Annotated in this window: 50 protein-coding genes and 1 riboswitch; of the genes, 48 read left to right on the top strand and 2 right to left on the bottom strand. The window is 33.5% G+C overall.

The genetic code is table 11. The features are described 5' to 3' along the window. Nucleotides 1–36: 36 nt before the first annotated feature. Nucleotides 37–288 (bottom strand): 30S ribosomal protein S20, encoded by a 252-nt coding sequence (gene rpsT, locus HMPREF3270_RS03255; protein WP_002481081.1) that lies wholly within the window; start codon nt 286–288, stop codon nt 37–39. Nucleotides 289–553: 265 nt separating this feature from the next. Here rpsT and lepA point away from each other — a divergent pair, with 265 nt between their 5' ends. The 19 genes from lepA (at nt 554) to recO (ending at nt 18,464) form a co-directional block, all read left to right on the top strand. Beyond that, nucleotides 554–2,377 (top strand): translation elongation factor 4, encoded by a 1,824-nt coding sequence (gene lepA / locus HMPREF3270_RS03250; protein WP_002481079.1) that lies wholly within the window; start codon nt 554–556, stop codon nt 2,375–2,377. A 68-nt stretch (nt 2,378–2,445) separates the two neighbouring features. Then, nucleotides 2,446–3,567: a radical SAM family heme chaperone HemW gene (hemW, locus tag HMPREF3270_RS03245; RefSeq protein WP_070848379.1), complete on the top strand. Its 1,122-nt coding sequence runs from the start codon at nt 2,446–2,448 to the stop codon at nt 3,565–3,567. Nucleotides 3,568–3,663: 96 nt separating this feature from the next. After that, complete coding sequence (hrcA, locus tag HMPREF3270_RS03240) at nt 3,664–4,623, top strand: heat-inducible transcriptional repressor HrcA (RefSeq protein WP_070848380.1); 960 nt, start codon at nt 3,664–3,666, stop codon at nt 4,621–4,623. A gap of 26 nt (nt 4,624–4,649) precedes the next feature. After that, a complete protein-coding gene (grpE, locus tag HMPREF3270_RS03235) occupies nt 4,650–5,240 on the top strand; it encodes a nucleotide exchange factor GrpE (protein ID WP_070848381.1) in 591 nt (196 codons plus the stop codon). Nucleotides 5,241–5,290: 50 nt separating this feature from the next. Next, nucleotides 5,291–7,126, top strand: a complete 1,836-nt coding sequence (gene dnaK / locus HMPREF3270_RS03230; protein ID WP_002481075.1) for a molecular chaperone DnaK — start codon at nt 5,291–5,293, stop codon at nt 7,124–7,126. Between the two features lie 170 nt (nt 7,127–7,296). Next, nucleotides 7,297–8,430 (top strand): molecular chaperone DnaJ, encoded by a 1,134-nt coding sequence (gene dnaJ / locus HMPREF3270_RS03225; RefSeq protein ID WP_070848382.1) that lies wholly within the window; start codon nt 7,297–7,299, stop codon nt 8,428–8,430. Nucleotides 8,431–8,435: 5 nt separating this feature from the next. Next, a complete protein-coding gene (prmA, locus tag HMPREF3270_RS03220; protein WP_070848383.1) occupies nt 8,436–9,374 on the top strand; it encodes a 50S ribosomal protein L11 methyltransferase in 939 nt (312 codons plus the stop codon). A 1-nt stretch (nt 9,375) separates the two neighbouring features. Beyond that, nucleotides 9,376–10,128, top strand: coding sequence for a 16S rRNA (uracil(1498)-N(3))-methyltransferase (locus tag HMPREF3270_RS03215; RefSeq protein ID WP_023015134.1), 753 nt, complete (start codon nt 9,376–9,378; stop codon nt 10,126–10,128). Nucleotides 10,129–10,133: 5 nt separating this feature from the next. After that, nucleotides 10,134–11,480 carry a tRNA (N(6)-L-threonylcarbamoyladenosine(37)-C(2))-methylthiotransferase MtaB gene (mtaB, locus tag HMPREF3270_RS03210; protein WP_002481071.1) on the top strand — a complete coding sequence of 449 codons (1,347 nt, stop codon included), beginning with the start codon at nt 10,134–10,136 and terminating at the stop codon, nt 11,478–11,480. 130 nt (nt 11,481–11,610) lie between these two features. Then, nucleotides 11,611–11,787 (top strand): 30S ribosomal protein S21, encoded by a 177-nt coding sequence (gene rpsU / locus HMPREF3270_RS03205; protein ID WP_000048060.1) that lies wholly within the window; start codon nt 11,611–11,613, stop codon nt 11,785–11,787. 213 nt (nt 11,788–12,000) lie between these two features. Beyond that, nucleotides 12,001–12,717, top strand: coding sequence for an NfeD family protein (locus tag HMPREF3270_RS03200; RefSeq protein WP_002481069.1), 717 nt, complete (start codon nt 12,001–12,003; stop codon nt 12,715–12,717). An 18-nt stretch (nt 12,718–12,735) separates the two neighbouring features. After that, nucleotides 12,736–13,722, top strand: coding sequence for a flotillin-like protein FloA (gene floA, locus HMPREF3270_RS03195; protein WP_070867165.1), 987 nt, complete (start codon nt 12,736–12,738; stop codon nt 13,720–13,722). 13 nt (nt 13,723–13,735) lie between these two features. Next, nucleotides 13,736–14,371, top strand: coding sequence for a superantigen-like protein SSL4 (locus HMPREF3270_RS03190; protein ID WP_070848385.1), 636 nt, complete (start codon nt 13,736–13,738; stop codon nt 14,369–14,371). Nucleotides 14,372–14,590: 219 nt separating this feature from the next. After that, nucleotides 14,591–15,538 carry a PhoH family protein gene (locus HMPREF3270_RS03185; protein ID WP_023015136.1) on the top strand — a complete coding sequence of 316 codons (948 nt, stop codon included), beginning with the start codon at nt 14,591–14,593 and terminating at the stop codon, nt 15,536–15,538. 5 nt (nt 15,539–15,543) lie between these two features. Beyond that, nucleotides 15,544–16,005: an rRNA maturation RNase YbeY gene (gene ybeY / locus HMPREF3270_RS03180; RefSeq protein WP_070848386.1), complete on the top strand. Its 462-nt coding sequence runs from the start codon at nt 15,544–15,546 to the stop codon at nt 16,003–16,005. 3 nt (nt 16,006–16,008) lie between these two features. Continuing rightward, nucleotides 16,009–16,353: a diacylglycerol kinase family protein gene (locus HMPREF3270_RS03175; protein WP_057510461.1), complete on the top strand. Its 345-nt coding sequence runs from the start codon at nt 16,009–16,011 to the stop codon at nt 16,351–16,353. Nucleotides 16,354–16,368: 15 nt separating this feature from the next. After that, nucleotides 16,369–16,776 (top strand): cytidine deaminase, encoded by a 408-nt coding sequence (cdd, locus tag HMPREF3270_RS03170; RefSeq protein ID WP_002481063.1) that lies wholly within the window; start codon nt 16,369–16,371, stop codon nt 16,774–16,776. After that, entirely contained in the window at nt 16,773–17,672 is a 900-nt protein-coding gene (era, locus tag HMPREF3270_RS03165; RefSeq protein WP_023015138.1) for a GTPase Era, read from the top strand. The genes cdd and era overlap by 4 nt, the downstream gene beginning before the upstream one ends. Nucleotides 17,673–17,696: 24 nt before the next feature. Then, nucleotides 17,697–18,464 carry a DNA repair protein RecO gene (recO, locus tag HMPREF3270_RS03160; protein WP_070848387.1) on the top strand — a complete coding sequence of 256 codons (768 nt, stop codon included), beginning with the start codon at nt 17,697–17,699 and terminating at the stop codon, nt 18,462–18,464. 53 nt (nt 18,465–18,517) lie between these two features. Here the strand turns inward: recO and HMPREF3270_RS03155 are convergent, their stop codons facing one another. Then, on the bottom strand, nt 18,518–19,909 hold the full coding sequence (locus HMPREF3270_RS03155) for a glycine--tRNA ligase (RefSeq protein ID WP_002481060.1): 1,392 nt from the start codon (nt 19,907–19,909) through the stop codon (nt 18,518–18,520). A gap of 313 nt (nt 19,910–20,222) precedes the next feature. Here HMPREF3270_RS03155 and HMPREF3270_RS03150 point away from each other — a divergent pair, with 313 nt between their 5' ends. From HMPREF3270_RS03150 to gcvPB, 29 genes are all read left to right on the top strand, one after another. Continuing rightward, nucleotides 20,223–20,846, top strand: coding sequence for a transcriptional regulator CcpN (locus HMPREF3270_RS03150; RefSeq protein WP_083326810.1), 624 nt, complete (start codon nt 20,223–20,225; stop codon nt 20,844–20,846). Nucleotides 20,847–20,858: 12 nt separating this feature from the next. Then, the gene (locus HMPREF3270_RS03145) at nt 20,859–21,683 is read left to right on the top strand and encodes a pyruvate, water dikinase regulatory protein (protein WP_057510463.1); all 825 of its coding nucleotides are present in this window, start codon (nt 20,859–20,861) and stop codon (nt 21,681–21,683) included. A 114-nt stretch (nt 21,684–21,797) separates the two neighbouring features. Continuing rightward, on the top strand, nt 21,798–23,570 hold the full coding sequence (gene dnaG / locus HMPREF3270_RS03140) for a DNA primase (protein WP_070848389.1): 1,773 nt from the start codon (nt 21,798–21,800) through the stop codon (nt 23,568–23,570). Between the two features lie 76 nt (nt 23,571–23,646). Further along, a complete protein-coding gene (gene rpoD, locus HMPREF3270_RS03135) occupies nt 23,647–24,756 on the top strand; it encodes an RNA polymerase sigma factor RpoD (RefSeq protein ID WP_002481056.1) in 1,110 nt (369 codons plus the stop codon). Between the two features lie 125 nt (nt 24,757–24,881). Then, the gene (locus tag HMPREF3270_RS03130) at nt 24,882–25,556 is read left to right on the top strand and encodes a tRNA (adenine(22)-N(1))-methyltransferase (RefSeq protein WP_070848391.1); all 675 of its coding nucleotides are present in this window, start codon (nt 24,882–24,884) and stop codon (nt 25,554–25,556) included. Further along, nucleotides 25,553–26,647 (top strand): Nif3-like dinuclear metal center hexameric protein, encoded by a 1,095-nt coding sequence (locus HMPREF3270_RS03125; RefSeq protein WP_070848392.1) that lies wholly within the window; start codon nt 25,553–25,555, stop codon nt 26,645–26,647. Before HMPREF3270_RS03130 ends, HMPREF3270_RS03125 begins: the two co-directional genes overlap by 4 nt. Before the next feature lie 23 nt (nt 26,648–26,670). Then, nucleotides 26,671–28,011: a DEAD/DEAH box helicase gene (locus HMPREF3270_RS03120; RefSeq protein WP_057510466.1), complete on the top strand. Its 1,341-nt coding sequence runs from the start codon at nt 26,671–26,673 to the stop codon at nt 28,009–28,011. 16 nt (nt 28,012–28,027) lie between these two features. Then, nucleotides 28,028–28,918, top strand: a complete 891-nt coding sequence (locus tag HMPREF3270_RS03115) for a deoxyribonuclease IV (RefSeq protein ID WP_070848393.1) — start codon at nt 28,028–28,030, stop codon at nt 28,916–28,918. A gap of 127 nt (nt 28,919–29,045) precedes the next feature. Continuing rightward, nucleotides 29,046–29,816, top strand: a complete 771-nt coding sequence (locus tag HMPREF3270_RS03110) for a metal ABC transporter ATP-binding protein (RefSeq protein WP_070867164.1) — start codon at nt 29,046–29,048, stop codon at nt 29,814–29,816. Next, the gene (locus HMPREF3270_RS03105) at nt 29,816–30,664 is read left to right on the top strand and encodes a metal ABC transporter permease (protein ID WP_002481050.1); all 849 of its coding nucleotides are present in this window, start codon (nt 29,816–29,818) and stop codon (nt 30,662–30,664) included. The genes HMPREF3270_RS03110 and HMPREF3270_RS03105 overlap by 1 nt, the downstream gene beginning before the upstream one ends. Beyond that, a complete protein-coding gene (locus tag HMPREF3270_RS03100) occupies nt 30,665–31,072 on the top strand; it encodes a Fur family transcriptional regulator (RefSeq protein WP_023015147.1) in 408 nt (135 codons plus the stop codon). 179 nt (nt 31,073–31,251) lie between these two features. Next, complete coding sequence (locus HMPREF3270_RS03095) at nt 31,252–31,857, top strand: superoxide dismutase (RefSeq protein WP_002481048.1); 606 nt, start codon at nt 31,252–31,254, stop codon at nt 31,855–31,857. 202 nt (nt 31,858–32,059) lie between these two features. Next, on the top strand, nt 32,060–34,120 hold the full coding sequence (locus HMPREF3270_RS03090) for a peptidoglycan D,D-transpeptidase FtsI family protein (protein ID WP_070848395.1): 2,061 nt from the start codon (nt 32,060–32,062) through the stop codon (nt 34,118–34,120). 138 nt (nt 34,121–34,258) lie between these two features. Beyond that, nucleotides 34,259–34,801, top strand: coding sequence for a 5-formyltetrahydrofolate cyclo-ligase (locus HMPREF3270_RS03085; RefSeq protein WP_002481046.1), 543 nt, complete (start codon nt 34,259–34,261; stop codon nt 34,799–34,801). A 12-nt stretch (nt 34,802–34,813) separates the two neighbouring features. Beyond that, on the top strand, nt 34,814–36,271 hold the full coding sequence (locus tag HMPREF3270_RS03080) for a rhomboid family protein (protein ID WP_070867163.1): 1,458 nt from the start codon (nt 34,814–34,816) through the stop codon (nt 36,269–36,271). Next, nucleotides 36,255–36,455 (top strand): YqgQ family protein, encoded by a 201-nt coding sequence (locus tag HMPREF3270_RS03075; RefSeq protein ID WP_002481044.1) that lies wholly within the window; start codon nt 36,255–36,257, stop codon nt 36,453–36,455. Before HMPREF3270_RS03080 ends, HMPREF3270_RS03075 begins: the two co-directional genes overlap by 17 nt. After that, entirely contained in the window at nt 36,455–37,441 is a 987-nt protein-coding gene (locus tag HMPREF3270_RS03070; RefSeq protein ID WP_002481043.1) for an ROK family glucokinase, read from the top strand. Before HMPREF3270_RS03075 ends, HMPREF3270_RS03070 begins: the two co-directional genes overlap by 1 nt. Continuing rightward, nucleotides 37,441–37,770: an MTH1187 family thiamine-binding protein gene (locus HMPREF3270_RS03065; protein ID WP_002481042.1), complete on the top strand. Its 330-nt coding sequence runs from the start codon at nt 37,441–37,443 to the stop codon at nt 37,768–37,770. The genes HMPREF3270_RS03070 and HMPREF3270_RS03065 overlap by 1 nt, the downstream gene beginning before the upstream one ends. Beyond that, a complete protein-coding gene (locus HMPREF3270_RS03060; RefSeq protein WP_057510470.1) occupies nt 37,770–38,393 on the top strand; it encodes an MBL fold metallo-hydrolase in 624 nt (207 codons plus the stop codon). The genes HMPREF3270_RS03065 and HMPREF3270_RS03060 overlap by 1 nt, the downstream gene beginning before the upstream one ends. A 56-nt stretch (nt 38,394–38,449) precedes the next feature. Next, complete coding sequence (gene comGA, locus HMPREF3270_RS03055) at nt 38,450–39,424, top strand: competence type IV pilus ATPase ComGA (protein ID WP_002481040.1); 975 nt, start codon at nt 38,450–38,452, stop codon at nt 39,422–39,424. Beyond that, nucleotides 39,396–40,469 carry a competence type IV pilus assembly protein ComGB gene (comGB, locus tag HMPREF3270_RS03050; RefSeq protein WP_023015153.1) on the top strand — a complete coding sequence of 358 codons (1,074 nt, stop codon included), beginning with the start codon at nt 39,396–39,398 and terminating at the stop codon, nt 40,467–40,469. The genes comGA and comGB overlap by 29 nt, the downstream gene beginning before the upstream one ends. 17 nt (nt 40,470–40,486) lie before the next feature. After that, on the top strand, nt 40,487–40,816 hold the full coding sequence (gene comGC, locus HMPREF3270_RS03045) for a competence type IV pilus major pilin ComGC (RefSeq protein ID WP_002481038.1): 330 nt from the start codon (nt 40,487–40,489) through the stop codon (nt 40,814–40,816). Nucleotides 40,817–40,818: 2 nt separating this feature from the next. Next, nucleotides 40,819–41,244, top strand: a complete 426-nt coding sequence (gene comGD, locus HMPREF3270_RS03040) for a competence type IV pilus minor pilin ComGD (protein WP_002481037.1) — start codon at nt 40,819–40,821, stop codon at nt 41,242–41,244. Further along, nucleotides 41,228–41,548 (top strand): hypothetical protein, encoded by a 321-nt coding sequence (locus HMPREF3270_RS13905; RefSeq protein WP_103364375.1) that lies wholly within the window; start codon nt 41,228–41,230, stop codon nt 41,546–41,548. Before comGD ends, HMPREF3270_RS13905 begins: the two co-directional genes overlap by 17 nt. Then, a complete protein-coding gene (gene comGF, locus HMPREF3270_RS13900) occupies nt 41,499–41,957 on the top strand; it encodes a competence type IV pilus minor pilin ComGF (RefSeq protein WP_207021184.1) in 459 nt (152 codons plus the stop codon). The genes HMPREF3270_RS13905 and comGF overlap by 50 nt, the downstream gene beginning before the upstream one ends. 164 nt (nt 41,958–42,121) lie before the next feature. Further along, nucleotides 42,122–42,661 (top strand): shikimate kinase, encoded by a 540-nt coding sequence (locus HMPREF3270_RS03025; RefSeq protein ID WP_002481034.1) that lies wholly within the window; start codon nt 42,122–42,124, stop codon nt 42,659–42,661. After that, a riboswitch (glycine riboswitch) is annotated at nt 42,639–42,758 on the top strand. (Overlaps the previous gene by 23 nt.) An 81-nt stretch (nt 42,759–42,839) precedes the next feature. Further along, nucleotides 42,840–43,934, top strand: a complete 1,095-nt coding sequence (gene gcvT, locus HMPREF3270_RS03020; RefSeq protein ID WP_023015155.1) for a glycine cleavage system aminomethyltransferase GcvT — start codon at nt 42,840–42,842, stop codon at nt 43,932–43,934. 21 nt (nt 43,935–43,955) lie between these two features. Then, nucleotides 43,956–45,305 carry an aminomethyl-transferring glycine dehydrogenase subunit GcvPA gene (gene gcvPA, locus HMPREF3270_RS03015; RefSeq protein ID WP_057510473.1) on the top strand — a complete coding sequence of 450 codons (1,350 nt, stop codon included), beginning with the start codon at nt 43,956–43,958 and terminating at the stop codon, nt 45,303–45,305. Beyond that, nucleotides 45,295–46,770: an aminomethyl-transferring glycine dehydrogenase subunit GcvPB gene (gene gcvPB, locus HMPREF3270_RS03010; RefSeq protein WP_002481031.1), complete on the top strand. Its 1,476-nt coding sequence runs from the start codon at nt 45,295–45,297 to the stop codon at nt 46,768–46,770. Before gcvPA ends, gcvPB begins: the two co-directional genes overlap by 11 nt. Nucleotides 46,771–46,818 lie beyond the last annotated feature (48 nt).

Here is a 46,818-nt window from a genome sequence, read left to right as displayed (position 1 = left end):
TAGAAGTCAGAACATTTATGTCCCGACCCCTTTTCATTATTTAGCTGCAACCATTAATTTTGATTTAATGCGGTCAGCTTTATTTGAGTGAATTAAGTTAGCTTGAGAAGCTTTGTCGACTTTTTTCACAGCGATACGTACTAATTCATTTTTGTTTTCAGCGTTTTCAGCGATAGCTGTTTTCGCACGTTTAACTGCAGTACGCATAGCATTTTTTTGAGAAATGTTTTGTGCTTCAGCTTTGTTAGTTGTTTTAACACGTTTAATAGCAGATTTAATATTTGGCATTGAATGTCACCTCCTAAAAGTGATCTATGATCATCAAATAAATATTTGATTACAACAAGAAACATTTTATCAAATGTACTATTAAACTGCAATCATTTATTTTCAATGAGGCTTTTAACAAGCGATGATTTACAGTAAAATAGAGTCTGTCAGTAAAATGTACATGAAATTGCCATTAGTTGCAATTATGGGGCAAACACGTTATTATATCAAAGAATATCATACATAATGCTCTATTTGAATATTATGAAAGTGAGTAGATAGAATGAATAATGAAGAACGGTTAAACCGACAAGAAAATATTAGAAACTTTTCTATCATTGCCCATATTGACCATGGAAAGTCAACGTTGGCTGATAGAATTTTAGAAAACACTAAAAGTGTTGAAACACGAGAAATGCAGTCACAATTATTAGATTCAATGGATTTAGAAAGAGAACGCGGTATCACTATTAAGTTGAATGCGGTTAGATTAAAATACGAAGCTAAAGATGGTAAGAATTATATTTTCCACTTAATTGATACACCAGGGCATGTCGATTTTACTTATGAAGTTTCTCGTTCTTTAGCAGCATGTGAAGGGGCTATTTTAGTTGTAGATGCTGCACAAGGTATCGAAGCACAAACCCTGGCAAACGTATACCTTGCACTTGATAATGACTTAGAATTACTTCCTGTAGTGAATAAGATTGATTTACCAGCTGCAGATCCTGAACGTGTTAAACAAGAAATTGAAGATGTTATTGGTTTAGATCAAGATGATGTTGTTTTAGCAAGTGCTAAATCTAATATTGGTATTGAAGAAATATTAGAAAAAATCGTTGAAGTCGTACCACCACCAGAAGGGGATCCTTCTGAACCATTAAAAGCATTAATTTTCGACTCTGAATATGATGCTTATAGAGGTGTTATTTCTTCAATTCGAATTATGGATGGCGTAGTTAAAGCAGGGGACAAAATCAAAATGATGGCGACTGGTAAAGAATTCGAGGTAACCGAAGTTGGTATTAACACACCTAAACAACTTCCAGTCGAAGAACTAACTGTTGGAGATGTTGGCTACATCATCGCAAGCATCAAAAATGTGGATGATTCACGTGTAGGGGATACTATCACGCATGCAGAACGCCCAGCAGCACAACCATTAAAAGGTTATAAAAAAATGAATCCAATGGTGTTCTGTGGTTTATTCCCAATTGATAATAAAAAATATAATGATTTAAGAGAAGCCTTAGAAAAATTACAGCTGAATGATTCATCACTAGAATTCGAACCTGAGACTTCTCAAGCTTTAGGCTTTGGTTTCCGTACAGGATTCTTAGGCATGCTGCATATGGAAATTATTCAGGAACGTATCGAACGAGAATTTGGAATCGAATTAATAGCGACAGCTCCATCTGTAATTTATGAATGTATTCTAAAAAATGGTGAGAAAAAAATCGTTGATAATCCAGCACAAATGCCTGAGAGAGATCAAATTGATGAAATTTACGAGCCTTACGTTAGAGCAACAATGATGGTACCGAATGATTATGTAGGTGCTGTTATGGAATTATGCCAACGTAAGCGTGGACAATTTATCAATATGGACTATTTAGATGATATTCGTGTCAATATTATTTATGAAATTCCACTTTCAGAAGTAGTATTTGATTTCTTCGACCAACTTAAATCAAATACAAAAGGCTATGCTTCATTTGATTATGAACTTATCGGCTATAAAGAAAGTGATTTAGTTAAAATGGATATCTTATTAAACGGCGAAAAAGTAGATGCTTTAAGTTTTATTGTTCATAAAGAATTTGCATATGAACGCGGTAAAGCGCTTGTTGAAAGATTAAAAACATTAATCCCTAGACAACAATTCGAAGTACCCGTACAAGCTGCAGTTGGCCATAAAATCATTGCCCGTACAAATATTAAATCAATGGGTAAAAATGTACTTGCGAAATGTTATGGTGGAGATATCAGCCGTAAACGTAAATTATTAGAAAAGCAAAAAGCAGGTAAAGCAAAAATGAAAGCAGTAGGTAATGTTGAAATACCTCAAGACGCTTTCTTAGCAGTATTAAAAATGGATGAAGATTAATAATAAGGTTGGGACTCTAATGTCCCAGCTTTTTATTTTGAATTTTGTCCTAAAAGCGAGGCGAAAATATGAAAGTTAAAAGTGCATATATTCATATTCCATTTTGTGTCAGAATTTGTACTTACTGTGATTTCAATAAATACTTTATACAAAATCAACCATTTGATGAGTATTTAGATTGCTTAATTGAAGAATTTAAAACAGCTGACAATCGCACATTAAAAACAATGTTTGTAGGAGGAGGCACACCTACAGCGTTAAATGAGTCACAATTAGAGCGTTTGTTAAAAGCTATCAATGAGCACTTTACTATTTCAGGAGAATATACTTTTGAAGCAAATCCAGATGAACTTACACCATCAAAGATTAAACTTTTAAAAGACTACGGCGTCAATCGCATTTCAATGGGTGTTCAAACATTTGACCAAGATTTATTAAAAGTACTTGGGCGTACACATAATACGGCAGATATATACAATGCTGTCGAGCTCGCTAATCAATACCAGATTAACTCTATCAGTCTTGATTTGATGTATCATCTTCCTGGTCAAACACTTAAACAATTTGAAGACAGTTTAGATATTGCGTTATCAATGGATATTAATCATATCTCAAGTTACGGTCTAATTCTTGAACCTAAAACTCAATTTTATAATTTATATAGAAAAGGAAAGTTAAAACTTCCAAACGAAGATGTAGGGGAAGAAATGTATGAGTTATTACTTGATAAAATTAATCAATCTTCAATGCATCAATATGAAATTTCGAATTTTGGTCAACCTGGTCATGAATCTGAACACAACAAAGTGTATTGGATGAACGAAGGTTATTATGGCTTCGGAGCAGGTGCCAGTGGATACGTTCATGGAATAAGGTACTCAAATGTCAATCCTGTTAATCACTATATTAAGAAGATTAGAAACGGCGAACGTCCTATTTTACATCAAACCACACCCACTCATCGCGAACAAATGGAAGAACAGATGTTTTTAGGTTTAAGAATGAATCAAGGGGTAAATAAATCTGTGTTCAATCATAAATTCAATGAAAACATTGATCAAATCTATGCTGAGGCACTTACTGACCTAAGTAAAAAGGGCTTAATTATTAATGACAATAACGCTGTTAAATTGACTGATCGAGGTAAAGTTATTGGCAATGAAGTCTTTGAAGCATTCTTATTAGATTAATTTTAAGAGGTCAAGGCTTTAACATTGACTTACTTTGACCAATTTGATAAATTATAATTAGCACTTGGAAGAAGAGAGTGCTAATGAGGTGGAAACATGATTACAGATAGACAATTGAGCATTTTAAATGCCATTGTTGAAGATTATGTGGATTATGGTCTACCTGTCGGTTCTAAAACAATTATTGAGAGACATAATGTTGATGTGAGTCCAGCTACTATAAGAAATGAAATGAAACAATTAGAATCATTTGGTTTAGTAGAAAAATCTCATGCATCATCAGGAAGGTCACCTTCATTAAAAGGTTTTAGATACTATGTAGACCAACTGTTGGAAAATACTTCTCCTCTAAAAGAAACGAATAACCAACGTTTAAATAAACTGTTAATGGAATATAATTTTAATTTATCTGCTGCGCTAAGTGTGTATGCGAATGAATTGTCATTATTTACACAGTATACTACGTTGGTAATGAAACCAAATCAATCAAAAGATTTGATCAGCGATGTTCATTTGTTTAACGCAACCGCTAATTTGGTTATTATGGTAATTGTGTTCGAAACAGGAAATGTTGAACATATTCAATTAGCAGTAGACGAAAAGATTTCTAAAACGCGTTTAATTCAAATAGCGAATTACATCAAAGAACTTTATAACAATAAAAGTTTTGTTGATGAAGCAATGGAACATTCGAGCGACATCACAACAATTCATCAATTAACAGATTTACTTTATCAAAGAGTTAATGATAGCAAGAAAGACATCTACCTTGGTGGTAAATCAAATTTAATTGATACATTGAATGAGCAGAATGTGAATTCAATACAACAAATTCTTCAATATTTAGAGTCCAATAAGATATTGAAACTGTTCGAAAAAGATAATCATTCTGGAATCGATGTTAAAATAGGAAAAGAAATTGATAATGACCTAGAGGACATCTCAATTGTGATGAGTGATTATCATATTGATGAACATCTTAAAGGACACATAGCTGTTATTGGACCGACCGCTATGCGTTATCAAAATGTAATTCAATTACTATATAAAATATAGTTTTGAAATGTATTGGAGGACAGAAAATGACAGAAAAAGATCAATCAGTTAACAATGAAGAAGTTGCTGAGAACGAAGATGCAACTGTAAATTCAAATACTGAAGAAGATACTCAATCAACTGAGAATACCGAAAACGTTCAAAATGGTTCTGAAGAGAATCAAGAAGAGAATGAAATCCAACAACTAAAAGATGAGTTAAAAGAACAAGAAGAAAAATATTTACGTCTGTATGCAGAGTTTGAAAACTATAAGAGACGTATTCAAAAAGAAAATCAAACATTAAAAACATATCAAGCTCAAAGTGTTTTAACGGATATCTTGCCGACTATTGATAACATTGAACGTGCGTTACAAATAGAAGGTGAAGACGAATCATTTAAATCTCTGCAAAAAGGGGTACAAATGGTTTATGAAAGCTTATTACGCGCACTAGAAGAAAACGGCCTTGAGAAAATAGAAGCTTTAGGACAACAATTTGATCCAAACTTCCATCAAGCTGTTATGCAAGATAGTGATGATTCATATGAATCAGGCGAAGTTACACAAGAGCTTCAAACTGGTTATAAATTGAAGGATCGTGTATTACGCCCTTCAATGGTTAAAGTAAATCAATAAATATAACTGATGAAATATACAACAAATGTTATTAGGAGGAATTATTAGTTATGGGTAAAATTATCGGAATTGACTTAGGTACAACAAATTCATGCGTGTCTGTTTTAGAAGGCGACGAACCAAAAGTAATCCAAAATCCAGAAGGTGCACGTACAACACCATCTGTTGTAGCTTTCAAAAATGGTGAAACTCAAGTAGGTGAAGTTGCTAAACGACAAGCGATCACAAACCCTAATACTATTCAATCAATCAAACGTGAAATGGGTACAGACCACAAAGTAGACGTTGATGGAAAATCATACACTCCACAAGAGATTTCTGCAATGATTCTTCAAAACTTAAAAAGTACTGCAGAAAGCTATCTAGGAGATAAAGTAGATAAAGCAGTTATTACTGTTCCAGCTTACTTCAATGACGCTGAACGTCAAGCTACTAAAGATGCTGGTAAAATTGCTGGTTTAGAAGTTGAACGTATTATCAACGAACCAACTGCAGCAGCTTTAGCTTACGGTTTAGATAAAACTGATCAAGACGAAAAAGTGTTAGTATTCGACCTTGGTGGCGGTACTTTCGACGTTTCAATCCTTGAATTAGGCGATGGCGTGTTCGAAGTATTATCAACAGCAGGTGACAACAAACTTGGTGGTGACGACTTTGACCAAGTAATCATTGACTACCTAGTTTCAGAATTCAAAAAAGAAAATGGCATTGATTTATCACAAGATAAAATGGCATTACAACGTTTGAAAGATGCAGCTGAAAAAGCTAAAAAAGACTTATCTGGTGTATCACAAACTCAAATTTCATTACCATTCATCTCTGCAGGAGAAAGTGGTCCATTACACTTAGAATTAACTCTAACTCGTTCTAAATTCGAAGAACTTTCAGATGATTTAGTTCGTCGTACAATGGAACCTACTCGTCAAGCACTAAAAGATGCTGGCTTAACAAGCAAAGATATCGATGAAGTAATCCTTGTTGGTGGTTCTACTCGTATTCCAGCTGTTCAAGAAGCAGTTAAAAAAGAAATCGGCAAAGAACCAAACAAAAGTGTTAACCCTGATGAAGTTGTAGCTATGGGTGCAGCTATCCAAGGTGGCGTTATCTCTGGTGATGTTAAAGATGTTGTATTATTAGACGTTACACCATTATCATTAGGTATCGAAATTATGGGTGGTCGTATGAACACATTAATCGAACGTAACACTACTATCCCAACATCAAAATCACAAGTTTATTCAACAGCAGCAGATAACCAACCAGCAGTAGACATTCACGTATTACAAGGTGAACGTCCAATGGCTTCAGATAACAAAACATTAGGACGCTTCTCATTAACTGATATTCCACCAGCTCCACGTGGTGTACCACAAATCGAAGTAACATTTGATATCGATAAAAACGGTATTGTAAACGTTACTGCTAAAGACTTAGGTACAAACAAAGAGCAAAATATCACAATCGAATCAAGCTCTGCACTTTCAGATGATGAAATCGATCAAATGGTTAAAGATGCTGAACAAAACGCAGAAGCAGATAAAAAACGTCGTGAAGAAAGTGACTTACGTAACGAAGCTGACAGCTTAGTATTCCAAGTTGAAAAAACATTAAAAGACTTAGCTGACAATATCGGCGAAGACGATAAAAAACAAGCTGAAGACAAAAAAGAAGAATTGAAAAAAGCACTTGAAGGCGACGATTTAGAAGATATCAAAGCTAAAAAAGAAGAACTTGAAAAAGTCGTTCAAGATTTATCAATGAAAGTTTACCAACAAGCACAACAAGCTCAAGAACAACAACAAGGTGGAGATGCTTCTAACAACAGTGATGTTGAAGATGCTGATTTCACTGAAGTTAAAGACGACGACAACAAAGATAATAAATAAGTGCATGCTTTCTCAAAAGAGCAGCTTTAACTAAATAAAGAAAAAAGCGGCTTCTTAAAAATTTAAGTCAAAGTCAATTGTACATTGGCTTTGACTTTTTATTATTTAACCAACTATACTTTAAAAGGTATAATGATTCTAAACTAGCAGAAAGATAAGGAGAGATTACAGTGGCAAAAAGAGACTATTATGAAGTCTTAGGTGTCAGTAAAGATGCGTCAAAGGACGAGATAAAAAAAGCCTACCGTAAATTATCCAAAAAATATCACCCAGATATTAATAAAGAAGAAGACGCAGATGAAAAGTTCAAAGAAATTACTGAAGCTTATGAAGTGCTAAGTGATGAGAATAAACGCGCAAATTATGATCAATTTGGTCATAACGGACCACAAGGCGGCTTTGGCGGCCAAGGATTCGGCGGTCAAGACTTCAGTGGCTTCGGAGGTGGTTTCGAGGACATATTCAGTACGTTCTTCGGAGGCGGTGGTGCACAACGTGATCCAAATGCACCACGTAAAGGGGACGACTTACAATACACTATGACTATTTCATTCGAAGAAGCAGTCTTTGGTGCTGAAAAAGAAATTTCAATTCGTAAGGAAGTAAAATGTGAAACTTGTGACGGCTCAGGTGCAAAACCAGGTTCTAAAAAGAAAACGTGTCACTATTGTAATGGAGCAGGACACGTATCTGTAGAACAAAATACAATACTTGGTCGTGTAAGAACTGAAAAAGTTTGTCCAGTATGTAATGGTACAGGTGAAGAAATTGAAGAACCATGCCCAACTTGTCACGGTAAAGGCACACAAACTAAAAACGTTAAAATCAAAGTCAAAGTACCAAAAGGTGTAGACACTGATCAACAAATTCGTTTAGCCGGTGAAGGCGCTCCAGGACATAACGGTGGACCACAAGGTGACTTATATGTTGTATTCAGAGTTAAACCATCTGATAAATTCATCCGTGAAGGTGATGATATCTTCTATAACTTGAAAATCAGCTTCCCACAAGCAGCTCTAGGTGATGAAGTTAAAGTGCCTACATTAGATGGTGAAGTTATTTTAACAGTTCCAGAAGGTACTCAAGACGGAAAACAATTCCGTATGAAAGAAAAAGGTGTTAAAAACGTTCATGGCTATGGATATGGTGACTTGTTTGTGAACATTAATGTGGTGACTCCAACTAAATTAAGTGAAAAACAAAAATCATTAATGCGAGAATTTGCGGAACTTAGCGGTGAAGAAATTGAAGAACAACCTTCTAATTTCAAAGAACGCGCACGTAGATTCTTTAAAGGAGAATAACAATAATGAACTGGGTGGAACTTTCAATTGTAGTAAATCATGAAGCACAAGATGCAAGTACAAACATTTTAGAAGACTTGGGTTCAAACGGTGTAGTGATAGAAGACTCAGAAGATTTAAAAGGAAACTTAGAGGATAAATTTGGCGAAATATATGAATTGAATCCTAGTGATTATCCTGAACGTGGTGTAAGAATTAAAGCATATTTCAACGAATTAGAATACTCAGATGAACTAAAAGAAGATATTTTAAGTGCTATCAAGAAGATTGATACTTTAAACGAAAATATGTTTAGCTATTCTGAACAATCACTTCAAGAACAAGATTGGGAGAATGAGTGGAAAAATTATTTCCATCCATTCAGAGCTTCAGAACGCTTTACTATTGTGCCAAGTTGGGAAGAATATGATAAAGAAAATAATGAAGAATTATGTATTGAACTAGATCCAGGTATGGCTTTTGGTACAGGAGATCATCCTACAACTAGCATGTGTTTAAAAGCGATTGAAACATATGTAAAACCAGAACATACTGTGATTGACGTTGGTACTGGATCAGGTATCTTAAGTATTGCTTGCTCATTATTAGGTGTTAAGCGTATCAAAGCTTTAGATCTGGATGAACTAGCTATAAAAGTAGCAAAAGAAAATTTCATAAAAAATGCTTGTGCTGATTCAATTGAAACAACAACCGGTAATTTATTACAAGGCGAAACAGATAAATATGATATTGTAATCGCAAATATATTGGCGCATATTATTGAAGAAATGATAGATGACGCTTATAATACTCTAAATGAAGATGGTTTATTTATAACATCTGGTATTATTGAAGAGAAAAGCAATGAAATTATAGAACATATGAAGCGTACTGGTTTTAATATCATTTCAATTAATCACGACAACGGTTGGGTTTGTATCGTTGGAGAGAAAGAGAGCAAATAATATGCAAAGATATTTTATAAATCAAAACGCTGATGAAAGTCAGCGTTTTTTTATTACTGACAAAGACGATATACATCACATTTCAAATGTCATGCGTCGTCAAGTCGGGGCTAAAATTATCGTAACCTTCGAGGACTTAAAGGTTTATCTCTGTGAGATTACAGCTATAAATAATGAAGGCGTTGAATTTAAATTATTAGAAGAACAACCAAATGATACTGAATTACCTATTGAAGTAACAATTTGCAGTGGATTGATTAAAGCAGATAAATATGAGTGGTTGCTGCAAAAATCTACGGAATTAGGTGCTTCTCACTTTATTGCAGTACAAATGGATCGTTCTGTTGTAAAACTAAATCAAAGTAAAGCAGATAAAAAATTGACACGATGGAATAAAATTGTCAAAGAAGCAGCTGAACAAAGTTATCGTCTTGTAATCCCAACTATTGAATTTGTATCGAATTTAAAGAAAGTATATGTTAATATAGATAAATATGATTATGTACTAATCGCTTATGAAGATGCAGCAAAAGAGGGCGAGATGAGTGAGTTTAAACGCGCACTCGAACAATTCAGCAAAGGAGATCGTGTATTAATTATTTTTGGACCAGAAGGCGGTTTAAGTCCTGATGAAATTGAAATGTTCAAAAATAATAGTTACATAGTCGGCCTAGGTCATCGAATCTTGAGAGCAGAGACGGCTCCGCTTTATGCGCTTAGTGCAATTAGTTATGAAAAAGAATTAATGGGGTGAAATAAATGTCAACAGTAGCTTTTCATACTTTAGGTTGTAAAGTAAACCATTATGAAACTGAAGCAATTTGGCAATTATTTAAAGATGCCGGCTATGATCGAGTTGAATTTGATACAAATGCCGATGTCTTTGTTATAAATACATGTACAGTTACAAATACAGGAGATAAGAAGAGTAGACAAGTCATCCGACGTGCTATCAGAAAAAATCCAGATGCAGTCGTTTGTGTTACAGGATGTTATGCACAAACATCGTCAGCAGAAATCATGGATATCCCTGGAGTAGACGTTGTAGTCGGTACACAGGATAGAACGAAGTTGTTAGGTTATATTGAAGAGTTCAAAGCTGAACGTCAACCAATTAACGGTGTAGGCAATATCATGAAAAATCGTACATATGAAGAATTAGATGTACCATATTTCACTGATAGAACACGTGCTTCTTTAAAAATCCAAGAAGGTTGCAACAACTTCTGTACTTTCTGTATTATTCCATGGGCACGTGGTTTAATGCGTTCAAGAGATCCTGAGAAAGTAGTAGAACAAGCAACAACATTAGTAAATTCTGGTTATAAAGAAATTGTGTTGACTGGTATTCATACAGGTGGTTACGGTCAAGACTTGAAAGATTATAACCTAGCACAATTATTACGTGATTTAGAATCAGTAGATGGATTAGAAAGAATTCGTATTTCATCAATCGAAGCTAGTCAATTAACTGATGAAGTCATTGATGTAATCAAAAATTCAAATAAAGTCGTACGTCACTTACACGTGCCATTACAATCTGGTTCAGATACAGTATTAAAACGCATGAGACGTAAATATTCAATGGCACACTTCTCAGAACGATTGATGAAGTTACATGATGCTTTACCAGGTTTAGCAGTCACTAGTGACGTGATTGTAGGATTCCCAGGTGAAACTGAGGAAGAATTCCAAGAAACATATGACTTTATTTTAGATCATCACTTCTCAGAATTACACGTTTTCCCATATTCAGCTCGAACAGGGACACCAGCTGCTAGAATGGATGATCAAATTGATGAAAGTGTAAAAAATGAACGTGTTCATAAACTAATTGAATTAAGTAACCAATTAGCGAAAGAATATGCTTCTCACTTTGATCAAAAAGTATTAGAAGTAATTCCAGAAGAGCACGGTGAAAAACCAGGTACATTAGTGGGTTATGCAGATAACTACATGAAAGTTGAATTTGAAGGCGATGATTCGCTTATCGGAGAACTTGTACGTGTGAAAATCACAGAAGCAGGTTATCCTTTAAATAAAGGTTATGTTACTCGTGTGATTGATCATGCAACAAATAGCAGTGAATTTACAGCTATTGTGTAAGGTTCAAAAAATTAATTATTCTAATTGACCGCATCAACCACATATATTATAATTAGCATTGCATGGTTTATAAAAAACTATGCAAACGAATTTTAAAGTTCCGTTGTTATTTGGAGGGAGGGAAATACAGATGTCTAAAACAGTAGTCCGTAAAAACGAATCACTTGAAGATGCATTACGCCGTTTCAAACGCTCAGTTTCTAAAAGCGGTACAATTCAAGAAGTACGTAAACGTGAATTTTACGAAAAACCAAGTGTTAAACGTAAAAAGAAATCAGAAGCTGCACGTAAACGTAAATTCAAATAATTATTAAGTCTGTTGACTCCCTCAACAAACAATTAATTATTATATAATGCAGTTTAAACAGCCCTAAGTTTTACAATTATGTAAAACTTAGGGTTTTTTCTTATGTTTTGATGCTACATAATATAATTTTTCTATTGATGTTAAAATAAAACGATAATCCTATAATTACACTAAGTAATCATGTATAATGAACCTTGAGAGCGAGGTGAATCTATGTCATACCAAGCTGAAATCCTACATAATATTTCGGTATTTCAGGCAAGTTCAAATTCCACACTACATCAAATCAGCGATTTTATAACAAGTCCATTTATTTCATTAATTTTAACCTGTATTATCTTTTTAGGTTTTCTTTATCAACTCTATTCCAAGCGTATTAACTTTCCAGGCATTCTTGCTGCACTAGCCTTATTAATACTATTTTTAGGCTATTTGATACAAGGAGAAGTTTCCTTAATTTCTGTTGGATTATTTTCTATAGGTGTGATACTGCTCGTCATTGAATTGTTTGTTATTGGTGCAGTAATCGGCATTATAGGCATGATTCTCATCACAGTAAGTATGATCATGCTTGGTGAAAACATTCTTTGGATGTTAGTCAATGTTATAATCGCTTTAATACTGACTATTATAGAATGGGTGATATTAGTGAAAGGATATAACAAAAAGATTTCGTTATTTGAAAAAGTTATACTCAGAGATTCGACAACGTCTGAAGCTGGCTATACTTCACACGATGACCGCTCTAATCTAGTAGGACAAACTGCAATCACTTTAACAGAATTACGACCTGCAGGAATGATTTCATTAAATGATGAACGCATAGATGCAGTGTCAGATGGAACATTTATACAAAGAGATGTAGAAGTCAAAGTAACTGAAGTTGAAGGATCGAGAGTAGTTGTCAGAGAGATTCCAAAAAACACATAATACTAGGAGGCACTTACTATGTTAGTACCGTTAATAATCATTGTTATTATTGCAGTCATTGCTCTATTAATCTTATTTTCATTTGTACCAATCGGTTTATGGATTTCTGCAATAGCAGCCGGTGTCAAAGTAAACATTGGCACACTTATCGGAATGCGTTTAAGACGTGTTTCACCACGTAAAGTTATCGCGCCATTAATTAAGGCACATAAAGCTGGTTTAAACCTTACAACTAACCAACTAGAATCACACTACTTAGCAGGTGGTAATGTAGACCGCGTTGTAGATGCAAATATTGCTGCACAACGTGCTGACATCAACTTACCTTTTGAACGTGGCGCAGCGATTGACCTAGCAGGCCGTGACGTTTTAGAAGCTGTCCAAATGTCAGTAAACCCTAAAGTTATTGAAACGCCATTTATTACAGGTGTTGCTATGAACGGTATTGAAGTAAAAGCTAAAGCTAGAATCACAGTTCGTGCAAACATTTCTCGTTTAGTCGGCGGTGCTGGTGAAGAGACTATTATTGCACGTGTCGGTGAGGGGATTGTTTCAACAATCGGTTCAAGTGAACATCATACTGTTGTTTTAGAAAATCCAGACAATATTTCAAAAACTGTATTAAGTAAAGGTCTAGATTCAGGAACAGCCTTTGAAATTTTATCTATTGATATCGCAGATGTGGATATCGGTAAAAACATCGGTGCAGACTTACAAACTGAACAAGCATTGGCAGATAAAAATATTGCACAAGCTAAAGCTGAAGAACGTCGTGCAATGGCAGTTGCATCTGAACAAGAAATGAAAGCACGTGTACAAGAAATGCGTGCGAAAGTTGTGGAAGCAGAATCTGAAGTTCCACTTGCGATGTCTGAAGCTCTAAGAAAAGGTAATATCGGAGTTAAAGATTACTATAATTTGAAAAACATAGAAGCTGATACAGGTATGCGTGAGTCTATCAATAAACGTACGCAACCAAATGATAACGAGTCACCATACAAGTAAACGAGGTGATTAAATGAATATCGGTCTAATAATATTTGTCGTTAGTGTTGTTATCTCATTAATATCAGCAATTAACGATAAAAATTATAAAAAGAGACAACAAAATCAACCAAAATCATCACAACCTAGAAGACAACCTACGACTGAGCGTAAACAACAAAAAGGATTTCTTGAACAATTAGGTGAAAAGTTTGAGGAAATGCAAAAAGAATTAGAAGGTACGCCGCCATCTTCTCAACCTGATCACTCACCTAAACCAGAAGAAACTACACGTCCGAACCGTCGTACATCTCAACCGAGACAAACGCGCGAGCAATCATCTCAACCAAGACTCGATTCAAATCAAAAAGAGCAAGTATTGACAAAACAACTGAATGATTCTTTAAATAATGAGTTACATGATTTACGCTCTCAAATGGATTTAGAGAAACAAAAGCAAATTGAGATATTAGAACGTCGTGCTCAAGCAATCATTAGTGATAAATATCTTTCAGAACGTGCTAAAAAAGAAAGACTCAAACAACTATTTGCTAATAAGTTTAATCAAACAAGCACACGAACTAATGAAGATTTACGTTTTGATGAAGATGAAATACTAAATGGTTTTGTTTGGTCAGAAGTACTTAAAAAGCCGAAACAGTTACAATAAATTTAATGGATTGGATGGACATAATTTTATGTCATCCAATCCATTTTTCTTTTATGCAAGCTAAACTTTATTGGATTAATAAACAGCGAGAACATGATATAATGATTGTATGAATATGTGGAAATTATTAACTAAGTCCGTAGTTTCCGTTAACCATTATATTCTGCATCTTATTAAAAAATATGCTGAAAAGCGATAATAATGAAAAGGAGTTAATGTATGCCAGGAATAATAGTTATTGACGATATCAATCAAGCCCAAGCACTAATAGGTAATAACGATGAACACTTACAAGCAATAGAAGAAGCTTTCAATGTTATTGTTCATGCTAGGGGGCAAGAAATAGCTGTAAAAGGGCAACAACAAGAAGAAATTGTAAAAGCAGAAGCTGTAATAAAAAACCTTTTAAAAGTAATTGATCAAGGCGTATCAATTAATCTTAAAGATGTAGAAGCAGCAATTAAAATGGCAGAGAAAGGATCTATCCAACACCTCGTTGATTTATACGATGAAGCAATTACTAAAGATGCTTATGGTAAAACAATTCGTGCAAAAACAATGGGTCAACGTTTATATCTGAATGCGATGAAGCATAATGATTTAGTCTTTGGTATTGGACCAGCTGGTACTGGTAAAACTTTCTTAGCTGTTGTTTATGCTGCTAAAGAATTGCGTCAAGGTAACGTAAAAAGAATAGTGCTGACTCGCCCCGCTGTAGAAGCAGGCGAATCATTAGGTTTCTTACCAGGCGACTTAAAAGAAAAGGTAGACCCTTATTTAAGACCTTTATACGATGGTCTTCATACGGTACTGGGACCTGAGCAAACAGCGCGTTTTATTGAAAGAGGTATCATTGAAGTTGCACCATTAGCCTATATGAGAGGACGTACACTTGACGATGCATTTGTTATTCTAGATGAAGCGCAAAATACGACGCATGCCCAAATGAAAATGTTCTTAACACGTTTAGGATTTGGATCAAAAATGGTCGTAACGGGTGATATGACTCAAGTAGACTTGCCGAGAGGTATTAAAAGCGGATTAAAACAAGCTGTTAAACGCTTATCAGGCGTTAAAGGCATTAGTGTACAAACATTAGACCAAAGTGATGTTGTACGTCATCCATTAGTAAGTAAAATTATCAGCCGTTATGAAGGAGATGAATAAACGCCATGTTCACGATTGATTTTTCAAATCATACGGATGAAGTAAAAGAAGAATGGTATGACCAGATTGAAAAGTTATTAAACTTTGCGAAAGAACAAGAGAATATTGAAGAAGATGCAGAACTATCAGTGACATTTGTTGATAAAGAAGAAATTCAACAAATTAATAGAGACTATAGAGATAAAGATAAAGTTACTGATGTCATTTCATTTGCGTTAGAAGAAGATGAACCTGAAATTGAGGGTTTAGATATCCCTCGTGTACTAGGTGACATTATCATTTGCGCAGATGTTGCAAAAGAACAAGCTGCAGAGTATGGACATTCCTTTGAGAGAGAACTCGGCTTTTTAAGTTTGCATGGCTTCTTACATTTACTTGGCTATGATCATATGAATGAAGCCGACGAAAAAGAAATGTTTGGAAGACAAAAATCTATTTTAAATGCTTATGGCTTAACAAGAGAATAGTCTATGAATCGTTTTAAGTATCCCATTCAAGGGTTGTTGACCATACTACAAAAAGATCGTAACTTTTTATGGCATATCGCAATTGGCTTTTTAGTCATTGGCGCGTCTTTTTACTTCAATATTACCCGCATGGAATGGATTGCGGTTATTTTAACAATTTTTTTAGTGTTAGCATTTGAAGCAATTAACACCGCAATTGAATATGTAGTTGACCTTGTAACGGATGATTATAAACTTTTTGCTAAATATGCTAAAGATATCGCAGCACTAAGTGTGCTTTTAATATCTATCGCAGCAGTAATTATAGGTCTAATTATCTTTATCCCTTACATCGTTAACTTATTATAAAGGAGAGAGATAAAAATGGCTTATACTCAAGAACATTATGAAAAAGTAAGAGAAGCACAAAAACGTTCTTATTCACCTTACAGCAACTTTAAGGTGGGTGCTTATTTAAGAACTAAAGATGGCAAAGAATTTTTCGGCGCAAATGTGGAAAATGCTGCGTATGGCGAAGCAATTTGTGGAGAGCGTTCAAGTTTAGTTGCAGCAATTAGTCAAGGTTATAGACCAGGTGACTTTGAATCTTTAACAGTCACAGTAGATGCTGATAAGCCTTCATCACCATGTGGTTCATGTCGTCAAGTTATTAATGAACTGTGTGATGACGACATGCCGATTTATTTAACAAATCATAAAGGCGATATGATTGAAACGACTGTCGCCGAATTACTGCCGCTAGGTTTTTCAGGAAAGGATTTGAATATATGACAGAACATAAATCAGGCTTTGTTTCAATTATAGGCCGACCTAACGTAGGTAAATCTACGTTTATGAATAGAGTACTTGGGCATAAAATCGCAATTATGTCAGACAAAGCACAAACAACTAGAAATAAAATACAAGGTGTTATGACTGAAGATGATGCACAAATTATCTTTGTTGATACACCAGGTATTCACAAGCCCAAACATAAATTAGGCGACTATATGATGAAAGTTGCTAAAAATACTTTATCAGAAGTAGATGCAGTCATTTTCATGGTTAACGCTGATGAAAAGATTGGTCGCGGTGATGAATATATTATGGAAATGCTGAAAAATGTCAAAACTCCAGTATTCCTTGTTATCAATAAAATTGACTTAGTACACCCTGATGAAATCATGCCTATTATTGAATCATATCAAAAATATATGGACTTCTCTGAAACTGTTCCAATGTCAGCATTAGAAGGTTTAAATGTTGAACACTTTATCGAAGTACTTAAATCATATTTACCAGAAGGTCCTCAATATTATCCAGATGGTCAAATTTCTGACCACCCTGAACAATTTGTGGTAGGTGAATTAATAAGAGAAAAAATTCTTCACTTAACGAGCGAAGAAATTCCACATTCAATAGGTGTTAACGTTGATAGAATGGTTAAACAATCTGAAGATAAAGTTCGTATAGAAGCTACAATTTTTGTTGAAAGAGATTCACAAAAAGGAATTGTCATCGGCAAAGGCGGCAAAAAGTTAAAAGAAATTGGAAAACGTGCGAGATTGGATATCGAAAACCTATTAGGTTCAAAAGTGTATCTCGATTTATGGGTAAAAGTACAAAAAGATTGGCGTAATAAAATCAACTTTATTCGCCAAATGGGCTATATAGAGGATCAAGATTAAACTAGAAGGTCGGTGGTACCTTTTATGTTAGTAAAACAAAAAGGAATTATTATTAAAACAGTCGATTATGGCGAATCAGATAAAATTATTACCATCCTAAGCGAAAGTGGCGCGAAGATTCCTTTGATGGTCAAACGTGCTAAAAAAAGCAGAACAGGTATGCAGGCTAATACACAATTATTTGTATATGGCCTGTTTATCTATGCTAAATTACGTGGTCTAGGCATACTTAATTCAGTTGATGTTATCAGTCAAAATTATCAACTTCGTTTAGATATTTATGAGAGCAGTTATGCTGCACTTTGTGCTGAAATCATTGACAAATCTATGGACGAAGAACAAATTTCTAAATTTAATTATCAACTCTTACACTTTTGCTTGAACAGAGTTGAAAAAGGTTACAGTGCCCAACTGATGTCCGTTATTGTTTTATTAAAAAAAATGCCTGACTTTGGTTTTACTATCGCATTCAATCAAGATATTATCTCAGGCGATACAAACCAAGCAAATTTATGTGGCTACAGTTTTAAATATCATGGTGTGATTGCTCAGGAGAATTTGTATAGAGATGAACGAGCAGTTCCTATATCTAATAAAACACTTTATTTATTGGATCTACTTCAAAAACTGCCTATAGATAAAATGAATTCAGTTAATATTCATCAGGATATAGTAGATGAGATGTCTGATTTGCTTATCATGTTATACCGGGAATATGCGGGTGTGTTTTTCAGAAGTCAAAAATTAATAAATCAATTGCATCGTTTAGAGTCCAATAACCAGAAAAAATGATAGAAAAATAAGGGTATATCGCAATTTCGCGATATACCCTTATTTATTTAATATTAGAATTTAACTTTTTCAGCTAAGAAATCGTTTAATTCAGAGATTGGCATACGAACTTGTTCCATAGTATCACGTTCACGTACTGTGACTTGTTGATCTTCTAATGAATCGAAATCAAATGTAATACAATATGGTGTACCAATTTCATCTTGACGACGGTAACGTTTACCAATTGATTGCGATTCGTCAAAATCAACTGTAAAGTTTTCGCTTAATTGTTCGTAAACTTTAATTGCTTCTTCAGATAATTTTTTGCTTAATGGTAAAATTGCTGCTTTATACGGTGCTAGAGCAGGGTGGAAGTGCAATACTGTACGTTCATCTTTACTGCCTTCAACACCTTCACGGTCATAAGCATCACATAAGAATGCTAATGTCACACGGTCAGCACCTAAAGAAGGTTCAACACAGTATGGGATGAATTTTTCATTTGTTTCTGGATCATGGTATCTGAAATCTTCACCAGAATATTCACTATGTTTTTTCAAGTCGTAGTCTGTACGGCTTGCAATACCCCATAATTCGCCCCAACCAAATGGGAATTTATATTCAATGTCTGTAGTTGCATTAGAGTAGTGAGATAACTCATCTTGGTCATGATCTCTTAAACGAATATTTTCATTTTGAAGACCTAAGTCTAATAACCATTTTTCAGCAAATGTTTTCCAATAATTTTGCCATTCGATTTCTTCACCAGGACGGCAGAAGAATTCTAATTCCATTTGTTCGAATTCACGTGTTCTGAAAATGAAGTTACCTGGTGTAATTTCATTACGGAATGATTTACCGATTTGACCAATACCAAATGGTAATTTTTTACGCATTGAACGTTGGACGTTTTTGTAGTTGACAAAGATACCTTGTGCAGTTTCAGGACGTAAGAAAATTTCGTTAGTTGAATCTTCAGTTACACCTTGGAAAGTTTTGAACATCAAGTTGAATTGACGGATATCAGTCCAGTTAGCAGTACCGCTTACTGGGCATTTAATACCTTCTTCTTCAATAATACGTTTCATTTCATCAAAACTTAAACCATCTGCGATAAAGTTTTCGTCACCTTTTTCATTTTGCATATATTCTTCAATTAATTTATCTGCACGGTAACGAATTTTACTATCTTTGTTGTCGATCATAGGGTCATTAAAGTTACCTAAGTGACCTGATGCTTCCCATACTTTAGGGTTCATCAAAATTGCTGCGTCTAAGCCAACGTTATAAGGTGATTGTGAAATAAATTTTTTCCACCATGCACGTTTAATATTATTTTTTAATTCAACACCTAATGGACCATAATCCCAAGTGTTTGATAAACCACCGTAAATCTCACTGCCTGGAAATACAAAACCTCTGTGTTTTGCTAGCTGAACTACTGATTCCATATCTTTTGCCATAAATAACACTCCTCTTTAATAATAAAAAAACGCCCCAAGATAACGAAATAAACATTTCGAAATCTTGGGACGAGTTATCTCATTTCTCATTGAAATTCGTAATAACCCGCGGTTCCACCCAAATTAGTGTAGACACTCGCTTAGATTATAAAAGTTGTTAGGCCAATTTAATTGTTAAGCTCGCACCATCCTTAACTCGCTTCAAACCTAATTCTAATGCATCCGAAAATTAAAGGCAAGTGTTTATATAGATTTGTAGACCAAAACAATTACAGTTATAATATAAATTGTAAGTGTGAAGGGGTGAAGACATATAGAACTGAGTAGTAGGCAAAGTGAAATTATCGAAATAGTAAAGCAAAATGGGCCGATTACCGGTGAAAAGATTGCCGAACAACTAAGTTTAACTAGAGCGACACTTAGACCTGATTTAGCTATTTTGACAATGTCTGGGTTTCTCGAAGCTAGACCTAGAGTAGGATACTTTTATTCTGGTAAATCAACAAATCAATTATTAACAGAAAAATTACGTCAATATGTTGTTAAAGACTATCAATCTTTGCCGATTGTCTTAAAAGGCGATACTTCTGTTTATGAGGCAATATGTACAATTTTTCTTGAAGACGTCAGCACGTTATTTATTGTGAATACAAATAATGATTTTGTTGGAGTTTGTTCAAGAAAAGACTTACTCAGAGCATCCATGATTGGCGAGGATATACATACGATGCCAGTCAGTGTTATCATGACACGTATGCCGAATTTAACACACATTTTAGAAAATGATTTGGTCGTACTAGCTGCACAGCTTATGATTGAAAAAGAAATTGATTCTCTGCCGATAGTTCGTGGTAAAGATAATGGTAAGTTGGAAGTCATCGGGCGCATTTCAAAAACCACGATAACAAAATTATTTGTATCAATTTTCGATGAGTAGGAGTAGGATTTAATGCAAAAGATAAAAATAATAATTGCATCTGATTCGGTGGGAGAAACAGCCGAACAAGTTGCAAAAGCTTGTGTTTCTCAATTTAACTCGAAAAATTTCCAAAGTCAGATTGTACGTTATCCATATATTGAAACATTAGAGAATGTTGATGAAGTTATGGAAGTTGCGAAAGAAAACGAAATGAATATTGTTGTTTTCACGCTTGTAAAACCTGACATTAAAGAATATATGGAACAGCAATTAGCCGAAAAAAATATAAAACATGTCGATATCATGGGACCATTAATGAATATTTTAATTGATGAAATCGATGAAAAACCATACTATGAACCAGGTATAGTGCATAAACTAGATGAAGCATACTTCAAAAAAATTGAAGCGATTGAATTTGCAGTTAAATATGATGATGGTAAAGATCCGAAAGGTTTACCTAAAGCTGATATTATATTAATTGGTATTTCACGTACTTCAAAAACACCTTTATCACAGTTTTTAGCACATAAGCGTTATAAGGTTATGAATATTCCAATCGTTCCTGAAATCAATCCGCCTGAAGGGTTATTTGAAGTAGATCCCAAAAAATGTATTGCATTAAAAATCAGTGAAGAAAAGTTGAATAAAATCCGTAAAGAAAGATTGAAACAACTCGGGCTTGGAGATTCAGCACGTTATGCTACAGGGCAACGTATTCAAGAAGAATTGGATTACTTTGATAAAATAGTTGATCGAATAGGCTGTCCTGTGATTGATGTTTCAGACAAAGCTATAGAAGAAACAGCGAATGATATCATGTATATAATTGAACAAAATAAAATGAATAAGTAAGCCTAATACAATACGCTGGTGTTTTAAACTCAGCGTATTTCTTATTGAGCTAATAACTTTTATTTTTTATAGAAAATGATATAATAATAAGACTAATGTATACAGGTGGTTATGGTGAGAATAGAGCAATCAGTAATAAATGAAATAAAAGATAAAACAGATATTCTTGACCTTGTAAGTGAATACGTGAAATTAGAGAAAAGAGGGCGCAATTATATTGGTTTGTGTCCTTTTCATGATGAAAAAACACCTTCGTTTACTGTTTCGGAGGACAAACAAATTTGTCATTGTTTCGGTTGTAAAAAGGGCGGTAATGTTTTTCAATTTACTCAAGAGATAGAAGGTATTTCGTTTGTCGATGCTGTTAAAGCCCTTGGAGAAAGGGTAAATATAAAAGTAGATGTTGGACAAAATAATGAGCAAAACCAAACCGCTTCTGATGACTTAATGATGATTAAAATGCATGAACTTATGCAAGAATATTATCATTATGTACTGATGAAAACAGTGGAAGGGGAAGAGCCTTTAAAATATTTGAAGTCTAGAGGTTTCACTGAAGAACTGTTAAAAGACAGAAAAATCGGTTTTGCACCCGACAACTCTCACTTTTGTCATGATTTCTTGCAAAAGAAAGGTTATGATATTGAGCTAGCGTATGAAGCCGGTTTATTATCTCGCAATGAAGAAAACTTTAGTTATTATGATCGATTTAGAGATAGAATTATGTTTCCTTTGCATAATGCACAAGGACGAACTGTAGGTTATTCGGGAAGAACATACAAAAATCAAGAACCTAAATATTTAAACAGTCCGGAAACACCTATATTTCAAAAGAGACGACTTTTATACAACGTTGACAAAGCAAGACGTATTATACGTCAAAAAAATGAAATTATACTATTAGAAGGGTTTATGGATGTTATTAAAGCTGACAATGCTGGGGTTAAACAGGTTGTGGCAAGTATGGGAACACAAATTTCCCAAGAACACATAGCGTTCATCAAAAAACTAACATCAAATGTCACATTACTATTTGATGGCGATTTTGCAGGACAAGAAGCTACACTTAAAACTGGGCAGCACTTACTAGAGCAAGGTCTGAATGTTTTTGTTATTCAACTTCCTTCTAAAATGGATCCAGATGAGTATATTACTAAATATGGGGAAGATGCTTTTAAAAAATACGTGAAACATGAAAAACGTGCTTTTGTATTGTATAAAGTCAATTTATATAAAGACGAAATCGAAAATAACGACATGGCTTATGAACAATACCTTAAAGAGATAACGAACGATGTTTCATTAATGCAATCAGGGATTTTACAGAAAAAAGTATTGCAAGACGTTTCTGAATTGTTTAAAGTAAGTTTTGATAGTCTAAATAATGAAGTGTCAAGACATAACCAACATTCATTTCAACAAATACCTGCTGCAGTTCCAGAAGTTAAACAAAAAAAATATTCAAAACAAGAAGATGCTGAACGTAAACTATTAAAACATTTTATGTTTAATAAAGACATTTTTCTTGAACATAGTCAGCGTGTAGAAGCAGATGACTTTACAAATCAGCAATTTAAGCGTATATTTAATATTTTGCACGACTACTATGCTGAAAATGAATATTATAATCTGAGTACTGCATTATTATATAGTGATGAAGAAATAGATAGAGAAACTTTAATTGCATTAGACAATCTTTTACTCAATAACAATCCATATGAACATGAGATTGATGAGTATATTCAAATTATTGTTAGCAGTAGAGATGAAGAGACCTCTGAGTCATTAAACCAGAAGTTACGAGAGGCTACACGAATTGGTGATTCAGAACTGCAAAAGTATTATTTGCAAAAGATTGTCGCTTTAAATCAAAAACGAATGTATTAAAATTGTTAATATATATTTAAAGAGTTTTATTTAAGTAACGCATTGTGTGCTTATATTAATTTCGGGAGGCCTTTTTATGTCTGAAAACCAAGTGAAAGTAGTAAAAAAACAAACCATCGATCCGACATTAACTTTGGAAGATGTAAAAAAACAATTATTAGATAAAGGAAAAAAAGAAGGTCATTTAAGCCATGAAGAAGTAGCAGAAAAACTGCAAAACTTCGATATGGACTCTGATCAAATGGACGAGTTCTTTGAACAATTAAATGATAATGATATAAATCTTATTAATGAAAAAGACAGTTCTGATACAGACGAAAAACTTAATCCTAATGATTTAAGTGCACCTCCAGGTGTTAAAATCAACGACCCTGTACGTATGTATTTAAAAGAAATCGGTCGTGTTGATTTATTAAACGCCCAAGAAGAAATTGAACTTGCAAAACGTATCGAACAAGGTGATGAAGTAGCTAAAGCAAGATTAGCAGAAGCAAACTTACGTTTAGTTGTCAGCATTGCTAAAAGATACGTAGGACGCGGTATGTTGTTCTTAGACCTTATCCAAGAAGGAAATATGGGCTTAATTAAAGCGGTAGAAAAATTCGACTTCAGTAAAGGATTCAAATTTTCTACGTATGCAACATGGTGGATTCGTCAAGCAATTACACGTGCTATTGCTGACCAAGCACGTACAATCAGAATTCCAGTACACATGGTCGAAACAATTAATAAATTGATTCGTGTTCAACGTCAATTACTACAAGATTTAGGTCGTGATCCAGCACCAGAAGAAATTGGTGAAGAGATGGATTTACCACCAGAAAAAGTACGTGAAATCTTAAAAATTGCACAAGAGCCTGTTTCTTTAGAAACACCAATTGGTGAAGAAGATGACAGTCACTTAGGAGATTTCATCGAAGACCAAGAAGTACAAAGCCCATCTGATCACGCAGCGTACGAGTTATTGAAAGAACAATTAGAAGATGTTTTAGATACACTAACTGATAGAGAAGAAAACGTATTAAGATTACGTTTCGGTCTTGATGATGGACGTACAAGAACACTTGAAGAAGTTGGTAAAGTATTCGGTGTTACAAGAGAACGAATTCGTCAAATCGAAGCTAAAGCACTTAGAAAGCTAAGACATCCAAGCCGTAGCAAACGCCTTAAAGACTTTATGGATTAATTAAGTAAAAATAGCGAGACAATGAGCTGATAATGTTTGGCTGACGAAGGCAAGGAATCATGTAAAGACCTACAGTCAATCGAATATCTTGCTTATTGTCTCGCTCTTTTATTAGAGGAGCCAAAGTGATGATTTTAAACCAACGACTTACTGCAGTGAGTAAATATATAACTGGTGATGTATTGGCAGATATTGGTTCAGACCATGCATATTTGCCAATCTATGCGATAGAAAACGAATTATGTACTTCTGCTATTGCTGGAGAAGTGGTAAAAGGACCATATCAAGCTGCTTTAGATAACGTTAAAAAATATAGCATGCAAAATAGTATTGATGTTAAACTGGGAGATGGATTAAATGTCCTAGAAAAAACAAATAACGTTAATACTATTACAATATGTGGAATGGGCGGCCCATTAATTGCAGAAATACTCCAAAATGGAAAAGAAAAGCTAATGAATCAACCACGTTTAGCGTTACAAAGTAATATTCAAACATCTACTTTAAGACGTACATTAATGCAATTGGATTACCATATTATTGATGAAGAGATTATGGAAGAAAAAGGCCATATTTATGAAATAGTTATTGCAGAATATGGTCATAAAGAATTAAAAGAAGTAGAGTTGAAATTCGGTCCGATTTTAATGAATTCTAAATCAGCTTTATTCATTAAAAAATGGAATAGAGAATTAGAAGCTTTAAAAAACATCCAATCTCACTTGGATAAGAACAAGCATCAAAGCCGCTTAGAAGAGATTAATCATGAGATCAAATTAATTCAAGAGGTGTTATCATGAAAACTTCAGAGTTACTAAATATTTTAAATCAGCATGTTCCTTTTTCTTCTGCTGAAAGTTGGGACAATGTTGGCTTATTAATCGGGGACAAACAACAAGAAATCACAGGTATACTGACGGCGTTAGATTGTACAATGGAAGTGGTAAATGAAGCAATAGAAAAAAACATTAATACAATTGTTGCACATCATCCACTTATCTTTAAAGGTGTTAAAAGCATCAATGAACAAGGTTATGGCGCTATTATTCGTCGTTTGATACAAAACAATATCCAATTAATTGCCTTGCATACAAACTTAGATGTATATCGTTTTGGTGTCAATGCGATGCTATCAAAGCAAATTGGACTTACACATACTGAAATTTTAGATCCTCAACAAACAAATTATTATAAAGTCCAAGTGTTTATTCCTGAAGAAAATGTAGAGACATTTAAAAATAAAATGAATGATGAAGGTTTTGCATCTGAAGGTGATTATGAATACTGTTTCTTTTCTACTAAAGGTGCTGGTCAATTTAAACCTGTCGAGAATGCACATCCTCATATCGGTGAGTTGAATCAAATCGAAACAGTAGAAGAAGTAAAAGTTGAATTCATGATTCAAGAGTACGAACGTACAAAAGCAGAGGATTGTATTAATGTACTACATCCATATGAAACACCGGTATATGATTTTATTCCATTAACTAAATCGGTAAAACGCGGTTTAGGCATGATAGGACAATTACCAGAACAAACAACTTTAAAATCATTAGCTACGACTATTAAAAAACAATTAGATATACCAAGCGTCCGTTTCACTGGGAATCCAAACACAGTAATCTCAAAAGCAGCAATTATTGGTGGCTCTGGTATTGGTTATGAAAAATTCGCACATCAAAAAGGTGCAGATGTATTTATCACTGGTGATATTAAACATCATGATGCATTAGATGCTGAAACAGAAGGATATAACTTAATCGATATCAATCATTATAGTGAATATGTTATGAAAGAAGGTTTAAAATCATTACTTAAAGAATGGATTAGTAATGATAACCTTACTATTGAAGCTTCAACTTTAAATACAGATCCATTTAATTATGTATAAAAAACTAAAAAGGAGGGATTTTAATGGCCACACAACACCCATTTGAACAATTTGATTTAAGTCCACAACTTATAGATGCTGTAGCTGACTTGAATTTTAATCAGCCAACTGAAATCCAACAAAGAGTAATCCCTAAAATTATCAAAGGTCAAAATATTATCGGGCAATCACAAACGGGTACTGGGAAGTCTCATGCTTTCTTGTTACCATTAATGGAAAAAATTGATACTTCAATTCAAGAACCCCAAGCTATCGTCGTTGCACCAACTAGAGAATTAGCACAACAACTTTATAATGCAGCACATCATTTAGCACAATTTAAAGATGAAGTTAAAGTTACTTTATTTATTGGGGGAACTGATTTTGCACGTGACAAACAACGTTGTAACGTGCAACCTCAATTAGTCATTGGAACACCAACACGTATCAATGATTTATCAAAGGACGGCACATTACATGCACATTTAGCTCAGTATTTAGTTGTAGATGAAGCTGACTTAATGATTGATTTAGGTTTAATTGAAGACGTCGACCATATCGCAGCACGTTTAGATGACAGTGCACATATCGCTGTATTCAGCGCTACGATTCCAAAATCTCTACATCCGTTCTTAAATAAATATTTAAATCAACCAGAACTTATTGAAGTAGATAGTAAAACACAAAACAAGAAAAATATTGATTTTTACTTGATACCGACAAAAGGTTCATCAAAATTAGATAAAACTAAAGCTTTAATTGATATTATCAATCCATATCTATGCCTTATTTTCTGTAACAGCAGAGAAAATGCTGATGAATTAGCAGAATCATTAACTGCAGAAGGCTTAAAAATTGGTATGATTCATGGCGGATTAAGTCCTAGAGAAAGAAAACAACAAATGAAACGCATCCGCAACTTAGACTTTCAGTTTGTAATCGCAAGTGATTTAGCATCAAGAGGTATTGATATCGAAGGTGTCAGTCATGTAATTAACTATGATGTTCCTAAAGACATCGATTTCTTTACTCATCGTGTCGGCAGAACTGGTAGAGGCCAATATAAAGGTGAAGCATTTACTTTATATATGCCCGATGAAGAATATTTAATTGCTGAGATTGAGAAAAAAGGTTATAAATTCCAAGATGTTGATATAAAAAATGGTGAACTAAAAGAAATCAAAGCGCATAATACAAGACAAACACGTAAAAACAAAGATGATCACTTAACTACTCAAGTGAAACAACAAGTTAAGCGCGGTAATAAGAAAAAAGTAAAGCCAGGGTATAAGAAAAAGTTCAAGAGAGAATTAGAAAATTTAAAACGTCAAGAACGTAAGAAATACAGTAAACGTCAAAACAGACAACAAAGAAAAAATAAGTAAAGGTTAGGTGGACAGATTGTTAATTGGTTCTCATGTTCCGATGAATGGTAAAAAAATGCTGCTGGGTTCAGCAGAAGAAGCACATAGATTAGGCGAAAAAACATTTATGATTTATACAGGTGCACCTCAAAACACAAGAAGAAAAGATATCTCAGAACTAAATATTGAAGCCGGACACGAAGCAATGAAAGAATATGGTCTTTCTAATATCGTTGTACATGCACCTTATATTATTAATATTGCAAATACACAAAAACCCCATGTTTTTGATTTAGGTGTTGAATTTTTACAAAAAGAAATTGAGCGTACCGAAGCAATCGGTGCAAAAGACATCGTCTTACACCCAGGTTCACACGTAGGAGCTGGTTCTGAAGCTGGCATTAAAAAAATTATTGAAGGTTTAAATGAAGTTCTAACAAATGAAAATGATGTCAGAATTGCATTAGAAACTATGGCTGGTAAAGGATCTGAAGTAGGTCGTACATTTGAAGAATTAGCACAAATTATAGATGGCGTAAATCATAACGAACGACTATCAATTTGCTTTGATACCTGCCACACACATGACGCAGGATATGATGTCAAAAATGATTTCGACGGTGTACTTGAGGAATTTGATAAAATAATTGGATTAGACAGAATTAAAGTACTTCATGTTAATGATAGTAAAAATGAAGTCGGTGCACATAAAGACCGTCACGAAAACATCGGTTTTGGTCATATCGGATTTGATGCATTGAATTATATTGTTCATCATGAAGTATTCGAAAACATTCCAAAAATTTTAGAAACACCTTTTGTAGGCGAAGATAAGATAAATAAAAAACCACCATATAAACATGAGATTGAAATGTTGGAAAGTCAAACTTTCAATCCTGATATGAAGAATATCATTATGAGTGAATAATTCTATTAGAGTAATTATGTAATTAAAAGACAAAGCTTACTTTGTCTTTTAATTTTACATGCTCAATCGTAAGCATTACAATTTACATATTATTTATTCAAGGTTATATTTATAGCGAGGTGAAGATATGTCTACCCCAGTTTTTGAATTAAAAAATATAAATTACTATTTTGGAAACAAACAAGTACTGGAAAACATAAACATTAAAATATATAAAGGTGATTTCTTGGCAATTGTCGGACCGAATGGGGCAGGTAAATCTACATTATTAAAAATTATGCTAGGTTTATTTCCACTTCAAAGCGGTGAGATGTATATTGATGGCCAGAAATACCAACGAAAATTATCAGAGTTGAAAATCAGCTATGTATCTCAAAAAGCAAGAGCATTTAATTCAGGTTTTCCTGCTAGTGTAAAAGAAGTTGTTTTAAGTGGATTAACAAAACAAAAACACCTTTTTCAATGGTTTAATAAACAAGATGTAAAAAAAGTTAAAAACATCCTAAAACGCTTAAATATTGAACACTTATTAAACAAAAACATTGCTGAATTATCAGGTGGACAACAACAACGCGTGTTAATCGCAAGAGCATTGATTTCAGACCCATCAGTACTTGTTTTAGACGAACCTACTAATGGTATTGATGCTAAACATGTCAGTGAGTTTTATCAAACTCTAGAGCAATTAAAAAATGAAGGTGTCACTATTATTTTAGTTACACACGATATCGGAGTTGTCGTGGATACTGCAACAAAAGTTGCTTGCTTAAATAGACATTTACATTTCCATGGTCCTGCACAAGAGTTTAAGTCGCTAGATCAAGTTGAAATATCAAAAATTTACGGCTATCCAATTAAATTTGTTGACCATCAACATGAAAGGGAGTGCTGTAACTAATGATTGAAGCATTAATGAATTTCGATTTTATGCGCTATTCTCTTTTAAGTGGTATCTTGATTGGGTTTATTGCACCATTTATTGGTGCATTTATCGTAGTACGCAGACTCTCTTTGATTGCTGACGCATTAAGTCATGTAACTTTAGGCGGTATTTCTTTCGGAATGTTTTTAACCACATTATCACCGATATTTATCTTTATAAATCCTATGTGGGGTGGCATATTGTTTGCGGTAGTCGGTGCACTTTTAATAGAAAAATTAAGAACATCTTATCAAAACTATCAAGAAATTGCGATACCGATTATTATGAGTGCAGGTATTGGCTTAAGTGCCATTTTTATTTCACTTGCAGACGGATTTAACCAAGAGTTAGTAGGTTTATTATTTGGATCAATCAGTGCTGTATCTTTAAGTGATATGATTACTGTTTTGACCATTGCTGTACTTGTAACACTTTTCATTATGTTATTTTATAAAGAACTCTTTATCCTTTCATTTGATGAAGAATATAGTAAAGTTATTGGTATACCAAGATGGATTCAATTCTTATTCATTATCATTGTAGCCATGGTTATTTCAGCATCTATGCGCGTAGTTGGTATTTTACTTGTAAGTGCATTGATGACTTTACCAGTGGCCATAGCAATGAGAATGACAAAAGGATTTAAACAATTAATCCTCTATAGTATTATCATTGGAGAAGTATCTGTTATTGGTGGTTTAGTAATTGCTTTTTATTTAAATTTATCACCAGGTGGGGTTATTGTAGTATTATTAGTACTTATTTTAGTAGCTACAATGTTCACTCAGACTTTACGTACTAGGGTAAAAAAAGGAGATAGTTAAATGAATACGACTGATGCTATCAAATTATTAAAAGATAACGGTCATAAATATACAGATAAACGAAAAAAGATTATCGATATTTTCGTGAAGGAAAACAAATATGTAAGTGCGAAAACAATCCAACAAACTATGGATACTGCATATCCTGGAATATCTTTCGATACAATTTATAGAAATTTGTATTTGTTTAAAGATTTAGGAATTATCGAAAATACTGAACTAGATGGTGAAATGAAATTTAGAATTGCTTGTACACATCACCACCATCATCATTTCATTTGTGAAATTTGCGGAGACACGAAAGTAATTGACTACTGTCCGATGGACGCAATTAGGAAACAACTTCCTAATGTTACAATTCACACACACAAGCTTGAAGTTTATGGCATTTGTGAAAAATGTCAGTAACCATTAAATTTAGTAACTATATCAGTTTATAATGTTTAACTCTTTACTTTCAGGATAAACATATAGAGGAAAGAGTTCATATTAATTAGATACTTCATTATTTTATAAGCATAAAAATTGTAAGGTATCTAACGACTTGATATAGTAAATATGAAAACAATTTAGGAGGATGATTATTTATGGCTTTTGAATTACCAAATTTACCATATGAGTTTGATGCATTGGAACCACACATCGATAAAGAAACGATGGAAATTCACCATGACAAACACCATAACACTTATGTTACAAAATTAAACGCAGCAATCGAAGGAACTGATTTAGAAAACAAATCAATCGAAGAAATTGTTGCTAACTTAGATAGTGTACCATCTGACATCCAAACTGCAGTCCGTAATAATGGTGGTGGACACTTAAACCACTCATTATTCTGGCAAATCCTTTCACCTAACTCTGAAGAGAAAGGTACAGTAGTTGATAAAATTAAAGAACAATGGGGTTCTTTAGACGAATTCAAAGACGAATTTGCTAAAAAAGCTGCTGGACAATTTGGTTCAGGTTGGGCTTGGCTAGTAGTAGATAAAGACGGTAAATTAGAAATCGTTACTACAGCAAACCAAGACAACCCAATTACTGAAGGCAAAACTCCTATCCTAGGCTTAGACGTTTGGGAACATGCTTACTATCTTAAATATCAAAACAAACGTCCAGATTATATCAATGCATTCTGGAACGTTGTTAACTGGGAAAAAGTTGACGAGCTATACAACGCTGCAACTAAATAATCTTAATACCCACGAAAAGTTAAATTATAACTTTAACAGCAATTGGTTATCCAATTGCTGTTTTTTTATTGTTTCATTTGATTTTCACTTCTTTTACGAAGAAATCTTAAATTTATGTTTGGTTTTCTATGCAAATTATAGAAAAAAGTTCCGATTTCATATATCATTTGTTTAGAGAACTGTTGAATTGAGGTAGGTTGTATTGCTAAAAAGATTAAAGGAAAAAACGAATGATGAAAAAATCAGGAATCTGATGGATAAACGAATCGGATTCTTCTTCGGTCTCGTTGTCGTAGTATTTGTAATCATTGTTTTACGATTGGGTTACTTACAAATTGCACAAGGTTCTCATTACAAGCAACTCATTAAAAATGATGAAAATATTACGGTAAATGAATCTGTCCCAAGAGGAAGAATTTTAGATCGTAATGGTAAAATTCTTGTTGATAATGCTTCTAAAAAGTCTATTACATATACTAGAGGTAGAAAGACTTCACAAAAAGATATACTCAACGTAGCAGAACGCTTATCTAAATTAATAAAAATGGATACTGATCGTATTACCAAAAGAGATAAACAAGACTTCTGGATTCAATTACATCCTGATAAAGTTTCAGACATGATGAAAAAAGAAGATAAGATGCTTAGTGAAGGGAAAATTTCACAAGAACAGTACGATGAAGAATTGCATAATAAAATCAAGCAAAAACAACTTGATGATTTATCTGACAAAGACTTACAAGTATTAGCAATTTATCGTGAAATGATGTCAGGTTCAACACTAAATCCTCAAACTATTAAAAAGGATGATGTCAGCAATAAAGAATATGCTGCTGTGTCACAACAACTTTCAAAATTACCAGGTGTAAATACATCTATGGATTGGGATCGTAAATATCCTTATGGAGATGTACTCAGAGGTTTATTCGGAAGTGTTTCAACATCAGAAGAAGGTATACCAAAAGAACTAACTGATTACTATTTATCAAGAGGCTATTCAAGAAATGATAGAGTTGGTAAATCATATTTAGAGTATCAATATGAAAATGTATTACGTGGTAAAAAGAAAGAAATGAAATACACAACTGATAAATCAGGAGAAATAACGAATGCAGAAGTAGTTAATCCAGGTTCACGTGGAGATGATTTAGTACTTTCAATAGATATTGACTTACAAAAGAAAGTAGAAGAATCTTTAGAACATCAAATTAATAAACTTCGTGGTGAAGGTGCTAAGAACATGGATAATGCATTCATTGTAGTGCAAGATCCAAATAATGGAGATATCTTGGCTATGGCTGGTAAGCAAATTAAGCCAGATGGTTCCATGACAGATTATGATATTGGTAACTTTACTTCTCAATATACGGTTGGTTCATCTGTTAAAGGTGGAACTTTATTAGCAGGTTATCAAAACAAAGCCATACATGTAGGAGAACATATGATTGATGAACCTCTACATTTCCAAGGTGGGCTTACAAAACGTTCTTACTTCAACCAAAATGGAAAAGTAGATATTAACGATAAAGAGGCATTAATGCATTCATCAAACGTATATATGTTTAAAACAGCTTTAAAACTAGCGAAAGATCCATATCATTATAATATGGCATTACCAAACGATATTAGAGATGCAGGTCAAAAGTTACGTAAAGGACTAAATCAAGTAGGTTTAGGTGTTAAAACAGGAATTGACTTGCCTAATGAAGTTGCAGGTCAAATAGAGAAATTAGATTCAAACAGCGGTAACTACTTAGACCTTGCGATTGGTCAGTATGATACGTACTCTCCATTACAATTATCACAATATGTTTCTACGATTGCGAATAACGGTTATAGAATTACACCACACGTTGGTCTTGAAATCAGAAAAGCAACAGATAAAGATAGTTTAGGACCGGTTAAACATAAAATACGCGGTAATGTATTGAATCGTCTTAACAACTCACCTGATGAAATTAAACAAGTTCAAAAAGGGTTTGATATGGCATTTAATAAGGAACCAGGTACTGGATATAAGAGTTTCCATGACACAGTCGTACCATCTGCTGGTAAAACAGGAACAGCAGAAGTATTCCAAGACGGAAAGCCAAGAGTTAACTCAACTTATATCGGTTATGCTCCTAAAGATAATCCTAAATTAGCTTTCTCAATTGTCTATACTAATCAACCCGTTCCAGAACCATGGTTACAAGGTGGAGATTTAGGTCGCGACATTATCAATTATTATTTCGGTAAAGAAAAGAAATCATCAAAATCATAATTTTTCAGCTGATACTCACTCATCGAGTATCAGCTTTTTTGTTTCTATATACCTTCAAATATTAAGTCTAATGACACTTATGCAGATAAACGTTATAATGAAAATATTAATTCAAATAGAAAATATTGGGGTGTTATCATGAAAAAATCTGAACTTCGCAAACAAGTTTTGCAGAAGATGAAAAATATTAACAATCTCAACAAAGAAAAAGCTGATCAATGGTTAAAAGAACAATTATTAAAGACTGACGCTTTTAGAAACGCAAAAACGGTTGGCATTGTATTGTCTATGGAACATGAGGTTAATACATTTCCGATTATTAAAGAAATCATCAGTCAAGGAAAAATCCCTTTTGTACCAGCAACTGATTATGAAACTAAACGTATGACATTCCAAAGACTAAATGATTTAAACCAATTAAGCACGGATGAAAAAGGTATCCAATACGTTGATGCTGATACAGAGCGCACAAATTCATTAGATTTATTAATTGTACCAGGCGTTGTTTTTAACCAAGAAGGCTATAGAATCGGCTATGGTGGGGGTTATTTCGATAAGTTTTTAAATCAACATCGTACAGAAACAATAAGCCTAGTGTATGATACACAAATTGATAATACATTTAAACCAGAAGCACATGATGAAGTCGTTGAACGTCTGATCATTGCTAAAACTAGTTAAACTGGAGGCACCATGAATATAGAAAAACAATTTTGGAAATTAATTTATTATTATGTTAAATACTTCAACTACGAAATCGCACATATCAGTAAGAATGATACAGAAGTTTGGCTATCCAATAAAAATAAGAAAAAACTTATTATTGTTAAAATTGGAGTAAGCAGCTCGCAAGAAATACGTTTTGACAAAAGCAGAGTTTTAGAACATCAAAACGAAATAAGTGAATACACAGGATTCATTCCAAAATATGTGACTTTCAATTATTTAACTGAAAAAATCTTCACTTATGAGAACTTGAATGAAGTTCATCCTATTCACATGAATTTTAATGTCATTCGAAACCAACAAGATTTATTAAAAACTTTGCCGAACCCTATTATAGCTAAGCTTTATTCGCGTCAAAATGATAAAACATCACTCTACTACAAGAAACGACTTTATAGTAACAATCCTATAGAAAAATATATGTTGAAATTTGCTCCAGTCACATACTCGCTTATTGCTATTAATATAATAATTTGGCTGTTTATGTTTTTGATCATCAATGCATTTACAAACAGAAGTTTATTAGATTGGGGCGGTTTAGTTCATTTTAATGTAGTGCATGGAGAGATATACCGTTTAATCTCATCTATGTTCATTCATTTTAACTTTGAACATATATTGATGAATATGCTTTCATTGTTTATCTTCGGAAAACTTGTTGAAGCCATTGCTGGTCATTGGAAAATGCTAGGGATTTATTTCGTCTCTGGTATCTTTGGTAACATTGTATCTTTAGCACTGGACACAAACTCGATTTCAGTAGGTGCTAGTGGTGCAATTTTCGGTTTGATCGGCAGTCTATTCGCAATTATGTATCTTAGTAAACAATATACACCAAAAATGCTATTACAATTAGTTGGTGTATTAGCGTTATTAACAGTATTTTCATTATTTATGGCTAATGTAAATATCTACGCACATTTAGGTGGATTTATTGGCGGATTACTAGCTACTTTTATAGGTTATTATTTTAATAAAGATCGAAAGTTATTTTGGATTTTACTTGGTGTCGGTATTTTACTATTGATTATCTTGTTAATAAGAACATTCACTATTAAAGAGGATAATATTTATGATAAATTAATAAGTGAAGAGATGAGCAATGGTAATTACAACAAAGCTGAAGAGCTTATTAAACATACTATGAATAAAGGCTACGAAGATGATTATACATATTATTTAAGTGGTCTGTTAAAAGCAACAAAAGATTCAAAAGCTGAAGGAATTTCAACATGGGAACGCGGATTAAAACATTACCCTAACTCTGGCGTTCTAAATTATGAACTAGCAATTGCTAATCGTTCATTAGGAGATAAAAAATCGGCACTTAAACATATAAAGGTTGCAGTAAAATCAAATCCTCATAATGAAAAATATAAGTATCTAAAAAAAGAGTTGGAAAAACAAAATGAATCGTCAAATTAACACGTTTTACGACGTACAACAGTTACTTAAACAATTTGGGTTTATAATTTACTTTAAAGATAAACACGACATGTATGAAATGATGGAACAAGAAATTAGAGAGCTATTTGAATATCAACTTATCTCTAAGGACGCATTTATCAAGTGTATCTTAATAATCAATCAAAGAAGGATGAATAAGTAATGAGAAATTTAATATTGGCAGCCGATGTCGGTGGAACTACATGTAAATTAGGAATTTTTGATAACAAACTTGAAAGAATCACTAAATGGTCGATACAAACTGATATCAGTGATCCATCAGGTGTCGTTTTACTTAAATCTATTTACAGTGCGTTTGTACAAAAAATGAATGAATTAAGTCTAAAAATGGAAGATGTTATTGGATTGGGAATTGGTGTACCAGGACCTGTTGATTTCGAATCAGGTATTGTTCATGGAGCAGTAAATTTAAACTGGCCTGGGGATGTTAACGTGCGAGCGATTCTTTCACAATTTGTAAGTTTCCCGATTTTTGTTGACAACGATGCTAATGCAGCGGCACTAGGTGAAAAACATAAGGGTGCAGGTCATGATGCAGATGATGTTGTAGCCATTACATTAGGCACTGGAGTAGGTGGCGGTATTATCTCAAATGGTAAGTTAGTCCACGGTCATAATGGTTCTGGTGCTGAAATTGGTCATTTCAGAGTAGACTTTGATCAACGGTTTGCTTGTAATTGTGGTAAAAATGGTTGTTTAGAAACTGTTGCTTCAGCAACAGGTGTAGTTAACTTAGTTAAATTTTATCATCCTAAACTTACAATTAAATCTTCGATTTTAGAGCTCATTAAAGAAGATAGAGTCACTGCAAAAGATGTTTTCGATGCTTCTAAAAAAGGTGATTTGTTCTGCTTATTTATTACTGAACGTGTTGCAAACTATATCGCTTATGCATGCAGTATCATCAGTGTAATGAGCAACCCGAAATATATTATCTTAGGTGGCGGAATGTCTGAAGCAGGAGATATTCTAATTGAAAATATTAAAACTGAATATAGAAACCTTACTTTTACACCTGCACAAAACGGCACTGAAATTGTGAAAGCACAATTAGGAAACGATGCCGGCATTACTGGTGCTGCAGGTTTAATAAAAACATATGTTATTGAAGAGGAGCGTGTTGAATAATGGCTATCGTAGACGTAGTCGTAATTCCAGTAGGAACAGAAGGTCCAAGTGTAAGTAAATATATTGCAGAAATTCAAACAAAATTAAAAGAATTCAAAGAACAAGGTATCATTGATTATCAACTAACACCTATGAATACCCTAATAGAAGGTGATTTGAAAGACTTATTGCATGTCGTTCAAGTAATTCATGAACTGCCTTTTGATAAAGGTCTAGACAGGGTATGTACTAATATAAGAATAGATGACCGTCGAGACAAATCTAGAAAAATGAATGATAAATTGGTCTCTGTTCAAAAACAATTAGACAAAAATAGTGGTGAAAAATAATGGAAATTTCATTTTTAACTTTAGGTATAGCGGATACAAACACTTATTTTATAGAAAATGAAGACAGTGTTTTACTTGTAGATCCATCAAGTGATGGGCAAGAGATTATTTCAAAACTTAAATCTATTGGCAAACCGTTGAAAGCAATCATTTTAACTCATGCGCACTTTGATCATATCGGTGCATTAGACGAAGTCTTGGAGCACTATGATGTGCCTGTTTATCTTCATAAAGAAGAATTTGATTTTCTTACTGAACCTGCAAAAAATGGTTCTGAAAAATTCAGTCAATATGGTTTAAAGCCTATTACAAGTCATGCAAAGCCTATTGCACTCGATGAAGGTAAACATGATATCGAAGGATTCAATGTCGAAGTCATGCATACACCTGGTCATTCACCAGGAGGGCTCACTTTTATCTTTGATGATTTCGCATTAGTTGGAGATGCTTTATTTAATAACGGTATCGGAAGAACAGATTTATATCGTGGAGACTACGAAACATTAGTAGACTCTATACAAGATAAAATTTTCACTATAAAAGATGATCTACCGTTATATCCAGGACATGGCCCTTCTACCACTGTAGAAGGTGAACAATTAAATCCTTATCTACACGGCTAAAATTTAAAAGTAATATTCTCACCTCCTACGTTTGTATATGTAGGAGGTGATTTTTTATGAAAAGGCTATTTGAAAAAATTTTAATCGACGCAATCGCACAACGTGTATCAGACATTCATTTTATACCAATAGAACATGCCGTACTTATTAAGTTCAGAGTTAATGATATGTTATTAAATTATGAATCCATTGAGATAACAACGTATCAGAAGTTACTTACTTTTATGAAGTTCTTATCTGGCTTGGATGTTTCTACTTATCACCAAGCACAAAGTGGCCAAACAACTTTCAAGCATCAAATGCTTTACAATTTAAGAGTATCTACTTTGCCGCTCTCATTAGGAATGGAAAGCTGCGTTATTAGAGTTTCCCCACAGTATTTTACTCAAGAATTTGAATGTGAAGGTCCAAAACACTTTCATCACTTAATGAATAAAAAACAAGGTTTAATTTTATTTACAGGTCCAACGGGTTCAGGGAAGAGTACTATGATGTATGAAATGGTTTCTTTTGCGAAAGAAAAATTAAACCTAAACATTATTACAGTCGAAGACCCAGTAGAGAAGAGGATTCCTGGGATAACTCAAATCTCTGTAAATGAAAAAGCCGGTATCAACTATGAAAGTTCTTTCAAAGCTATTTTACGATGTGATCCAGATATTATCCTTATCGGAGAAATTCGTGAAGCATCTATTGCTAAATGTGTTATTCAAGCCTCATTAAGCGGACATTTGGTGTTGTCTACATTACATTCTAATGATTGCGAGGGTGCCTTGTTACGTTTACTAGAAATGGGCATAACGCCGCAAGAGGCGCAACAAGCCATAGCCTTAATATCAAATCAAAGGCTAGTTACAAATCAATCAGGACACCGTGAACTAGCATATGAGACATTATATCAATCAGATATTCAATACTTTTTTAAAAACAATCATATGCTGCCCAAACATTTTATAAAATTAAGCAAAGTGCTTAGTCAGATGAACAAAGAAGGCGTTATTTGTGAAGAAGTGTTTAAAAGATATACTTAATTCCAAGATTCGTAATAAGAAACAAATAAGTGACAAAGATCAACTCATATTATTAAACAGATTGAAAATATTACTTGATCATGGATTCACTTTGATAGAATCATTTGAATTCTTGAATATGCACATTGATTATAAAGATAAAGAAACGCGCCATACGATTATAAAATCTTTAAAAGATGGTAAGAATTGTCATTTTATCCTCTCATTTCTAAACTATCCTCAAACTATTGTGACTCAAATATATTTTTCCGAAAAGTTCGGAAGACTGTCTGACAGCTTAACTGAGTCATATACATTTCTAAAACAGAAATGCGAATCAAAACAACGCTTGATCAAAACAATTCAATATCCTGTGATACTAATAGGTGTATTTATGTGCATGCTGTTTGGTATCAATTATTTTATACTACCTGAATTCCAACAAATATATACCACAATGGATATTCAATTGTCTCCGCTTTTAAAGATACTCAATTATACAATCCAACATTTTCCTCACATCATTCTTTCCCTTATTGCATTTTTATCAATAATTTTCCTAATTCTATTCCAATATATAAGAAAGCTGCCAATAGAAAAACGTATCAAATTTATTATTAAACTCCCATTCATCAACACCTACTACAAGCTCTTTAAAACTTATCAAATTACAAATGAATTATCGTTGTTTTTTCGAAATGGTATTGTTTTACAGCAGATATCAAATATTTACACAGAACAGAAGATTGATTTGTTTTTAAATTACCTTGGTGATTTCATGATTAAAAATATTGAAAAAGGGATGCGATTACCTGAAATTTTACAAGCAGTTGGTTGTTTTCAAGAAGAACTTATTCATTTTATTGAACAAGGTGAAAAGAGCGGAAAAATTGATATAGAATTAAGCATCTACGCACAGATTCTTCTAAGTCAAATCGAGCGTCAAATGAACAAACAAATAAAGTTTATTCAACCAGTTATCTTTTTATTGCTAGGATTTCTAATTATCTCACTTTATCTAGTCATTATGTTGCCAATGTTCGACATGCTTCAATCCATCAAATAACAAAGAAGGAGAAACCTATGAAAAACCTTGTCAAAAACTTAAAACATAAATATTTACGAGCATTTACTTTACTAGAAATGCTTTTAGTTCTTTTAGTTATCAGTGTTTTATTGATACTCATTATTCCAAATATCGCTAAACAATCTAAGCATGTTCAAGATACTGGGTGTGAAGCACAACAAAAAATGGTGAATAGCCAAATAGAAGCTTTTACTCTGAATAAAAATAGAGCGCCTTCTTCAATCGATGAATTAGTTAGTGAAGGATTTTTAAAAGAAGGTCAAAAAACATGTAAATCTGGAAAAACGATTACAATCAGCGACGGCGAAGCTACCGTTAGTCAATAGTCATGAAAGCTTTTACTATGATTGAAACTTTGCTAGTTCTTGCGATTATTAGCCTTTTAACATATCTAAGTTTAAATGTTAAAAGCCCAACACATTTAAAGGACGTGGAAAATGAATTATTAGCTAAAAATCTTGCTGCGCAAATAATATACATGAAATCTACTGCTATTAAAAATCATGATGATGTTATACTATTTTTTAATCGTGGCAGCAATAGAATCAAAGTAATAAATCAAAATCATCAAGTAAGTTATATAACAATCACAAAAGGAGAAATAGTAAGAAGTAACAATATGGATATTGTTGTTATTAGTCCAGAAGGTGAGTTTAATCGGTTTGGATCTGTTTACATTAAGTTTAATCAAACAACATTTCGCTTTATTTTCCATATTGAGAAAGGAAGTTTAAGAATTGAAAAGACATCGTAGTAAAAATTATATCAAGGGATCTTTTATGCTTGATGCATTGACTTCGTTTTCTCTTATCATTACTTTACTTCTAATTTTCTTACCTGTATTAATTAATCAGCATTTACAGTTTCGTAAAGAAATTGAAAAAGCAGATATGTATCGCACATTAATAACGGTAATTAATCGTTTTAACATAAATGAAATTCAACAAGGGATACAACTTGAGCATTATACCATTGAAAAGATTGAACAATCTATTTGTATTAAAAGCAATGAAACTGATAGTCACTACTGTTTTAAAGTTAAATCAAAAAAGAATTAAAGGCTTTACATTCATCGAAATGATTTTTGCGTTATGTATTTTTTCAATTACAATGAGTCTAATACCACCTTTATTCAAATCTGTAAAAACATTAAATAAACACATGGATGATGCATCTTTGATTCACTATGAATTTTTTGCACAAGACATATCTAGAGAGATTAAACATATACCAATAGATAAAATCAATGTCAGTAATAGACGCATAACGTTACAAGAAGATAGCAAACAAACAGCGTATATCTTTTCTAATCGGAAAATTTATAAAAATATAAATTCACGCGGAAATATAACGCTGATACAGGATATAAGTGACTTCAAAGTAACAAAAATTGACGATAAATACTTAAAGGTGGAAATGACTCTGATTGAAAACGAAGAAAAATATTACAAAGTACTATACTTATAATCTGAAAGGTTACCTGTTACCGTTTACAACAATAATTTTTATGATTTTTATTCTTATTTTGACTTCCTATAGCTATCAATATAGCTTAAAATTAAAGACAATACACAACCTTAACATCTACTACAAACAACAACTAGAACAAATTGTTGAGAAGGATGAGAAATATGAAAAACAAGGAAGTTAAAAAAGAACCCATTATTTTTATAGGATTTATGGGAACGGGCAAAACAACATTAGGAAAATATATCGCTGAAAAAGAGGGTAAGAGCTTTATTGATTTAGATCAACTTATCGAATTGCGAACACATCAAACAATCCCTGAAATCTTTGAATTGAAAGGAGAGAGTGGCTTCAGGAAATTAGAAACGCAATATTTACAGGAAGCTATTAATGAATATGACATCATTTCTACTGGTGGGGGTGTGATTGAAAGCCCTGATTCTATGGAAATTTTATCCCACTATAAATTTATAATTTGGTTAGATGCAAGCATTCAACTTATATACGATAGAATTAAAAACGATAGTAATCGACCTAACGCTGCAAATAAAGCATTCGATGAATTAAAAAGGTTGTATTTATCAAGGGTTTCACGATATAATGAAATCGCATTCAGCAGAATGGATACAGACAATGATTTGAGTTTATTACATCAAAATTTGATGAATATCATTATAGCGAATGATCAGTATTGGAGAGAATGAATTATCTAAAACATTATTTGTGTTTTAGCTTGTATTCATCGCCGAAGGTGCAAGATGTTATATCGAATCTCTCAGGCAAAAGGATAATACTGTGACGCATTCCTGAAGGTAACTACAGGATAGCAATTGGCTTTGCTATCCTGTTTTTAATATTTAATCACATATAGGGGGTTGCAAGATGTCAAACGACTTAAAAAAGACACCATTATACGACCGTTTTATTGAAAGCGGAGCAAAAATTGTTGAATTCGGTGGATGGGCAATGCCTGTTCAATTTTCTAGTATCAAAGAAGAACATAACGCAGTAAGGGAAGTTATGGGAATCTTTGATGTCAGCCATATGGGCGAAGTGTTAATTGAAGGCAAAGAAGCATCAGAATTCATTCAATATGTGCTTTCAAATGATACAGATCAATTATCAGATAACAAAGCGCAATATACTGCACTTTGCAATGAAAAAGGCGGCGTGATTGATGATTTAATCACTTATAAATTAGATGATAATAAATTTTTATTAGTGGTTAATGCTGCAAATACAGATAAAGACTATGAGTGGATTAAATCTCACTCAGACAAATTTGATGTAAATGTTGAAAATGTTTCTGATCAATACGGTCAATTAGCAGTTCAAGGACCAAAAGCACGCGACTATGTTGCAAGCTTGGTTGATGTAGATGTTTCTGAAATGAAACCTTTCGAATTCAAAAAAGATGTTGAAATCTTTGGAAAAAATGTTATCTTATCTCAATCAGGTTATACTGGTGAAGACGGTTTTGAAATTTATTGCGACTCTAAAGACGTCGTAGATATTTGGGATGGTCTTTTAGAAAATGCTGATTTAAAACCAGCTGGATTAGGTGCACGTGATACTTTACGTTTAGAGGCAGGTTTACCTCTACATGGACAAGAGTTATCAGAAGATATCACACCTTATGAAGGTGGTATTGCATTTGCTGCTAAACCATTGATTGAAGCAGACTTCATTGGTAAAGACGTGTTAAAAGATCAAAAAGAAAATGGAGCAAAACTTAGATCAGTTGGTTTAGAAATGATCGAAAAAGGTATCCCAAGAACTGGCTATGATGTGCTAGACTTAGAAGGTAACAAAATTGGGCAAGTTACATCTGGTACGCAATCGCCAGCAACTGGAAAAGGCATTGCATTAGCAATGATTGACCGTGATGAATTCGAAATGGGCAAAGAAGTCATCGTTCAAGTAAGAAAACGTCAAGTCAAAGCTAAAATTGTCAAGAAAAATCAAATCAGTAAATAATTTAATGAAGGGGTGGCAGTGGTGAGTCATCGTTATATACCATTAACTGAAAAAGACAAAAAAGAAATGTTAGAAACAATCGGCGCAAGCTCAATTGAAGAATTATTTGGAGATGTGCCAAAAGAAATTTTATTGGATAGAGAGTTAGATATTCCAAATGGAGAAGATGAAACTACTTTATTCAAACGTCTTAGCAGAGTTGCTAATAAAAACATTACAAAAGAAGATCATACTTCATTCTTAGGTGCGGGTGTTTATGACCATTATGCACCAGCTGTTGTAGATGCTATGATTTCACGTTCAGAATTCTATACAGCTTATACGCCTTACCAACCAGAAATTTCACAAGGGGAACTTCAAGCAATCTTTGAATTCCAAACTTTAATTTGTGAATTAACAGGTATGGATGTTGCAAACTCATCTATGTATGATGGAATCACAGCATTTGCTGAGGCATGTATTTTAGCATTAAGTCAATCTAAAAAGAATAAGATTGTTGTATCTAAAGGTTTGCATTATCAAGCATTACAAGTACTTCACACATATTCAAAAGTTAGAAGTGAATATGAAATTGTAGAAGTTGATCTAGACGGTACTGTAACTGATTTAGAAAAATTAGATGCAGCTATTGATGAAGATACAGCAGCTGTTGCTGTTCAGTATCCTAATTTCTATGGTTCTATCGAAGATTTAGAAAAAGTTAAATCATTTATTAAAAGTAAAAAGACATTATTTATTGTCTACGCAAATCCACTTTCACTTGGCTTGTTAACACCTCCAGGTGAATTCGGTGCAGATATTGTTGTAGGTGATACACAACCATTTGGTATTCCAAGTCAATTCGGTGGACCACACTGTGGTTTCTTCGCAACAACTAAAAAGTTAATGCGTAAAATCCCAGGTCGCTTAGTTGGTCAAACGAATGATGATCATGGAAACCGTGGTTTCGTATTAACGCTACAAGCGCGTGAACAACATATCCGTCGTGATAAAGCAACTTCAAACATCTGTTCAAACCAAGCTTTAAATGCTCTAGCATCTTCAATTGCTATGTCAGCTCTAGGAAAACAAGGTATTCAAGATATTGCTGAACAAAACTTTGAAAATGCTAACTATGCTAAGAAAGAGTTTGAAAAAGCAGGTGTAGAAGTATTACCAGGTACATCTTATAATGAATTCGTTATTAAGTTGGACAAACCTGTTAAAGAAGTAAATGGTCAATTATTAGAAGAGGGCATTATTGGCGGTTTCGATTTAACTGAAATCAATGACGATATGGGACATGCAATGCTAGTTGCTGTCACTGAATTAAGAACAAAAGATGAAATTGATACTTTTGTGAAGAAAGTGGGTGAGATTAATGGTCAGTAAATCAAGTCCATTAATTTTCGAACGTTCAAGAGCAGGAAGATATGCATACTCTCTTCCGAAAAAAGAGATTGATACAAATGCAGTTGAAGAATTATTAGATGATAAATTCATCCGTAAAAACAAAGCAGAATTCCCTGAAGTATCAGAATTAGACTTAGTAAGACACTATACTGAGTTATCTAACAAGAACTTCGGTGTAGATACTGGTTTCTATCCTTTAGGTTCATGTACAATGAAGTACAACCCTAAAATCAATGAAAAAGTAGCACGTATTCCTGGATTTGCTGAAGCACATCCATTACAAGAAGAATCTCAAATTCAAGGTTCTTTAGAAATCATTCATAGCTTACAAGAAGAATTAAAAGAAATTACAGGCATGGATGAAGTAACATTACAACCTGCAGCAGGTGCACATGGTGAGTGGACTGCATTAATGATTTTCAAAGCTTATCATGAAAAAAACGGTGAAGGTCACCGTGATGAAGTCATTGTACCTGACTCAGCACATGGTACAAACCCTGCTTCTGCAGCTTTCGCTGGCTTCAAATCAGTTACAGTTAAATCTGATGAAAACGGCGAAGTAGACGTAGAAGATTTAAAAACTCTTGTTAATGAAAATACAGCAGCAATTATGTTAACAAACCCTAATACTTTAGGTATCTTTGAACATAACATTATGGAAATTGGAAAAATTGTTCATGATGCTGGCGGCTTATTATACTATGATGGCGCAAATTTAAACGCGATTATGGATAAAGTAAGACCTGGAGACATGGGCTTTGATGCTGTTCACTTGAACTTACACAAGACATTCACTGGGCCTCACGGCGGTGGTGGACCAGGTTCAGGTCCTGTTGGAGTTAAAAAAGAACTTGCTAGCTTCTTACCAAAACCAATGGTAATCAAAGATGGCGACACTTATAAATATGACAACGATATTAAAGATTCTATCGGTCGTGTTAAACCATTCTACGGTAACTTTGGAATCTACTTACGTGCTTATACGTATATTAGAACAATGGGTAACATTGGTCTTAAAGAAGTTTCAGAAGCAGCAGTGCTTAATGCCAACTACATTAAAGCACGTCTGAAAGATGCATTTGAAATTCCATATAACCAATATTGTAAACACGAATTCGTATTAAGTGGATCTAAGCAGAAAAAAGAAGGCGTTCGTACATTAGATATGGCTAAACGTTTATTAGACTTCGGTGTTCATCCACCTACAATTTACTTCCCGCTTAATGTGGAAGAAGGTATGATGATTGAACCTACAGAAACAGAATCTAAAGAAACATTAGATTACTTCTGTGATGCATTGATTCAAATCGCTGAAGAAGCAAAAGAAGATCCAGATAAAGTGCTTGAAGCACCTCATAATACAGTAATCGATAGACTTGATGAGACTAAGGCAGCTAGACATCCAGTCTTGAAATTCGAAAACTTACACGAAGAAAAACTTTAATATCAATAATGATTAAGGGGCTGGGACATAAATACAGTCCAAAATAAA

It is taken from the genome of Staphylococcus sp. HMSC65H10, from assembly GCF_001839185.1.
Taxonomy (GTDB): Bacteria; Bacillota; Bacilli; order Staphylococcales; family Staphylococcaceae; genus Staphylococcus; species Staphylococcus simulans.
Note: the sequence above shows the minus strand (reverse complement) of the source record. Positions and strands in the feature narration are given on the sequence as shown.

Excerpts from the sequence above, each read along its gene's own strand:
- HMPREF3270_RS03025 (WP_002481034.1), top strand. The coding sequence starts at position 42,122 with ATGAAAAACAAGGAAGTTAAAAAAGAACCCATTATTTTTATAGGATTT.
- HMPREF3270_RS03060 (WP_057510470.1), top strand. The coding sequence starts at position 37,770 with ATGGAAATTTCATTTTTAACTTTAGGTATAGCGGATACAAACACTTAT.
- hrcA (WP_070848380.1), top strand. The coding sequence starts at position 3,664 with ATGATTACAGATAGACAATTGAGCATTTTAAATGCCATTGTTGAAGAT.
- mtaB (WP_002481071.1), top strand. The coding sequence starts at position 10,134 with ATGTCAACAGTAGCTTTTCATACTTTAGGTTGTAAAGTAAACCATTAT.
- HMPREF3270_RS03200 (WP_002481069.1), top strand. The coding sequence starts at position 12,001 with ATGTCATACCAAGCTGAAATCCTACATAATATTTCGGTATTTCAGGCA.
- HMPREF3270_RS03155 (WP_002481060.1), bottom strand. The coding sequence starts at position 19,909 with ATGGCAAAAGATATGGAATCAGTAGTTCAGCTAGCAAAACACAGAGGT.
- HMPREF3270_RS03185 (WP_023015136.1), top strand. The coding sequence starts at position 14,591 with ATGCCAGGAATAATAGTTATTGACGATATCAATCAAGCCCAAGCACTA.
- comGC (WP_002481038.1), top strand. The coding sequence starts at position 40,487 with ATGAAAAACCTTGTCAAAAACTTAAAACATAAATATTTACGAGCATTT.
- HMPREF3270_RS03075 (WP_002481044.1), top strand. The coding sequence starts at position 36,255 with ATGAATCGTCAAATTAACACGTTTTACGACGTACAACAGTTACTTAAA.
- prmA (WP_070848383.1), top strand. The coding sequence starts at position 8,436 with ATGAACTGGGTGGAACTTTCAATTGTAGTAAATCATGAAGCACAAGAT.
- rpoD (WP_002481056.1), top strand. The coding sequence starts at position 23,647 with ATGTCTGAAAACCAAGTGAAAGTAGTAAAAAAACAAACCATCGATCCG.
- rpsU (WP_000048060.1), top strand. The coding sequence starts at position 11,611 with ATGTCTAAAACAGTAGTCCGTAAAAACGAATCACTTGAAGATGCATTA.
- comGA (WP_002481040.1), top strand. The coding sequence starts at position 38,450 with ATGAAAAGGCTATTTGAAAAAATTTTAATCGACGCAATCGCACAACGT.
- rpsT (WP_002481081.1), bottom strand. The coding sequence starts at position 288 with ATGCCAAATATTAAATCTGCTATTAAACGTGTTAAAACAACTAACAAA.
- gcvPB (WP_002481031.1), top strand. The coding sequence starts at position 45,295 with ATGGTCAGTAAATCAAGTCCATTAATTTTCGAACGTTCAAGAGCAGGA.
- HMPREF3270_RS03085 (WP_002481046.1), top strand. The coding sequence starts at position 34,259 with ATGAAAAAATCTGAACTTCGCAAACAAGTTTTGCAGAAGATGAAAAAT.
- grpE (WP_070848381.1), top strand. The coding sequence starts at position 4,650 with ATGACAGAAAAAGATCAATCAGTTAACAATGAAGAAGTTGCTGAGAAC.
- comGD (WP_002481037.1), top strand. The coding sequence starts at position 40,819 with ATGAAAGCTTTTACTATGATTGAAACTTTGCTAGTTCTTGCGATTATT.
- HMPREF3270_RS03120 (WP_057510466.1), top strand. The coding sequence starts at position 26,671 with ATGGCCACACAACACCCATTTGAACAATTTGATTTAAGTCCACAACTT.
- HMPREF3270_RS03070 (WP_002481043.1), top strand. The coding sequence starts at position 36,455 with ATGAGAAATTTAATATTGGCAGCCGATGTCGGTGGAACTACATGTAAA.
- gcvT (WP_023015155.1), top strand. The coding sequence starts at position 42,840 with ATGTCAAACGACTTAAAAAAGACACCATTATACGACCGTTTTATTGAA.
- lepA (WP_002481079.1), top strand. The coding sequence starts at position 554 with ATGAATAATGAAGAACGGTTAAACCGACAAGAAAATATTAGAAACTTT.
- dnaK (WP_002481075.1), top strand. The coding sequence starts at position 5,291 with ATGGGTAAAATTATCGGAATTGACTTAGGTACAACAAATTCATGCGTG.
- HMPREF3270_RS03105 (WP_002481050.1), top strand. The coding sequence starts at position 29,816 with ATGATTGAAGCATTAATGAATTTCGATTTTATGCGCTATTCTCTTTTA.
- comGF (WP_207021184.1), top strand. The coding sequence starts at position 41,499 with ATGAAACTGATAGTCACTACTGTTTTAAAGTTAAATCAAAAAAGAATT.
- era (WP_023015138.1), top strand. The coding sequence starts at position 16,773 with ATGACAGAACATAAATCAGGCTTTGTTTCAATTATAGGCCGACCTAAC.
- HMPREF3270_RS03110 (WP_070867164.1), top strand. The coding sequence starts at position 29,046 with ATGTCTACCCCAGTTTTTGAATTAAAAAATATAAATTACTATTTTGGA.
- hemW (WP_070848379.1), top strand. The coding sequence starts at position 2,446 with ATGAAAGTTAAAAGTGCATATATTCATATTCCATTTTGTGTCAGAATT.
- floA (WP_070867165.1), top strand. The coding sequence starts at position 12,736 with ATGTTAGTACCGTTAATAATCATTGTTATTATTGCAGTCATTGCTCTA.
- HMPREF3270_RS03145 (WP_057510463.1), top strand. The coding sequence starts at position 20,859 with ATGCAAAAGATAAAAATAATAATTGCATCTGATTCGGTGGGAGAAACA.
- ybeY (WP_070848386.1), top strand. The coding sequence starts at position 15,544 with ATGTTCACGATTGATTTTTCAAATCATACGGATGAAGTAAAAGAAGAA.
- HMPREF3270_RS03125 (WP_070848392.1), top strand. The coding sequence starts at position 25,553 with ATGAAAACTTCAGAGTTACTAAATATTTTAAATCAGCATGTTCCTTTT.
- HMPREF3270_RS03095 (WP_002481048.1), top strand. The coding sequence starts at position 31,252 with ATGGCTTTTGAATTACCAAATTTACCATATGAGTTTGATGCATTGGAA.
- HMPREF3270_RS03080 (WP_070867163.1), top strand. The coding sequence starts at position 34,814 with ATGAATATAGAAAAACAATTTTGGAAATTAATTTATTATTATGTTAAA.
- HMPREF3270_RS03190 (WP_070848385.1), top strand. The coding sequence starts at position 13,736 with ATGAATATCGGTCTAATAATATTTGTCGTTAGTGTTGTTATCTCATTA.
- cdd (WP_002481063.1), top strand. The coding sequence starts at position 16,369 with ATGGCTTATACTCAAGAACATTATGAAAAAGTAAGAGAAGCACAAAAA.
- HMPREF3270_RS03175 (WP_057510461.1), top strand. The coding sequence starts at position 16,009 with ATGAATCGTTTTAAGTATCCCATTCAAGGGTTGTTGACCATACTACAA.
- HMPREF3270_RS03215 (WP_023015134.1), top strand. The coding sequence starts at position 9,376 with ATGCAAAGATATTTTATAAATCAAAACGCTGATGAAAGTCAGCGTTTT.
- HMPREF3270_RS03065 (WP_002481042.1), top strand. The coding sequence starts at position 37,441 with ATGGCTATCGTAGACGTAGTCGTAATTCCAGTAGGAACAGAAGGTCCA.
- recO (WP_070848387.1), top strand. The coding sequence starts at position 17,697 with ATGTTAGTAAAACAAAAAGGAATTATTATTAAAACAGTCGATTATGGC.
- HMPREF3270_RS03100 (WP_023015147.1), top strand. The coding sequence starts at position 30,665 with ATGAATACGACTGATGCTATCAAATTATTAAAAGATAACGGTCATAAA.